General features: G+C 36.1%; 45 protein-coding genes (2 of these 45 only partly in view). 38 read left to right on the forward strand and 7 right to left on the reverse strand.

Annotation, left to right across the window (positions count from 1 at the left end; translation table 11 throughout):
- The 8 genes from ACKWCD_RS10610 to ACKWCD_RS10645 form a co-directional block, all read left to right on the forward strand.
- Window positions 1-1,171, forward strand: the 3' portion of a protein-coding gene (locus tag ACKWCD_RS10610; RefSeq protein ID WP_413983922.1) for an MFS transporter. Its footprint begins 65 nt before the window's first position; 1,171 of the gene's 1,236 nt are visible here — the last part of the coding sequence; the start codon falls outside the window, past its left edge; its stop codon occupies window positions 1,169-1,171.
- Window positions 1,168-3,030 carry a trehalase family glycosidase gene (locus tag ACKWCD_RS10615; RefSeq protein ID WP_413983923.1) on the forward strand — a complete coding sequence of 621 codons (1,863 nt, stop codon included), beginning with the start codon at window positions 1,168-1,170 and terminating at the stop codon, window positions 3,028-3,030. Before ACKWCD_RS10610 ends, ACKWCD_RS10615 begins: the two co-directional genes overlap by 4 nt.
- 39 nt (window positions 3,031-3,069) lie before the next feature.
- The gene (locus tag ACKWCD_RS10620) at window positions 3,070-5,364 is read left to right on the forward strand and encodes an NADP-dependent malic enzyme (RefSeq protein WP_413983924.1); all 2,295 of its coding nucleotides are present in this window, start codon (window positions 3,070-3,072) and stop codon (window positions 5,362-5,364) included.
- 11 nt (window positions 5,365-5,375) lie between these two features.
- Window positions 5,376-5,957 carry a Holliday junction branch migration protein RuvA gene (ruvA, locus tag ACKWCD_RS10625; protein ID WP_413983925.1) on the forward strand — a complete coding sequence of 194 codons (582 nt, stop codon included), beginning with the start codon at window positions 5,376-5,378 and terminating at the stop codon, window positions 5,955-5,957.
- A 5-nt stretch (window positions 5,958-5,962) separates the two neighbouring features.
- Window positions 5,963-13,240, forward strand: a complete 7,278-nt coding sequence (sov, locus tag ACKWCD_RS10630) for a T9SS outer membrane translocon Sov/SprA (protein WP_413983926.1) — start codon at window positions 5,963-5,965, stop codon at window positions 13,238-13,240.
- Between the two features lie 107 nt (window positions 13,241-13,347).
- Entirely contained in the window at window positions 13,348-13,728 is a 381-nt protein-coding gene (gene gcvH / locus ACKWCD_RS10635) for a glycine cleavage system protein GcvH (protein WP_413983927.1), read from the forward strand.
- On the forward strand, window positions 13,721-14,122 hold the full coding sequence (locus ACKWCD_RS10640; RefSeq protein WP_413983928.1) for a VanZ family protein: 402 nt from the start codon (window positions 13,721-13,723) through the stop codon (window positions 14,120-14,122). The genes gcvH and ACKWCD_RS10640 overlap by 8 nt, the downstream gene beginning before the upstream one ends.
- Before the next feature lie 121 nt (window positions 14,123-14,243).
- On the forward strand, window positions 14,244-14,948 hold the full coding sequence (locus ACKWCD_RS10645) for an energy transducer TonB (RefSeq protein WP_413983929.1): 705 nt from the start codon (window positions 14,244-14,246) through the stop codon (window positions 14,946-14,948).
- Between the two features lie 78 nt (window positions 14,949-15,026).
- Here ACKWCD_RS10645 and ACKWCD_RS10650 read toward each other — a convergent pair whose 3' ends face one another.
- Complete coding sequence (locus tag ACKWCD_RS10650; protein ID WP_413983930.1) at window positions 15,027-15,929, reverse strand: MBL fold metallo-hydrolase; 903 nt, start codon at window positions 15,927-15,929, stop codon at window positions 15,027-15,029.
- Window positions 15,930-16,035: 106 nt separating this feature from the next.
- On the opposite strand from ACKWCD_RS10650, the gene cyoE reads away from it, so the two are divergent.
- From cyoE to tsaB, 17 genes are all read left to right on the forward strand, one after another.
- On the forward strand, window positions 16,036-16,935 hold the full coding sequence (cyoE, locus tag ACKWCD_RS10655; RefSeq protein ID WP_413983931.1) for a heme o synthase: 900 nt from the start codon (window positions 16,036-16,038) through the stop codon (window positions 16,933-16,935).
- Between the two features lie 15 nt (window positions 16,936-16,950).
- On the forward strand, window positions 16,951-17,532 hold the full coding sequence (locus ACKWCD_RS10660) for a cytochrome c oxidase subunit 3 (protein WP_413983932.1): 582 nt from the start codon (window positions 16,951-16,953) through the stop codon (window positions 17,530-17,532).
- Window positions 17,533-17,627: 95 nt separating this feature from the next.
- On the forward strand, window positions 17,628-18,614 hold the full coding sequence (locus ACKWCD_RS10665; RefSeq protein ID WP_413983933.1) for a cytochrome c oxidase subunit 3: 987 nt from the start codon (window positions 17,628-17,630) through the stop codon (window positions 18,612-18,614).
- A 104-nt stretch (window positions 18,615-18,718) separates the two neighbouring features.
- Window positions 18,719-19,102: a cytochrome C oxidase subunit IV family protein gene (locus ACKWCD_RS10670; protein ID WP_413983934.1), complete on the forward strand. Its 384-nt coding sequence runs from the start codon at window positions 18,719-18,721 to the stop codon at window positions 19,100-19,102.
- Between the two features lie 137 nt (window positions 19,103-19,239).
- Window positions 19,240-19,878, forward strand: coding sequence for a hypothetical protein (locus ACKWCD_RS10675; protein ID WP_413983935.1), 639 nt, complete (start codon window positions 19,240-19,242; stop codon window positions 19,876-19,878).
- Entirely contained in the window at window positions 19,878-20,603 is a 726-nt protein-coding gene (locus ACKWCD_RS10680) for an SCO family protein (protein WP_413983936.1), read from the forward strand. Before ACKWCD_RS10675 ends, ACKWCD_RS10680 begins: the two co-directional genes overlap by 1 nt.
- Window positions 20,604-21,137 (forward strand): DUF420 domain-containing protein, encoded by a 534-nt coding sequence (locus tag ACKWCD_RS10685; protein WP_413983937.1) that lies wholly within the window; start codon window positions 20,604-20,606, stop codon window positions 21,135-21,137.
- Window positions 21,138-21,174: 37 nt separating this feature from the next.
- Window positions 21,175-21,387, forward strand: coding sequence for a hypothetical protein (locus tag ACKWCD_RS10690; RefSeq protein ID WP_413983938.1), 213 nt, complete (start codon window positions 21,175-21,177; stop codon window positions 21,385-21,387).
- A 120-nt stretch (window positions 21,388-21,507) separates the two neighbouring features.
- The gene (locus ACKWCD_RS10695) at window positions 21,508-22,758 is read left to right on the forward strand and encodes an ABC transporter permease (protein WP_413983939.1); all 1,251 of its coding nucleotides are present in this window, start codon (window positions 21,508-21,510) and stop codon (window positions 22,756-22,758) included.
- A gap of 41 nt (window positions 22,759-22,799) precedes the next feature.
- Complete coding sequence (locus ACKWCD_RS10700) at window positions 22,800-24,056, forward strand: ABC transporter permease (protein WP_413983940.1); 1,257 nt, start codon at window positions 22,800-22,802, stop codon at window positions 24,054-24,056.
- 34 nt (window positions 24,057-24,090) lie between these two features.
- The gene (locus ACKWCD_RS10705; protein WP_413983941.1) at window positions 24,091-25,206 is read left to right on the forward strand and encodes an efflux RND transporter periplasmic adaptor subunit; all 1,116 of its coding nucleotides are present in this window, start codon (window positions 24,091-24,093) and stop codon (window positions 25,204-25,206) included.
- Between the two features lie 104 nt (window positions 25,207-25,310).
- Window positions 25,311-26,015, forward strand: coding sequence for an ABC transporter ATP-binding protein (locus tag ACKWCD_RS10710; protein WP_413983942.1), 705 nt, complete (start codon window positions 25,311-25,313; stop codon window positions 26,013-26,015).
- On the forward strand, window positions 26,005-27,240 hold the full coding sequence (locus tag ACKWCD_RS10715; protein ID WP_413983943.1) for an ABC transporter permease: 1,236 nt from the start codon (window positions 26,005-26,007) through the stop codon (window positions 27,238-27,240). Before ACKWCD_RS10710 ends, ACKWCD_RS10715 begins: the two co-directional genes overlap by 11 nt.
- 1 nt (window position 27,241) lies before the next feature.
- The gene (locus tag ACKWCD_RS10720; RefSeq protein WP_413983944.1) at window positions 27,242-28,504 is read left to right on the forward strand and encodes an ABC transporter permease; all 1,263 of its coding nucleotides are present in this window, start codon (window positions 27,242-27,244) and stop codon (window positions 28,502-28,504) included.
- A 37-nt stretch (window positions 28,505-28,541) separates the two neighbouring features.
- A complete protein-coding gene (locus tag ACKWCD_RS10725; RefSeq protein WP_413983945.1) occupies window positions 28,542-29,705 on the forward strand; it encodes an efflux RND transporter periplasmic adaptor subunit in 1,164 nt (387 codons plus the stop codon).
- A 32-nt stretch (window positions 29,706-29,737) separates the two neighbouring features.
- The gene (locus ACKWCD_RS10730) at window positions 29,738-31,087 is read left to right on the forward strand and encodes a TolC family protein (RefSeq protein ID WP_413983946.1); all 1,350 of its coding nucleotides are present in this window, start codon (window positions 29,738-29,740) and stop codon (window positions 31,085-31,087) included.
- A 93-nt stretch (window positions 31,088-31,180) separates the two neighbouring features.
- Window positions 31,181-31,861 carry a tRNA (adenosine(37)-N6)-threonylcarbamoyltransferase complex dimerization subunit type 1 TsaB gene (gene tsaB / locus ACKWCD_RS10735; protein ID WP_413983947.1) on the forward strand — a complete coding sequence of 227 codons (681 nt, stop codon included), beginning with the start codon at window positions 31,181-31,183 and terminating at the stop codon, window positions 31,859-31,861.
- Window positions 31,862-31,920: 59 nt separating this feature from the next.
- Here the strand turns inward: tsaB and ACKWCD_RS10740 are convergent, their stop codons facing one another.
- Both ACKWCD_RS10740 and ACKWCD_RS10745 read right to left on the reverse strand, forming a co-directional pair.
- Window positions 31,921-32,121, reverse strand: a complete 201-nt coding sequence (locus ACKWCD_RS10740; protein WP_413983948.1) for a dodecin family protein — start codon at window positions 32,119-32,121, stop codon at window positions 31,921-31,923.
- Between the two features lie 70 nt (window positions 32,122-32,191).
- A complete protein-coding gene (locus ACKWCD_RS10745; protein WP_413983949.1) occupies window positions 32,192-33,097 on the reverse strand; it encodes a NifU family protein in 906 nt (301 codons plus the stop codon).
- 288 nt (window positions 33,098-33,385) lie between these two features.
- Here ACKWCD_RS10745 and ACKWCD_RS10750 point away from each other — a divergent pair, with 288 nt between their 5' ends.
- Entirely contained in the window at window positions 33,386-34,402 is a 1,017-nt protein-coding gene (locus ACKWCD_RS10750) for a PorP/SprF family type IX secretion system membrane protein (protein WP_413983950.1), read from the forward strand.
- Between the two features lie 100 nt (window positions 34,403-34,502).
- Here the strand turns inward: ACKWCD_RS10750 and ACKWCD_RS10755 are convergent, their stop codons facing one another.
- Both ACKWCD_RS10755 and ACKWCD_RS10760 read right to left on the reverse strand, forming a co-directional pair.
- The gene (locus ACKWCD_RS10755; protein ID WP_413983951.1) at window positions 34,503-35,678 is read right to left on the reverse strand and encodes a vWA domain-containing protein; all 1,176 of its coding nucleotides are present in this window, start codon (window positions 35,676-35,678) and stop codon (window positions 34,503-34,505) included.
- Between the two features lie 75 nt (window positions 35,679-35,753).
- Entirely contained in the window at window positions 35,754-36,599 is an 846-nt protein-coding gene (locus tag ACKWCD_RS10760; RefSeq protein ID WP_413983952.1) for a DUF4349 domain-containing protein, read from the reverse strand.
- Between the two features lie 208 nt (window positions 36,600-36,807).
- On the opposite strand from ACKWCD_RS10760, the gene ACKWCD_RS10765 reads away from it, so the two are divergent.
- From ACKWCD_RS10765 to ACKWCD_RS10795, 7 genes are all read left to right on the forward strand, one after another.
- Entirely contained in the window at window positions 36,808-39,039 is a 2,232-nt protein-coding gene (locus ACKWCD_RS10765) for a tetratricopeptide repeat-containing sensor histidine kinase (RefSeq protein WP_413983953.1), read from the forward strand.
- Window position 39,040: 1 nt separating this feature from the next.
- Window positions 39,041-39,769, forward strand: a complete 729-nt coding sequence (locus ACKWCD_RS10770; protein WP_413983954.1) for a LytR/AlgR family response regulator transcription factor — start codon at window positions 39,041-39,043, stop codon at window positions 39,767-39,769.
- Window positions 39,770-39,799: 30 nt separating this feature from the next.
- Entirely contained in the window at window positions 39,800-40,318 is a 519-nt protein-coding gene (locus tag ACKWCD_RS10775; protein WP_413983955.1) for a gamma carbonic anhydrase family protein, read from the forward strand.
- Between the two features lie 89 nt (window positions 40,319-40,407).
- Window positions 40,408-41,292 carry an ACP S-malonyltransferase gene (gene fabD, locus ACKWCD_RS10780; RefSeq protein ID WP_413983956.1) on the forward strand — a complete coding sequence of 295 codons (885 nt, stop codon included), beginning with the start codon at window positions 40,408-40,410 and terminating at the stop codon, window positions 41,290-41,292.
- 166 nt (window positions 41,293-41,458) lie between these two features.
- Window positions 41,459-45,757, forward strand: a complete 4,299-nt coding sequence (locus tag ACKWCD_RS10785) for a T9SS type B sorting domain-containing protein (RefSeq protein ID WP_413983957.1) — start codon at window positions 41,459-41,461, stop codon at window positions 45,755-45,757.
- Window positions 45,758-45,764: 7 nt separating this feature from the next.
- Window positions 45,765-46,760, forward strand: coding sequence for a PorP/SprF family type IX secretion system membrane protein (locus ACKWCD_RS10790; protein ID WP_413983958.1), 996 nt, complete (start codon window positions 45,765-45,767; stop codon window positions 46,758-46,760).
- A gap of 13 nt (window positions 46,761-46,773) precedes the next feature.
- On the forward strand, window positions 46,774-48,705 hold the full coding sequence (locus tag ACKWCD_RS10795; protein WP_413983959.1) for an OmpA family protein: 1,932 nt from the start codon (window positions 46,774-46,776) through the stop codon (window positions 48,703-48,705).
- A gap of 29 nt (window positions 48,706-48,734) precedes the next feature.
- Here the strand turns inward: ACKWCD_RS10795 and ACKWCD_RS10800 are convergent, their stop codons facing one another.
- Window positions 48,735-49,988 carry an NRAMP family divalent metal transporter gene (locus tag ACKWCD_RS10800; RefSeq protein ID WP_413983960.1) on the reverse strand — a complete coding sequence of 418 codons (1,254 nt, stop codon included), beginning with the start codon at window positions 49,986-49,988 and terminating at the stop codon, window positions 48,735-48,737.
- A gap of 51 nt (window positions 49,989-50,039) precedes the next feature.
- Window positions 50,040-50,615: a SanA/YdcF family protein gene (locus ACKWCD_RS10805; protein WP_413983961.1), complete on the reverse strand. Its 576-nt coding sequence runs from the start codon at window positions 50,613-50,615 to the stop codon at window positions 50,040-50,042.
- Window positions 50,616-51,193: 578 nt separating this feature from the next.
- On the opposite strand from ACKWCD_RS10805, the gene ACKWCD_RS10810 reads away from it, so the two are divergent.
- The 5 genes from ACKWCD_RS10810 to ACKWCD_RS10830 form a co-directional block, all read left to right on the forward strand.
- Window positions 51,194-52,585 (forward strand): exopolysaccharide biosynthesis polyprenyl glycosylphosphotransferase, encoded by a 1,392-nt coding sequence (locus ACKWCD_RS10810; RefSeq protein ID WP_413983962.1) that lies wholly within the window; start codon window positions 51,194-51,196, stop codon window positions 52,583-52,585.
- Between the two features lie 102 nt (window positions 52,586-52,687).
- Window positions 52,688-53,467: a polysaccharide biosynthesis/export family protein gene (locus ACKWCD_RS10815; RefSeq protein WP_413983963.1), complete on the forward strand. Its 780-nt coding sequence runs from the start codon at window positions 52,688-52,690 to the stop codon at window positions 53,465-53,467.
- Between the two features lie 125 nt (window positions 53,468-53,592).
- Window positions 53,593-55,995 carry a GumC family protein gene (locus ACKWCD_RS10820; RefSeq protein WP_413983964.1) on the forward strand — a complete coding sequence of 801 codons (2,403 nt, stop codon included), beginning with the start codon at window positions 53,593-53,595 and terminating at the stop codon, window positions 55,993-55,995.
- A 77-nt stretch (window positions 55,996-56,072) separates the two neighbouring features.
- A complete protein-coding gene (locus ACKWCD_RS10825) occupies window positions 56,073-57,422 on the forward strand; it encodes an O-antigen ligase family protein (RefSeq protein WP_413983965.1) in 1,350 nt (449 codons plus the stop codon).
- Between the two features lie 42 nt (window positions 57,423-57,464).
- Window positions 57,465-57,671 carry the beginning of an oligosaccharide flippase family protein gene (locus ACKWCD_RS10830; RefSeq protein WP_413983966.1) on the forward strand. The gene runs 1,032 nt beyond the window's last position, so 207 of the gene's 1,239 nt are visible here — the first part of the coding sequence; its start codon is at window positions 57,465-57,467; its stop codon lies off the right edge, out of view.

Here is a 57,671-nt window from a genome sequence, read left to right on the forward strand (position 1 = left end):
TAGTGTTGGAATTGTAATAGCAAAATCCATTAACGTATATGGTGTAAGTGAATCACAGGCATCTGTTCTTGAGGCTTTCAAAGATTTGCCAATTGCAATTGTTTCCTTTATTGTTGCATCATTTCTTCCAAGATTTGGCTATAAAAAAGCTATGTTAGCGGGCTTGGCAATTGTTTTTGCAGGTTGTTTGCTTATGATATTTGGTAATACCTTTTTACATACCAAAATACTTTTTATGTCAATCGGTGTAAGTTTTGCACTTATCAAATTATCGGTGTATTCTTTAATAGGAATTATTACTGATTCAAAAAAGGAGCATTCATCATTTATGAGTTCAATTGAAGGCTTTTTTATGGTGGGAATTGCTTTTGCCTACTTCCTGTTTCCAGCTTTTTATTCAGATACTAATGAAAACGCTTGGCTGAATGTCTACTATGTACTGCTTGTGATTATAGCCCTTTCTTTTGTTTTCTTATTGTTTTCTAAAGTTGAATACGAGATTGAGTCAATAGGAACAAGCCTTAAAGAGGATCTTTTACAATCTTTAAAATTGATACTAATTCCGTTGGTCTTAGTTTTTTTAGCCTCTGCATTCTTTTTTGTAATGATAGAACAAGGTATCATGACATGGTTGCCAAGGTTTAACGAGAAGATATTTAGCTTTAGTGAAGTTTTGGCCACTCAGATGGCTGTTATTTTTGCGCTCTCCTTAGCTTTAGGGAGATTTGTCGCAGGCTATCTTACTAAAAAGATGTCGTGGGTTTTTTTAGTGATTATTTGTGTTTTAATTTCTGGGGGCATTTTATTAGCGGTATTACCGCAACTCAAAGTTGATGTGGAATCCTTAACAGAGATTTCTAGTTTAAGTGACGTTCCCGTTCTAGGTTTTATTCTGCCATTGATTGGGTTATTTATAGCACCCATTTATCCTTTGTTAAATTCTACAGTTCTGAGTTCGCTTCCGAAAAGTTTGCATTCTCCTATGTCTGGACTGATTATTATTTTTTCCGCTTTAGGGGGCACCTTGGGATCAAGAATTGTTGGAGAATTGTTTGAAAGTATTGGTGGTGCAAATGCATTCTATTTTCTACTGATTCCTATGGCATTGCTAATTATTTTCGTGCTGCTAATCGACAAAATTTCTAAAAAAGAAGCCCAAGTCAATTCATGATTTTTAAGTTAATAATTCGTAAAACCCTTGAAGATCTACTTCTTCAAGAAGACACCGATGGTGATAATAAAATCACTAAAGAAGACAGAGGCCCAAAAAAGTTTGTGCTTAAAGCTTCTAACGGTATTGAGCACAGCATTCAAGGCACCTATCATTTGTCAAATCTTCTTCAAGAGTTGGCTTTGGCTAAGAATAAAGGACTCATCGAAGTTGAGATTCCCTTATCAAAAATCGAAGAGGCCCCAACCAATAGAATTTCTCGAATGATTCGTGAGGTCTTTTGGGATGACCTTACTAGAACAATCGATGAGGCTGGAATTTCAAAAATCGTTAGTGATGATAAAACAGAAAGCGGAGTAAAAAGAATTTATGTTCCTTTTTCTGATGTTTCAGCACAAGCATATTATAAAGGGATTGCTGCAAAGTACGGTTTAGAAGTAGTCGTGCTTCCTGAAGAAATAACACCTGAATTTGTAAAGTCTATCAATTCAAAACCAGGAATCTTAAGTTTAAAACTGGAAAATAAAAAGGGAGCTCCTTTTGTAGTTCCTGGTGGTAGGTTTAATGAAATGTACGGCTGGGATAGTTATTTTGAAGGGGTTGGATTGCTCTTAGATGGTCGAATAGATCTAGCCAAAGGAATGGTTGATAATTTTTGTTATCAAATCGAACACTATGGTAAAATTCTGAATGCCAACCGTTCTTATTATTTGACACGAACACAACCTCCTTTTTTAAGTTCTTTTATTCGAGAAGTTTATGAAGCTGAATCATCCTTAGGAAAAAAATGGCTTGAAAAAGTTCTCCTTACAGCTATAGAAGAATACGAAACAGTTTGGATGGTAGATGATAAACGCTTAACCGCAAACGGACTTAATCGATACCTTGCCGACGGAATCGGCATTCCTCCAGAAACTGAAGCTGGTCATTTTGATGAAGTATTAGCCGTGTTCGCCGATAAATATAAGTTACCTGTTGCCGACTTCGTTGAAAAATATCAAAAGCGAGAAATTATTGATGAAGATTTAGACACCTATTTTATTCACGATAGAAGTCTTCGTGAAAGTGGTCATGATACTTCTTGGCGTTTAGATGATGTTTGTGCCGATTTGAATACGGTTGATCTGAATTCCCTATTGTATAAATATGAGACCGATTTCGCTTATTTGATTGAAAACTATTTTTGCGATAAGTTTAAAACAGATAATAAAATATATACTTCGGAATACTGGTTGACTCTTGCTGAAAAGCGTAAGCAACTTATGAATACTTATTTATGGTCAGAAGAACATCAAAGCTATTTTGATTATAATATGAATACCCATGATTTGACTCATTTTGATTCCGCGACCAATTTCTATCCCCTTTGGTCAAACATTTGTTCTAAGGAGCAAGCAGAACAAATGGTTAAGAAATTGATGAATGAATTTAGAGTAAGAGGAGGAATTGTTGCAACATCAAAAAGATCCATAGAAGAAATATCTAAGGACAAAGTACAACGCCAATGGGATTATCCGAACGGATGGGCGCCTCACCAAATGATAATCTGGAAAGGATTGTTGAACTACGGTTACAAGAAAGAAATGTATGAGCTGGTTTATCGTTGGCTTTGGATGATTACCCGAAATGCGGTCGACTACAATGGTACAATCCCTGAAAAATACGATGTGGTTTCAAGCACTCATAAAGTATATGCCGAATATGGAAATGTAGGAACTGAGTTTGATTATATCACCACCTCAGGATTTGGATGGATGAATGCTTCATATCAATATGGACTGAGTTTGCTTCCAGAAAATATGATAGCAGATCTTAACAAATTAATAGACCCAGAGGATTTTTTTAATGTTCAATCTTAGAAGAATAGGATTATCTTTGTGTCTTAAATTTTCCAGAACATGAGTGAAGAGAAGAATAGGCGCGAAGCATTGATCTATCATGCGAAACCTCAGCCTGGCAAGATAAAAATTGTTCCAACTAAACCATATTCTACACAACGTGACTTGGCTTTGGCCTATTCCCCGGGAGTTGCAGAGCCTTGTTTAGAAATAGCTAAAGACAAAGACAACGTATATAAATATACCTCAAAAGGAAATTTAGTTGCCATTATTTCAAACGGAACAGCGGTTTTAGGCCTGGGTAATATTGGTCCTGAAGCCTCGAAACCTGTTATGGAGGGTAAGGGATTGCTCTTTAAGATTTTTGCTGATATTGACGGAATGGATATTGAGGTTGATACAGAGGATGTTGATAAATTCATCGAAACTGTAAAGATGATTGCTCCAACTTTCGGAGGTATAAATTTGGAAGATATTAAAGCTCCAGAAGCTTTCGAGATTGAGCGAAGATTGAAAGAGGAATTAGATATTCCTGTGATGCATGACGATCAGCATGGTACAGCAATTATTTCGGCGGCAGCTTTGCTGAACGCTCTTGAATTGACCGGAAAGAAGATTGAAAACGTACGTATTGTTGTTAGTGGTGCTGGTGCAGCAGCGGTTTCTTGTACGCGATTATATAAAGCATTTGGGGCAAAAGACGAAAACATCGTAATGCTTGATAGCAAAGGTGTTATTCGTAGTGACAGGGATAATCTAACTAAAGAAAAACTGGAGTTTGCTTCAGATCGAAAAATTGATGCCCTTGATGAAGCCATGAAAGATGCCGATGTTTTTATCGGACTTTCAATTGCTAATATTGTTTCGCCAGAGATGTTGCTTTCTATGGCAAAAGATCCTATCGTTTTTGCAATGGCGAATCCTGATCCTGAGATTAAGTATGATTTGGCCTGTAAAACACGAAAAGATATTATCATGGCTACGGGTCGATCTGATCACCCAAATCAAGTAAACAATGTTTTGGGCTTTCCGTTTATCTTTAGAGGAGCCTTAGATGTTCGGGCAACAGGAATCAACGAAGCTATGAAAATGGCAGCGGTGAAGGCCTTGGCAGAATTAACTCGTGAAGCGGTGCCAGAGCAGGTAAATATCGCCTATGGCGAAACTCGATTAACTTTTGGCCGTGATTATATTATTCCGAAACCTTTTGATCCACGTTTGATTTCTGAAATTCCCCCAGCTATTGCAAAAGCTGCAATGGACAGTGGAATAGCCAAAGAACCTATTGAAGATTGGGATCGTTACAAAGAAGAGCTAAGACAACGATCTGGGGGTGATAATAAAGTGGTGCGGTTACTTCACAACAGAGCAAAAATGAATTTGAAAAGAATTGTTTTTGCTGAGGCCGATCATTTAGATGTACTTAAGGCTGCTCAAATTGCCTATGATGAAGGTATCGCAATACCAGTTTTATTAGGGAATAAAGAAATTATTCTAGAACTGATGAACGAACTGGAGTTCGATGCAGATGTTGAAATCATCAATCCTCAATCGAATGAGGCAAAAGCAAAAAGAGAGCAATATGCTGAAAAGTATTGGATGAATCGCCGAAGAACAGGAAGTACTTCTTATTATGCGCAAACTCAGATGAAGAAACGAAATTCATTTGGTTCAATGATGGTTTTAGAAGGAGATGCTGATGGTATGATTTCAGGATATTCTAGGGCATATCCTATGGTGGTTAAACCGGTTTTTGAAGTAATCGGAAGAGCGGCAGGAGTATCAAAGGCTTCAACAGTTCATATCATGATCACCAAAAGTGGCCCGATATTCTTAGCGGATACTTCTATAAATATTAATCCGACTGCTGAAGAATTAGCTGAGATCGCCCAAAATACGGCTAATGTAGCCTCTACTTTTGGTTTTGAACCTGTTATGGCCTTATTGTCTTATGCGAACTATGGATCTTCAACACACCCGAATTCTAGAAAGGTGAAAGAGGCCATTCGTATTTTACACGAACGCAATCCTGATCTAGTGGTTGATGGTGAAATTCAAGCGGACTTTGCCCTAAATAAAGAACTTCTTCAGAGCCAATTTCCGTTTTCAAAATTAGCGGGAAGGAAGGTGAATACATTAATTTTTCCAAACTTAGAGTCAGCGAACATCACATACAAGCTTTTGAAGGAATTAAATAAAGCAGATTCCATCGGCCCAATAATGGTAGGGCTTCGAAGATCTGTACATATTATGCAGCTAGGGGCAAGCGTAGACGAAATGGTCAATATGGCTGCAGTTGCTGCTATAGATGCACAGGAAAGAGAGAAGCGTAGAAAAGCCAGAAACAATAAATAGATTGCGTATTTATGATCCATCACCTCAAAGGAAAACTAGTAGAAAAGAATCCAACACATGTCATTATAGAATGCGGGGGAGTAGGGTATTTTGTAAACATTTCATTGCATACCTTTTCTAAGTTAGCAGATGGTGAGTTGATTAATTTATACACGCATTTACAAGTAAAGGAAGATTCTCATACACTTTTTGGCTTTTTTGAAAAGTCAGAGCGTGAAATTTTTAGGCTACTTTTATCGGTTTCTGGTATCGGTTCGAGTACAGCCAGAACGATGTTGTCTTCTCTATCTCCTGCTCAAATTCGAGATGCTATTGCGAACGGAGATGTGCCTACTATACAGGGAATCAAAGGAATAGGGGCAAAGACCGCCCAACGCGTAATCCTCGACCTAAAAGACAAAGTTTTAAAAGTCTATGATATTGATGAAGTTTCCCTTACTTCAAACAATACTAATAAAGAAGAAGCGTTATCAGCTTTAGAGGTTCTTGGGTTCGCCCGAAGACAGTCTGAAAAAGTTGTAGATAAGGTGCTCCTTCAAGATTCCTCCCTAAGCGTCGAAAACATAATAAAACTCGCGCTGAAAAATTTGTAACTAGTTTGAAAAAAGGGGCCAAACAAATACTTAAATCTTCATTTAAGCTAACCATTCTATTCTTACTATTTTTTGCCGCAACAGGTATTTCTTATGGGCAAGAAACAGGTGAGCAAGACGATACTGAGCAGCAACAAGATTCTGTTAAAACAGGTTTTTCATTAGGAAAACTTGTTCTAGAGAATCCTGAGAGTATTGTTTCCAAATACATTTATGATCCAAATTTAGATCGTTATATCTATAACGAAACTGTTGGCGATTTTGATATTGGTTATCCAGTTATCCTTACGCCCGATCAATACTATGATTTGGTTAGAAAAGAAGGGATAAAAGATTATTTCAAGGAAAAAGGGGATGCCTTATCAGGAAAAAAAGAAGGATCCGGTGACGCTCAGAAAAATCTACTGCCAAACTTCTATGTCAACAATGACTTTTTTCAATCGGTTTTTGGAGGAAATACCATCGAAGTAATACCCCAGGGTTCTGTTGCTATGGACTTAGGTGTGATTTGGCAAAAGAATGACAACCCATCCTTATCCCCAAGAAATAGAACTAACCTAGCCTTTGATTTCGATCAGCGCATCAGTTTGAGCATGCTCGGTAAAATCGGAGAACGTTTGCAGGTTACTGCGAACTATGATACCGAAGCTACTTTTGATTTTCAGAATATCGTAAAGCTAGATTATACACCTACTGAAGATGATATTATTCAAAGCATTGAGGTTGGTAACGTGAATATGCCTTTGAATAGTTCTTTAATTACCGGAGCTCAAAGTTTATTTGGTGTTAAGACGCAGTTACAATTTGGAAAAACTAGGGTTACCGCAGTTTTCTCAGAGCAACGTTCACAGAATAATACTGTAGTTGCGCAAGGTGGTGGAACTCTTAATGATTTTTCAATTACTGCTTTAGATTATGATGAAGATAGGCACTTCTTCTTGGCTCAGTATTTTAGAGATAACTATGATCAAGCACTTGAAAAATACCCGTATATAAGAAGTCAAGTACAGATTACACGTTTGGAAGTTTGGGTAACCAATAGAAGTCAAAATACCACAAATGTTAGAAATGTGGTGGCTATTCAAGATTTGGGCGAATATGATGAATTAAGTGCTATTTTGGAAGAAAGAACCACAAGAGCGGGTAAACTAGGTGGTGTTTCTGGTAACTTTTTCAATATTGATCCGAACGGACTTAATAATCTACCTAGAAACAATGCAAATGATTATGACCCTTCATTAATAGCATTGAATGGAGGAGCTCTTAACTCTGATATACGTGACATAGCAACTGTTGAATCAGGGTTTAATAGCTCTAGTTTTAATTCTGGATATAAGGCGGAACAAGGTTTTGAATATGCTATTTTAGAAAATGCAAGAAAACTTGATCCAGGTAGAGATTATGATTTTGATACACAACTGGGTTATATTTCTTTAAATCAAAGGTTGAGTAATGACGAGGTTTTAGGTGTAGCATTTCAATACACTTTTAATGGTAAAGTTTATCAAGTTGGTGAATTCGCTAACGGAGGAATAGAGGCCACAAGTGCGACTGTAACCCCAGGTACACAACCCATTATTGATAACAACACTTTAATATTAAAATTGCTAAAGAGTAATGTTACCAACATCAAAGATCCTATTTGGGATTTAATGATGAAGAATATTTACGCTACTGGTGCATTTCGTTTGAGTCAGGAAGATTTCAAGTTTAATATTTTATACTCTGATCCTACACCTCGAAACTATATCACTCCGGTTGAACCCTTTCCAGCTTCAGCAAGTGGCGAGAACCAAAAGCCCTTAGAGGAACGAATTTTATTAGATGTATTTAATCTAGATAGATTGAATGCTTACAATGATTTGCAACCGGGCGGTGACGGTTTCTTCGATTTTGTTGAAGGGCGAACTGTAAATACTCGAAACGGATTAATCATTTTTACCAAGGTTGAACCTTTCGGTAGTTACTTGCATTCACTTTTAGGAGGAGGAAATTACGAAGAGGAAACCTCATATAACGCGAATCAGGCAAAGTACGTTTTTCGAGATATGTATGAGTCTACAAAAGCAGCCTCGCTTCAAAATCCTGAAGACAATAAATTTTCGTTAAAAGGACGATACAAATCGGAGGGAAGTAATGGTATACCTATTGGAGCATTTAATGTTCCGAGAGGATCTGTTCGCGTTACCGCTGGTGGACGACAATTGCTAGAGGGTGTTGATTATGACGTAAACTATCAAGCGGGTACAGTTCAAATTTTAGATCCAACTCTTGAAGCTTCCAATACTCCTATAAATATTTCTGTAGAGAATAATGCAGTTTTCGGTCAGCAAACACGTCGTTTTACGGGTATTAATGTGGAACACCAGGTGAATAAGAATTTTGTTTTAGGAGGGACACTTTTAAATCTAAATGAACGCCCTTTAACTCAAAAGTCTAATTTTGGAACAGAACCTGTGAACAATACGATTTTTGGTTTGAATGGAAACTTCTCAACTGAGGTGCCATGGTTAACGAGATTAGCGAATAAATTACCAAATATTGATACAGATGTGCCTTCAAATTTATCGGTGCGTGCTGAAGTAGCATGGTTAAAACCGAATTCACCTAAGAATGCAGATTTTCAAGGAGAAACTACTACGTATTTAGACGATTTTGAAGGAGCACAGGCTTTGATAGATATTCGTTCATCTTTAGGGTGGAGCTTAGCGAGTCCACCAGTTCAATTTACCAAAGTCGGTAATGCGTTCACTGGAGATAATTTGCCAAATATTGAAACGGGATATGGCAGAGCGAAAATGTCTTGGTATACAATCGACCCCATTTTTTATACAAGCCAAAGACCAGATGGTGTTTCTGATAGTGACATGTCTACGAATGAAACCAGACGTGTATTTATTCAGCAGTTATTTCAACAAGATGTTGCACAAGGGCAAACACAGGTTCAGAATACGTTGAATATTAACTATTTTCCTGAAGAAAAAGGGCCTTATAATGCTAGTGTAACTAGCGACTTCAATGGTTTGCAACCAGATCAAAAATGGGCAGGTATCATGCGTTCGTTGAGTAGTACAAACTTTGAGCAATCGAATGTTGAGTTTGTTCAGTTTTGGATATTAGATCCCTATGTTGACGGAATTACTGATTCTCCGGGTGAATTGGTTTTAAACTTTGGAAATATTTCTGAAGACATACTTAAGGATGGTAGAAAGCAATACGAAAATGGTCTTCCTGGGGTAGATAGTCAAGAACTGACAAGACCAACAGAATGGGGTAAGGTACCACAAACTCAAGCTTTGGTTTACGCTTTTGATGCGAGTGAAGAAAATAGAGTCCGCCAAGATTTAGGTTTTGACGGATTGGATAGCAATGAGGAGTCAACAAGACGAGTTGACCCCAATGATCCTAATTCACCCATAATTTATGAAAATAACCTTGCCGAATCTCCTGATGATCCCGCTTTAGATGATTATCAATATTACTTAAATCGTGAGGGTGGAATTTTAGAGCGTTACAAAGATTTTAATAACCCTGATGGTAATTCACCAGTTGCGGTATCGAATACGAATAGAGGTTCCAATACCTTACCTGATGTTGAGGATATTGATCGTGATTTGACGATGAATACCATCAATAGTTATTATGAGTATCGAATTCCTATCAAACCCAATACAACAGTAAATGATAAGTATGTAACTGATGTTTTAGAAACTGCGCCCGTGCCTACTAGTGATGTGCCAGATGGCAGACAAATCAGTAGACGATGGATTCAGTACAAAATTCCATTAAGCGATTTTAGTGATGCTGTTGGAGGAATATCTGATTTTAGATCTATCAGTTTTATGAGAATGTATATGACCGGTTTTACAGGTCCGGCTGTGCTTCGTTTTGCAACATTAGATTTAGTGCGTGGTGATTGGAGAACCTATACCAAAAACCTTCAAGATGATATGGTGGATACGGATCCATCGGATGATGGTACTGTGATAGATGTGAATGCCGTCAATATTGAAGAAAATGAGAATCGTACACCTATTCCGTATGTATTACCCCCGGGGGTTGTCAGAGAGCGACTAAATAATAACAATACGGTTATTCGTCAGAATGAGCAATCACTTTCTTTTGTGGTTGAAAATTTAGAATCAGAAGATTCTCGTGGTGTTTTCAAAAGTTTGAACATTGATTTACGTCAATACAAGAAGCTAAAAATGTTTATGCATGCTGAGAAAATTGCGGACAGCGATTACTCAGATGATGATACTCCACTAGTAGGGTTCTTGCGAATAGGTACTGATTTCTCTGAAAACTACTACCAAATTGAGCGTAGTTTGCAGTTTACACCCTTTACGGCCAGATCAGAAGAAGAAATTTGGCCTGGAGTAAATGAAATAGAAGTTCTGTTGTCTGATTTAAATTTAATAAAATCAGCATGGATTGCCGGTGGTGACTTGACACAGGCTCGCTTTTTCGAAGTCGAAAATGGTGAGGTTATTCCTGTTGATGAATTTGCGCCAAGAACACTTGGGCGAAACAGAATCGGAATTAAAGGAAATCCGTCTTTAGGTAGTATCCGAAGTATGATGATTGGGGTAAAAAATATTGATAATATCCCAGCCCGCGGCGAAGTATGGTTTAACGAATTGCGTTTGGCTGGTCTAGACAACAATGGCGGTTGGGCGGCCGTAGCTGCTATTGATGCAAATATGGCTGATTTTGCTAATATAACCGCAACAGGAGCCACAAGTACTTCTGGTTTTGGAGCAATTGATCAAATGCCGAATGAAAGAGCTCGTGAAGATGCTACTTCTTATGACGTCGTTACTAATATTAATGTTGGGCAATTACTACCTAAAAAATGGAACATTCAATTACCCTTCAATTATGGTATATCTGAAGAGATTATAACCCCTGAATTTGATCCTGTTTATGATGATTTAAAATTACAAGATAGAATTGATGCCGCGCCAGCAACTTCAACAGATCCAAATGTGGCAACAAAAGATGATGTTTTAGAACAGGCTGAAGATTATACCAAAAGAACAAGTATTAATTTAATAGGTGTTCGAAAAGATAGAGGTGAAGAAGCTGATGCTAATTTTTATGATATTGAGAATTTTACATTCAACTATTCGTATAATGAAACAGATCACCGTGATTTTGAGATTGCGAACTTGAGAGATCAAAACGTCAACACAGGGTTCGTTTACAATCATGCATTTAAACCTGCTGAGGTCGCTCCTTTTGCTAAAAAAGATTCACTGTTTAATGGTAAATACCTAAAATGGTTGAAAGATTTGAACTTTAATTTGCTGCCCGCCACAATTTCGGTGAATTCAAATATTGATCGTCAATTTAATCAGCAACGTTTTCGTGATGTTTTTCAAGATGGTGTTGATCGTTTAGAACTTCCAACACTTAGACAGCGAAACTATCAATTCAATTGGCAATATGCCGTGAATTATAGTTTAACAAAATCTTTGCGATTAAACTTGACCGCTAGTAATAATAATATCGTGCGTAACTTTTTAGATGAAAACGGAGATACGAATGTTTTTCTCGACGAGCGATTAAATCTTTGGGATGGCTTTTTTGATATTGGGGAACCCAATCGTCATGCCCAACAAATGGAGTTGAATTATGAACTCCCATTCAGTAAGATTCCAGTTTTAGATTTTATCAGTTCACAATATACCTACTCTAGTAATTTTGATTGGCAACGTGGCGGAGATGCTATTGAGCAGGTTGCTGGAGGTAATGTAAATACAGTACAGAATTCTAATACGCACAATTTGACTGCTTCCTTGTCTATGCAAAAGTTCTATGATCAAATAGGTCTCAAGAAAAGAAGTGGAAAGACACAGGCAAAAACTGCCCCAGTTCGAAAAGATAAGGCAGGTAACTCAAAAGAAAAACCGAAGAAAGGCCCTCGTAAGACCAGCAAACTTTTTAATACAGTGGTTGATGTTGTTACTATGGTAAAACGTCTAAACCTTAACTATAATGAAACAAATGGAACTGTTTTGCCAGGCTATACGCAATCGATTGGTTTTGTCGGTACAACAAGACCTACATTCGGGTTCGTTTTCGGTAGTCAATCTGATGTTCGTTTCGCAGCAGCCCGAAATGGTTGGTTGACTAATTTTAATGAATTTAATGAACAGTACATCCGAAGAACAAATAAGCAATTGAATATTACGGCTACAGCCCAACCTTTAAAAGATTTAACCATAGATTTAGTGGCAGACCGACAGTTTTCAGAGAGCTCTCAAGAGAATTTTGATATTCAAAAATGGAAAAACGGGGAGAATGCTCTTGTAAATAATTTAGGAAGTTTTAGTATTTCGACTATGATGATTGGTACCGCTTTTGGAAAAAGTGATGAGTTTGACTCAAAGAATTTTGAGCAGTTCAAACAAAATCGAATTACAGTTGCAAATCGAATAGAATCTGATCGTGGTAATCAGTCGAATGGAGTTGTTGATGAAGAAGGTTTTCCAGAACGTTATGGTAAAACTCAGCAAGATGTTTTATTACCATCTTTTTTTGCAGCCTACACGGGCCAAGATGCAAATCGGGTGAATTTAGATGCATTTAGAAAGATCCCTATTCCGAATTGGAATATCAAGTATACTGGCTTAATGAAAAATAAGTGGTTTAAAAAGAGGTTTAAGCGTTTTTCTGTGAGTCATGGATATCGTGCTGCTTATAGTATCAATTCTTTTCAATCAAACTTAGAAATCCAGAATGGAAAAATAAACCAAGAGAACCAAGATTTCTTGTCTGAACTCATCTTGAATAATGTGGTTCTTACAGATCAATTTAACCCTTTAGTTCGTTTTGATTTTGAGATGAAAAACTCAGTTAGTGTGCTCGCCGAAGTAAGAAGTGATCGTATGCTTTCTCTCAGTTTAGATAACAATTTGTTGACTGAGAATAACGGAAAAGAATATACGGTCGGATTAGGCTATCGTATTAAAGACGTAAAGTTTGTAACCAATATTGGAGGTCAAAAAACACGATTAAAAGGTGATCTGAACTTAAAGGCAGATGTTACCTTAAGAGATAATTTGACGATAATCAGAAATCTTGACATTGATAACAATCAGATTACCTCAGGTCAAAATCTATTGTCCATTAAGTTTACTGCTGATTATGCGTTGAGTAAAAATTTAAATGCTCTTTTCTTTTATGACCATTCATTCTCACAATTTGCAGTTTCTACTGCTTTTCCGCAGACTACCATAAATACTGGTTTTACGCTTCGTTATAATTTCGGGAACTAAGTAGTTGTTATTTTCCATTCTCTCCTTAATTGAGTTTGAATTTGATTTTTGTATTTGAGTTTATATAGGAATCATTTACATTTGCTTGACTAATTAATATATTTCAAATGAACATACCATCGGAATTAAAGTATACGAAAGATCACGAGTGGGTTAGCATCGAAGGAGATGTAGCTACCGTCGGAATTACTGATTTTGCTCAAAGTGAATTGGGTGACATCGTTTATGTCGAGGTAGAAACCTTAGATGAAACTTTAGATCAAGATGAGGTCTTTGGTACAGTAGAGGCTGTAAAAACAGTTTCTGATTTATTTCTTCCGTTAAGTGGAGAGGTTATAGAATTTAACGAGGCCTTAGAGGATGAACCAGAAAAGGTGAACTCTGATCCTTATGGCGATGGGTGGATGATAAAAATAAAGGTTGATGATACTTCACAGTTCGATGAATTGCTTTCTGACGCTGATTATAAAGCCTTGATTGGTGCTTAAAAAACCCTTTTTTACAATTGCATTTATAAGCTGGATGATGTTCGTAACATTTTCTAGCTTATTTTCTTTTAGTGGTATTGATACGCCAGGTTTAGAAATTCCTCATTTAGACAAGGTAGTCCATTTTACTTTTTATTTTGTAGCCTGTGTGCTTGGGGTTTTATTTTTGAGGGAGCGAACTAGCGGTAAAATAACCTTAAAAAAAGCTTTGATAATAATGCTTTTAGTAACAATTGCTTTTGGCATTCTTATGGAGGTTCTGCAATACACACTTACTACAGAAAGAACAGGTGATATTTTAGATGGATTAGCAAATACTGCAGGTAGTTTTTGCGGGGCAGTAGCAATGAAGTTCTATTTTTCTAGAGAAAGAAGCTTAAAGTGGAAATTTTAGCGTCTTTCACGAAAGATCTAATCTCTTGCAAATGATTGTAATTTTAACGTCTTAAAGGGAAATATTAATTTTGCATGATTGAAATTATTAATTAAATTAGCAGACACTTAAATGTAATTATATGGAACTTAAAAAGAATCCAAAAGCTGACTTGACTAAAAATATGGGCCTATATTTTGTAATAGGTTTAGCTTCTGTAATGTTATTGACTTACGTTGCACTAGAATGGAAAAGCTACGAAGGAGGAGACGAATACGATATTTCAATGAATGTTGATGATGATTTGGATGAAGAAGTTCCAATGACTGAGCAGCTAAAGACACCTCCACCTCCACCACCTCCGGCAGCACCTGAAATTATTGAAGTTGTAGAAGATGAAGAAGAGGTTGAAGAAACTGTAATAGAATCTACTGAGAGTAACGAAGAAGAGGAAGTTATGGAAGTAGATGATGTAGAAGTTGAAGAAGTGGACGAAGATCTTGATGTGCCTTTTGCAGTAATTGAAAATGTACCAGTTTTTCCAGGTTGTGAAAAAGAGAGTAATAAAAGAGCTTGTTTCAATAAAATGATGCAAAAGCATATTAGCAGAAACTTTCGTTATCCTGAAATCGCGCAAGAAATGGGTGTTCAAGGTAGAGTTAGTGTTATGTTTACTATCCAAAAGGATGGTAGCATTGGTAATGTTAGAATGCGTGGGCCAGATAAGAACTTAGAAAAGGAAGCAGCTCGTATTATTGCTAAGTTGCCGAAAATGACTCCTGGTAAACAAAGAGGTCGTGCAGTACGTGTACCTTTTAGTATTCCAATTACCTTTAAACTGCAATAGAAGAAATATTTCATCATAAAAAAACCCTGGCAAAACCTGCTGGGTTTTTTTATTTTCCGTAGTTGACTAGAAAGAAGTCTACTTTTCTTTTAAACTGTTATAAATCGTTTCACGAAATCTCTCAGGGCTAATAAATCCTGTACCATGAACTTCGTCATACATCTTGGTGAGCGAAGAATTAGCCTTAACATCTTCCAAGGAAGCCCCGGTATCAATCACAGCTTGAATTTTAGTTCTAATATCCTCAAGCATTACCACATACGTTTCTAACTCTTTTTTAGTAGAAGGTCTGCCGTGACCTGGAATGATTTTCGTATCATCATTAATTACCATCAAAGCCTTTCGATGCGCTGCGATATATCCGTTGATGCTGCCACCGCTTTTTAAATCCATGTAAGGATAACGACCTGAAAAATACGTGTCGCCCATATGTAAAACGTTATTATTTGTGAAATAAACCATGGCGTCACCATCTGTATGCGCATTATGTACATGAAATGCCATTATGGTCTCATCGCCATCATAAAACGTAATATCATCAGAGAAAGTGACCTCTGGAAGCATTCGAACAAGGTAATCAGCAGTAATCTCACCTTTGTCTAATTTCTTTTGCTGGTTTGCCCTTATTCGATCTCTTACATTATCATGCGCTACTAAAAGGACTGTTTCTGAATTGAATTTGGCATTTCCACCAGAATGATCACCATGCATGTGAGTATTAAATAAAGTAGCCAGAGGTTTACTGGTGAGTGAACCAATAGTAGTTTTGATTTTATCGCTCAAACGATCGAACTGATCATCGATCATGAATACATTAGTTTCTCCCACATAAATACCGATATTTCCACCTTGTCCGGTTAACATGTATACATTTTGCGAAAGCGTGTCGACGGCAATAACTACTTCTTTATCTTGAGCCTTAACAGTTAAAACCGTTAGCATACCGAGAGTAAAAGTCAGTAGGGAAGTTTTTATTTTCATAAAATTTTGTTTTAAAGTGTCCATTTTCAAAGTTAATATAAATAGTGTCAATTCATTGTGAAAAAGAAGGTTGGGGTTTATCTTTGCAGCCTATTTAGAAGTTTCTATGAAGACGGCAGTAAGTACTACAAAGAGTAGCTCCTGGTCCTTGGCTTTTTCCAATTTTAAGGAAATTACCAAAGCAAGGTTAGCGATAAGTGTCGTTTTTTCTTCCCTTGCAGGATATTTGCTGGCACCCGTATCTCCTAGCTTGATTTCCCTTTTACTTTTAGCCTTTGGCGGATACTGCATGGTTGGGGCTTCGAACGCTTATAATCAAATCATCGAGCGAGATCTTGATGCTTTGATGAATCGAACGAAGAATCGTCCGATTCCTTCAGGTCGCATGTCCGTTAATAGGGCCTTGACAATCGCCATAGTATTAACTGTTTTAGGGGTGGTCGCGTTGTATTACTTGAATCCAAAGACGGCAATGTTCGGGGCTATTTCGATCTTTTTATACACTAGTGTCTATACTCCTTTAAAGACGAAAACACCATTAGCTGTTTTTGTTGGGGCGTTTCCAGGGGCAATTCCTTTTATGTTAGGATGGGTAGCAGCAACCAATGATTTCGGAATCGAACCTGGCACTTTATTTATGATACAGTTTTTCTGGCAATTTCCACATTTTTGGGCACTAGGTTGGATGTTAGATGAAGATTACAAAAAAGGTGGATTTAAAATGCTTCCCACAGGAAAAAAAGATACGGGAACAGCATTGCAAATAATAATGTACACCATTTGGATGATCGTAATTTCTGTGATTCCTGTATTTGGAATTACCGGTGATTTGATACTATCTATACCTGCGGCAATTATAGTTTTCTTCATGGGATTGGTTATGTTGTTTTTTGCTTTACAATTGTATAAAAAACGAGATAATCCCGCAGCGCGGAAATTAATGTTGGCAAGTGTCAGCTATATTACCTTAATGCAGATCGTTTACGTAATTGATAAATTTTTATAACTCATATACATAGGAATGGATTTAACCCAAGGTTCGGAGAAGGAGAAGTACGATAGGTCAAAAAAAATGATGCTATGGTTTGGTATTGCCAGTTTGATTATGGGTTTTGCTGGGTGGACGAGCGCCTATATTGTTAGTAGTTCAAGAGAAGATTGGCTGAGTGATATTCAGTTGCCCTCGCTCTTTTATGTGAGTACGGGGCTAATCATTGTTAGTAGTCTTACTTATATTTTGGCTAAAAGAGGTGTATCGCAAAATAAATCACAATTAAGTACTATTTTTTTGATCATAACGCTATTGCTGGGTGTGACCTTTATCATTCTGCAATTCAAGGGTTTTGAACAAATGTTGGGCAATGGGTATCGCTTCACAGGGCCAACAAGTAGTATTAAAATGTCTTATGTTTTTTTAATAGCCTTTGTGCATATATTGCACGTAGTGGCAGGACTTATTTCACTGCTGGTAGTTTTATTTAATCAAGTCAAAGGGAAATATACATCAACAGAATATTTAGGGATGTCTTTAGGTGCTACCTTCTGGCATTTTTTGGGAATTTTATGGGTGTATTTGATATTGTTTATGACGTTTGTAAAATAATTCGTGTAAAAATTGGTTTTGATAGCAATTCGATTTTTGAAACGTTAAAAAAGATGTAAATTTGCACAAAATCTAATCATACTATTAAGTTATATATGGATTCAACGGTAGCGACAGGTTCGGAAGAAAACGTTTGGGGTGGTGGTAACCAACCTCTAGGAGCAAGTTATGGTAAGTTAATGATGTGGTTTTTCCTCGTTTCTGACGCCTTGACCTTCTCAGGTTTATTAGCAGCATATGGTTTTTCTCGTTTCAAGTTCATTGAGACTTGGCCAATAGCAGATGAGGTTTTTACGCACGTTCCTTTTGTGCACGGAAATTTTCCGATGATTTATGTGGCTTTTATGACCTTGATACTGATCATTTCTTCAGTAACAATGGTACTTGCGGTAGATGCGGGGCATAGAATGAAAAAGAACGCAGTTATCTGGTACATGTTTTTGACGATTATTGGGGGTGCTATTTTCGTTGGTTCACAGGCTTGGGAATGGGCGACTTTTATCAAAGGTGATTTTGGAGCTCTAGAAACTAAGGGCGGTCGTATTTTGCAATTTGTAAATGCTAAAACTGGCGAAAGAGCAGCAATTGCAGATTTCGCTTCAACTATTGAAAGTGAAAGAGTTAATCATGAAAAAAAGAATGGTGTTTGGTACTATGAAGGCACTGCGCTTCCATCCTATTCTTTGAATGAAGTTGTTGCTGGTTTCAAAACAAATTCTGATATCGTAATTAGAACTGAAGCTATCATCCAAGAAGGAGAAGGGCAAGGAGAGAAAACGGTTTTAACGAGAGAAGAGTCTCTGGCGAAATTGAGTGATGCAGTTCAAGTTGTTGAAGGAGCAAACCTCATACAAAATGAATATGGAAGCAGACTGTTTGCAGATTTCTTTTTCTTTATCACAGGTTTTCACGGTTTTCACGTAACCTCAGGAGTTGTAATTAATCTAATCATTTTTTTCAATGTAGTTCTTGGTACCTATGAAAAACGAGGTCACTATGAGATGGTTGAAAAAGTTGGATTGTACTGGCACTTTGTAGATTTAGTTTGGGTATTTGTTTTTACCTTCTTCTACTTAGTATAAGATTTAATGTCATTCTCGCGAAGGCGAGAATCTTTGAAAAATTAGAAAGCAAGTTTTAATATACAGTCTAGCATCTAATGTCTAGCGTCTAACGTCTAAAGTAAATGGCACACGAACACAAATTAGAGATTTTTAGAGGACTATGGAAATTCAAATCTAACACACAAAAAATATGGGGTGTACTTGCCTTCTTATGTGTTGTTACGGCTGTAGAGGTAGTTCTAGGTATTCTAAAGCCTGAAATTCTAACAGATACGTATTTCTTAGGGATGAAGTTGTTGAACTGGATATTCATCATTTTAACGCTTGTAAAAGCGTATTACATTGCTTGGGACTTTATGCACTTAAGAGATGAGAAGTCTTCTTTGAGAAGAGCTATAGTTTGGACACCAATTTTTCTTGTGTTGTATCTAGTTTTTATTCTTCTTTTTGAAGCTGATTATGTATACAATGTCTACAAAGATGGCTTTGTTGCTTGGAATTTCTAACGAATTATTAACAGATAAAAAAGACGGCTTGATTGCCGTCTTTTTTATTTTTGCTTGTGCCATATTTATTTTGGCATCTGCTCAATTTTATTGGAATCTACATTACTTCCATAAGGAGTGATATAAGAACTGAATCTATGAAAAAGACCTTTGTTCTCGCAATCTTATTTGTTCTTCCAATTGTAGCCTATTTATTTTTTCTTTCAGGGACGACTAATTTTGGAAAACTAGCAGTACTTACTGAAAACTTGCAGGAAGTCCCTCCTGTAAATGATACTATTTTATTAAAGAATAAGATAACGATATTAGGTTTTCTGGGAAGCGATATTAATTCAAAACGGGCGAATGTTTTAAACTTGAATCAAAAAATATACAAGCGATTTTACGAATTCGATGATTTGCAATTTGTTATGTTAGCTACCAATGGTACGGAAACCGAGGTGACCGAGCTTAAGAAAGAATTAAGTGCTTTGGCGGATACCAAGAAATGGAAATTCGTTTATACAGATGAGAAGCAAATACAAGGTTTTTTTGATGGGTTAAGAACAAATTTGAAATTAGATGATTCAAAGGCTACACCTTATGTGTTTATTATTGATAAGGATCTGAAATTGAGAGGCAGAGACGAGGACATTGCCGAGAAAACGAAAATTAAATATGGGTTTAATAGTGAATCGGTGGCAGAGTTAAATAATGAAATGGTAGATGATGTAAAGATAATACTAGCAGAGTATCGATTGGCTTTGAAAAAAAATAACGCAGATCGCAGAAAGTAATGAAGAATAAATACACCTACGTTTGGGTATCATTAGTGGTTTTGGTCTTCGGAATACTGTTTATTCCTAAAATCGTTAATCGTTTGAAAAGCGGCACTGTTACCGAGAATGACAGGATGAATGTTAAAGATAATAGTGGTGATTTGGCATTCGTTATGTTGAATGGAAAAAAGAGGAGAGTTCCCAGTTTTGAGTTTATCAATCAAGATAGTTTGGTAATTAGCAACAAAGACTATGAAGGAAAGGTTTTTGTGGCGGAATTCTTTTTTACAAGCTGTCCTTCTATTTGTCCAATTATGTCTAAGAATCTAGTAGAGATTCAAAATGAATTTTCTGAATCAGACAATTTTGGAATTGCCTCCTTCTCGATCACCCCACAATATGATACACCAAGGGTTTTAAAAGAATATGCGGAGCGCTATGGTGTAACCGATCTAGACTGGCATTTGATGACCGGAGATCAAACTCAAATTTATGACTTGGCGAATAGCGGGTTCAATATATTTGCAGCGGAAATGCCAGACGCCCCAGGAGGCTTTGAACATTCTGGTTTATTCGCACTCATTGATAAAAACGGCTTCATACGCTCTAGAGTTGATGAATTTGGTAACCCAATTGTTTATTATAGAGGTTCTATTTCTGAGAAGGCTGGAGTAAATGAGGAAGGTGAAAAACAGCAGATCACAGTATTGAAAGAAGATATTAAAAAGTTACTTGAAGAGTAAATGGAAGATTTAGCCTTGAAAGAGAGAAAGTTTAATCGATTTATAACCATTGTTTCTATTGTTGTTCCTTTGGTTGTTGCCCTATTATTTGGAGTTAAAATTGATGGTGTTGAACGAATGGGTTTTCTTCCTCCTATTTATGCTGCAATAAATGGACTTACGGCTATTTTATTGATAGCAGCGGTTATGGCTATTAAGAAGGGAGATCAAGCGTTACATCAAAAATTAATGACCACTTGTATCGGTCTTTCGTTAGTTTTTTTAGTGTTGTATATTATTTATCACATGACTTCTGAATCTACTTCATATGGTGGAGAAGGTATTTCACGTTATATATACTTTTTCATATTGATTTCACATATTGTGTTATCTATAGTAGTAATTCCGTTGGTTTTAAAAACCTATGCTAAGGGGTATTTAGGTAATTATGAGAGTCATCGAAAGTTTGCCAAAATTACTTTTCCAATTTGGTTATATGTTGCCATTTCAGGAGTAGTAGTATATCTTATGATTTCACCCTATTATGTTAATTAATATAATATCGTCCTAAGCACACTAAAGGGCCTTTTTAATGAAAAAAATTATTGTTTTACTCTTCTTATCGTTTCTAGTTCTTCCAGAAAGTATGGAGGCGCAATGCGCTATGTGCCGAGCTGTTTTAGAGAGCGAAGGAAATACAGAAACGGCAGAAGGCATCAATAATGGTATAGTTTATTTGATGGCTATACCTTACGTTTTGGTAGGAGTTCTTTTCTATTTTGTCTATAAAAAGATGAAAAACTAAGGCCTTTAAATTGTTTTAACATTTTTTTGTTAGTCCAACTGTAACAATTTTGACAACTTGTAGTCATATACATGTGCGACCATAACTAAGTTGCATTCATCAATCAACTAAATCACTACAATGTTCGACATCGAAAGATGGCAGGAAATCTTTGATACCATCCGTAAAAACAAACTACGGACTTTCCTCACGGGTCTATCCGTTGCCTCCGGAATTTTCATTCTCGTTATTTTATTGGGCTTTGGTCAAGGTATGCAAAATGGCATTGCTGAAGAGTTCAAAGAAGATGCTGCAACTAGTTTGTGGGTTTGGCCAAGACGTACAACTATTGAATACAAAGGTTTGAATCCTGGTAGGCAAATACAGTTGCGTAACGAGAATTTCGAAACTATTACTGTTTCGATGGGTTCGGATTTTGAGAAAGCATCTATGCTTTATTTTCCAAGAGATGTTCAGGTAGTTTATAAGAATGATCTTCTAGTTTACAATGTTGCCGGAACAAATGGTGATCTCCAAACAATCGAAAATGAATTTTTATCAGAGGGTAGGTTTATCAATCAAACTGATGTCGAACAAAATGCAAAGGTTGCTGTAATAAGTAATAAAATTAGAAGGGAAGTTTTTGTAGATGTAGAAACTCCCATTGGAGAGTACCTTACCATATCAGGAGCCGGTTTTAGAATCGTTGGTGTTTTTGGAGAACACGGAGAAAATGAAGGTGAAGAAGAACGTCTTTTTGTGCCCATCACTACTGCACAATTAACTTTTAATGGGGCTGATAAGATAAATAATATGAATTTTATGCTTCCTGAAAGGGAGTCTTTTGATGATATGGTTGCTGAGAATACTGTATTTACAGATCAACTGATGCGCTATTTAAAACAAAAACATAATGTAGCGCCAGATGACGACCGTGCCATCCGAATTTGGAATCCTATTCAAGAAGCAAAACGCTTCTATGATTTAGGCACTGCCATTGAAATTTTCTTTTGGGCGGTTGGTTTCTTTACAATTATTGCCGGTGTGGTAAGTGTCAGTAATATTATGCTGATTGTAGTTAAAGAACGAACTCGAGAAATAGGCATCCGAAAGGCTTTAGGAGCTAAACCATGGTCAATTATAGGAATGATAATGCATGAGGCCATTTTTGTTACTGCCATTGCGGGCTTTACAGGACTCATTTTTAGTATGGGGCTTTTGGAAATAGTTGGTCCGCATGTCGAGGTAGATTATGTGTTAAATCCATCTGTAAATTTTAATGTTGCTTTCTCCACGGTTATTTTACTAATTATAGCAGGTACTTTAGCAGGATTTTTTCCAGCATGGAAGGCTGTAAAAGTACAGGTTATTGAAGCATTAAGAGATGAATAGTTTACAGTCGAGATTGTATTTAGAAAAAACCAAAGAGCAAAATGTTTAGCAAAGACCGTTGGAAAGAAATATTGGAAGTACTCTCTAGTAATATGCTAAGAACGGTTGCCACAGCATTCGGCGTTGGTTGGGGTATATTTATTTTAATCATTTTACTCGCCGCAGGAAAGGGACTTGAAAATGGCATCCGTCAAGATTTTAATGGAGTTGCCACAAATACCATGTTCATGTGGACGGAAACCACCACCATGGCATTCGAGGGCTTGCCTGAGGGGCGAAATTTTAATTTTAAGTTAGAAGATGTTGATCTTCTAAGAAGAGAAGTGCCAGAATTGAGGATAATTTCTCCAAGAAATGGACTAAGAAATAATGAAGGAGATAATACCATAAGGGGTACTGAAAGTGGTAATTATAGAGTTTTTGGTGATTATCCGGAAATTATCCAGCAAAACCCTATGTACGTTGCGCAGGGACGATTCCTCAACTATAATGACATCGAGGAAAAAAGAAAAGTTGCTGTTATTGGCGATGGTATACGAGAAGATTTGTATGAGGAAGATGAAGAAGTCTTAGGTACCTATCTCAAAATAAGTGGGGTGAACTTTATGGTAGTTGGCACCTATAAAGAAAAGACCAGTAACGGCGGGGGTGAGAATAGCGAACGACAGATTTATCTTCCATTTACTACATTTTCCCAAGCTTTTAATAGGTCAGATAACGTTGGTTGGATGGCCCTCACTGCTGAAGACGGGAGTTCAATTAGTGCGCTTAACGAGTCAATTATTCAAACCGTTAAGCAAAGTAGAAAAGTACATCCTGAAGATAAAAGAGCTATTGGATTTTTTGATTTATATGAGCAATTTAATAGGGTCGAAAGCCTTTTCGGAGCCTTAAGTTTTATCGCATATTTTGTTGGAATTTTAGTGCTTATCTCCGGAATAATTGGGGTAAGTAATATTATGCTCATTGTGATAAAGGAACGCACCAAAGAAATTGGCATACGTCGCGCGCTAGGTGAAAATCCATGGTCGATTAAGTTACAGATATTAATGGAGTCAATCTTTTTAACCATTATTTCAGGTATGGTAGGAATCATCTTTGGAGCACTATCCATTTATGGCATAAATACCCTATTAGATAATGTTGGCCCTGTAGATATGTTTTTAAACCCAAGTGTCAGTTTAGGTGTGGTTTTAATTGCACTTCTGATATTGGTAATCTCAGGATTATTGGCAGGTTTTATACCCGCAAACAGTGCTATTAGAGTGAGACCAATTGAAGCATTACGAACAGAATAGAATCATCAGTCTATAATATTAAACCAATCAAAACATGAAGAAGTCAGTTACCAGAATCATTTTGTTGCTCATCGTCGTCTTATTTGGAGGAGCAATGTATTACCTCTATCAAAAAAATTCAGAGGACCCTGTTGTCTATGAAACCGATCAACCGTCTAAACAGACTATTATTAAAAAAACTGTTGCTACCGGAAGCATTCTTCCTTTAGAAGAAGTATTGATTAAGCCAAATATTTCAGGTGTTATTGAAGAAGTGTTTGTAGAAGGTGGAGATTATGTAAAATCAGGAGATTTGATTTGTCGAATTAAGGTAGTTCCGAATTTGAATTCCTTAAACGATGCTCGAAACTCAATAGATGAAGCTAAAATTGGTTTAGATGATCAACTCCGCAATTTGGAACGTCAAAAGAACTTATTCTCTAAAGGAGTTATTTCAAAAGTAGATTTAGAACGTGCTCAAGTAACCTATGATCAATCTAAGCAAGCTTATCGTGCAGCAAACAAACGTTATGATATTGTAAAAACAGGAACAACCAAAGGCTTTGGAAGTGCCGCTAATACTCAAATTCGGGCCACGGTTAGTGGCATGGTCCTAGAGGTTCCGGTAGAGGTAGGTAATCAAGTAATAGAAAGTAACAATTTCAATGAGGGTACTACTATAGCGGCTATTGCTGATGTAGATAAAATGATTTTCGAAGGAAAGGTCGATGAATCTGAGGTAGGTAAAATTAAAGAAGACCTTCCCTTAGAAATTACAGTGGGAGCCATAGAAGACTTAAAATTTGATGCGGTTTTAGATTATATTGCTCCAAAAGGAAAAGAAGAGAATGGTGCTATTCAATTTGAAATTAAGGGCACTTTAGAGAAACAAGATTCGGTGTTTATCCGAGCAGGATTAAGTGCAAATGCATCCATTATTTTGGCTAGGGCAGATAGTGTTTTAGCCGTCAAGGAAGCCTTGGTACAGTTTGATGACGAAACGAAGAAACCATTTGTAGAAATCGCTACAGGAGATCAAGAATTTGAACGACGAGATATTGAATTAGGCATCAGTGACGGAATTCATGTAGAGGTTAAATCTGGTTTGACTAAAGACGAAAAAATTAAGATCTGGAATGCTATTGAATCGGATGAAGAGGATTCAAATTAATCTTTAACAAAATATTTGGAGGAAATCTTGTAACAATTTAACAACTTAGGTGTCTTATTGCCAAATACCTTAGGCTAAGGCCAAACAAAACAAATACAACCAGCATGATTGAAATCAAAAACCTTCATAAATCGTATAAAATGGGAAGCAATTCCCTGCATGTTTTAAAAGGTATTAACTTTTCTGTAGAAGAAGGCGAACTAGTGGCCATTATGGGTTCTTCAGGTTCTGGAAAATCTACATTGCTAAACATTTTAGGAATGTTAGATGAGTTAGATGATGGCACTTACGATTTAGATAATGTACCAATTAAAAATTTGAATGAAACTAAAGCGGCGAACTATCGCAATAAGTTTTTAGGTTTTGTCTTTCAGTCTTTTAATTTGATTAACTACAAAAATGCCATGGAAAATGTGGCACTTCCGCTTTACTATCAGAAAGTGGGAAGAAAAGAACGTCAAGAAAAGGCTTTAAAATATTTAGATCAAGTGGGTCTAAAAGAGTGGGCTACGCATTTGCCTAGTGAACTTTCTGGCGGTCAAAAACAACGTGTGGCAATCGCAAGAGCAATGGCTGCCGAACCCAAAGTACTGCTTGCTGATGAGCCGACAGGGGCATTAGATAGTAAAACTTCTTATGAGGTTATGGATCTCATTCAAAAAATCAACGATCAAGGCAATACAATATTAATTGTAACCCACGAACCTGATATCGCAGATATGTGCAAGCGTATCGTTCATTTAAAAGATGGTGTCATAATCGAAGATAAAAAAGTAGAACAAGTAAGGGCAGCGCAGTATGTTCAATAGAGACGTTTGGAAAGAAATATTCGAAGCAATTCAGAAAAATAAGTTACGTACTTTTCTGACCGGTTTTACCGTTGCCCTTGGTATTTTTATTTTCGTCACACTTTTCGGAATGGGTAACGGCCTCAACAATACTTTTATGAAGTTTTTTGGTGATGATGCTACAAACATTTTCAGAATATATCCTTCTGAGACCACTATTCCATACGCAGGTTACAAAGCAAAGCGACGGATTGAATTTGAAAATGAAGATTTGGATGATATTATCGAAGAGTTTGGTCCGTTAGTCGATTATATAACACCTCGTATTCAAAGGTCAAGTGTAGTTACTTACAAAGATAAATCAGATAACTACGGTAATTTTGGGGTGGGACCAGGTATGCAGGCTGCAGAGAAAACCATTATGATGAAAGGCAGGTATATCAATTCAAAAGATATTCGCGAGAAAGCGAAATACGCGGTTATTGGTAGAATGGTTGAGAAAGATATTTTTGAAGGGGAAGATGCCTTAGGTAAGTTTATCGATATCTCAGGAAGCGTTTTTAAAGTTATTGGAGTTTTTCAAGATGACGGCGGTGACAATGAAGAACGAAATATTTTTATTCCTTTTACCACCCGTCAACTTTTAGAAGGAGACAATGATAAAATAGGGCAAATAATATTGGCATTTAATGAAGCTATTGGTTACAGCGGCGCCATGAAATTTCAAAGACAACTTGATACCTATATTCGTAAGAAAAAGCAGATAAGTCCGAAAGATCCAAGAGGTATTTTTATACAAAACGTTGCAGACAATTTAAAACAGAATCAACAGTTCGCAGGAGCACTTAAAATCATCATTTCGGGTATTGCTTTTGCTGTAATTATATCTGGGATTATCGGTATTAGTAATATTATGGTTTTTGTTGTTAAGGAACGCACCAAAGAGATTGGTATTCGAAAAGCTATGGGGGCAACACCGCGCATTATTACTAGCACGATATTGTTAGAATCTATTTTCATCACTGCTATTTTTGGTTTTATAGGGATGATTTTAGGCATTATCGTATTAAACATTATTGAAGGTAAGGTATTGGAAGATGATTACTTTATAACGAACCCTGCCATAAACTCTGGGACAGCCATTTTTGTGACCATACTTCTCATTATCTGCGGCACTTTAGCCGCATATATTCCAGCCAGAAAGGCAGCAAAAATTAAACCTATAGTGGCACTAAGAGACGAATAAGATGAGACAACTATTTGATGGTGATACTTGGCGTGAGATCTTTCAGTCTATTAGAAAGAACAAACTCCGTACATTTTTGACAATGTTAGGTGTATTCATTGGTATCTATATTTATATCGGACTCTCGGGTGCATCAAAAGGACTCGACAACGGTTTTGAAAAGGAATTTGAGACCATCGCTAGAAATAGCATGTTTGTCTTTTCCAATAGAACAAGTAAACCATATGCAGGATTCAAAACAGGTCGCCCCATTCAGTTAAAACTTCAAGATGTTAAAGTACTACGGCAACAAGTGCCAGAGATTATGGCAATAGCTCCTAGAAATGTTAAAGGGATTTTTGGAAGTGAACCTGGACTTGTAAAACGTGGTATCCGTTCGGGTAGTTATTCAGTTTTTGGAGATTTTCCAGAGTTTACCAAAATAGCTCCTAAAAGCATTTATGATGGCGGAAGATTTATTAATGAAGCTGATATTGAACAGGAAAGAAAAGTATGTGTAATTGGTGAGCGAACACAAAAGGAACTTTTTAAGGAAGACGAAGACCCAATAGGAGGATATGTATCTATAGAAGATGTAAACTTTCAGGTAGTTGGGGTTCATGAATTTGCTGGTGGCGGTCCTTTCGATAATGATAGCGATATTTTTATTCCGTTTACGACATTTCGGAAGTTGTATAATACAGGAGACAATGTTTCTTGGTTTACAATTGCAGCATACGATGATGCGGACGTTATTCAAGCAGAGAAAGACATAAAGGCGACCTTAAGAAGAATACACAAGGTAGACCCTACCGATGAAAAGGCCATTGGAGCATTTAATTTGGGTGAAATTTTCAAAAAGATATTTGGATTTTCAAATGGACTTACCTTTTTATCTCTAATTGTGGGTGTGGCAACTATTATTGCTGGTGTCATTGGAATTGGCAACATTTTGTTGATTTCAGTGAAAGAACGAACCAAAGAATTAGGGGTGCGAAGAGCGCTAGGAGCAACTCCGGCCGAGGTAAGAAATCAAATTATTATAGAAGCACTTGTTTTGACATTGCTAGCCGGTATTATCGGAATTATTTGTGGTGCCTTTACATTGTGGGGCTTGGGGGCCGCCTTTGGTGGTGGTGATTTCCCTTATACGAATCCGACTGTACCGATACCCTATGTACTAATGTCACTATTTCTTATGGTAGTACTTGGAATTTTAATTGGTCTCATACCAGCACAACGTGCGGTAAGTATAAAACCTATTGACGCCTTGCGCGAAGAATGATATATAAAACCAATCCTTTAACAAATTAACATACAAAATGAACAAGACAGTAAAATACATATTAATAGGCGTATTCGTTTTAGCAGCTCTATGGGCAGCGGTCTTTTTTATAAAGTCAAATAGTAAGGGCGCAATTACATACGATACCCAAAATGCGTTTATTTCCTCTATAGAAAAGAAAACTGTAGCAACAGGTAAGGTGATTCCAGAAGATGAGGTTGAAATTAAACCTCAGATTTCAGGTATTATCGAAAAAATCTATTTAGAAGAAGGAGCAAATGTGAAATCAGGAGATTTAATTGCTAAAATTAAAATCGTACCAAACGAGCAATCACTGAATCAATCACGTGGTAGGGTTCGAAGTGCTGAAATTGCTTTGAATAACACGAAAATAGAATACAATAGAAATAAGGCCTTATTTGACAAAGGTGTGATTGCAAGTCAAGATTTCAATAGTCTTCAACTGCAATATGATCAAGCTCAACAAGAACTTAGAAACGCACAAGCAGACTATCAGATAATCCGTAAAGGTTCTGCCGGCGGTTCTGCATCTGCTAACACCAATATTAGAGCAACTGTTTCAGGAACCATTTTAGAAATTCCTGTGGAAGAAGGAGATCAGGTAATTCAAAGTAACAATTTTAATGATGGTACTACAATAGCCTCAATTGCTGATTTGACTAAAATGATTTTCGAAGGAAAAGTAGATGAAGGTGAAGTTGGAAAACTCAAAGTTGGTACACCATTAAAGATTAGCTTAGGGGCTTTAGAAGGTACTGAGCTTGATGCAAAATTGAAATTTATTGCACCAAAAGGTTCAGAAGAGACAGGAGCTGTTCAATTCAGAATAGAGGGTGATGTAGAAGTAAAGGATAGTATTTTTATTCGCGCTGGATATAGTGCAAATGCTTCTATCGTGCTTGAAAAGAAAGATAGTATTCTGGTCGTTTCCGAAGCTTTATTACAATTTGATAAAGATACCAATAAGCCTTATGTAGAAATTTCCACAGGCTCAACGGAGGAGCAGAAGTTTGAAAGAAGAGATATCGAAGTTGGTATTTCTGATGGGGTAAACATTGAAATCGTTTCAGGATTAACGGAAGAGGATAATATCAAAGAATGGAATAAAACAGAGCCAATCAAGAAGGGTACTGAAAAAGAGGGAGAAGGTGAAGAAGGCAGCGAAGAAAGCGAAGACTAGAACATCAATCAATAATCAAGAAAACAAATCAAATGAAATTTAAACTAACAGCACTATTCCTAGTACTAGCAATGGGAATACTATCCGCACAAAGTAAAAAATGGACTTTACAAGAGTGCGTGGAGTATGCGGTAGAAAATAACTTAAGTATTGAGCAATTTGAATTAGACCTTCAAAATATTCAAATTGATGAATCAGATGCACTTGGTAATTTTTTGCCGAACTTAAATTCAAGAGTAAGCGCTACCGGTAATAGAGGTTTATCTGCTGACCCAATTACAGGTAGTAATTTTACAGCGGGAATTTTCACTTTAGGAGGTGGTTTTTCTTCTAACGTGAATCTCTTTAATGGTATGCAGAACAAAAATCGCATGAACAGAGCAAAGCTAAGTGCGATAGCGGGTCAATATCGTTTAGATGACTTGAAAGACGATATTCGATTGAATGTAGCATTAAACTACCTCGATGTACTTTCTAATAAGGAATCTCTTAAAGTAGCTCAGGCGCAGTACGCCGCAACTGAGCAAGACTTAAATAGAACTAAAGAGTTGGTTGAGTCCGGAGTTGTTCCAAAGGGAGATTTGCTTGATATAGAGGCAACTGCTGCAGGTCAGGAGCAAGCAATTGTTAATGGTCAGAATCAGGTGCTTATTTCGCTAATTACATTGGCTCAATTGCTACAGATTACAGATTATGAAAATTTTGACATTGCAGATGAGGCTTTCGAAATTCCGCCATCTGATATTTTAAATAATTCGGCAAAATCCATTTTCGCTAAGGCGGTTGATTTTAGAAACGATATAAAATTATCAGAATCAAATGTTTCTCTTGCTGAAAAGGATTTGGATATTTCCAAAGGAGCCAGATACCCTACTTTAAGTGCATTTTTTAATTATAATACATCATACTCAAGTAGAAAACAATTTGATCCAGCAACGGGTACTTCCTCTAGACTTGACCTCATAGACCAGTTATGGCTTTTTGATGGTATCACTTACGGAGGTCAACTTAGTATTCCTATTTTTAATGGCTTTAGTACTAGAAATTCTATTCGACGTTCTCAGATTAATGTAGAAAAGGCTAAAGTACAGTTAGAACAAGATAAGCTAGCTTTAGAGACCACGGTGAATCAAGCATATGCTAATGTGAATACTTCTTTCAGTGCGTATGAAGCTGCAGAAAAAACGTTAGAGGCAAGGCGTTTGGCCTATCAATATTCTAAAGAACGCTTTGACGTAGGCTTAATGAATTCCTTTCTTTTCAGTCAAGCACAAGCTCGAGTAGACAATGCGGAAGCGGATGTAATCAGAACGAAATACGATTATATTTTTAGACTTAAGGTGTTAGAATTCTACTTCGGAATTCCTATCTCCTTAGATTAATCTTCCATATAATCAAAAATTTACCCGTAAGTGTTCAAAGACACTTACGGGTCTTTTTTGTTTTAAAATGAAGCACATATCTTTGCCACCATTATGGCATGGATTTTAAATTTAGAAACAGCGACTACAAACTGCTCTGTTAGTTTGGCAAAAGATGGCAAGACCACGGCTATTAAAGAGCATGATACCCCTAATTATTCGCATTCAGAGCAGCTGCATGTTTTCATTGATGATGTTCTAAACAAAGCAGCGGTCTCGCTTTCTGAATTAGATGCTATTGCGGTGAGTAAAGGCCCAGGTTCTTATACAGGTCTTCGTATTGGCGTTTCAGCGGCGAAGGGATTGTGCTTTTCTCTAGATATTCCGTTAATTTCAATTGAAACTTTAAAGAGTATGGCGAGTCAGTCAAAGTCGTCTGAGTACGATTTTGTAATTCCTCTTTTAGATGCACGACGTATGGAGGTATATTCCAAGGTTTTTGACATTCAATTTAACGAAGTTCGAGAGACAAAAGCAGAAATAGTAGATGAGAGCTCATTCTTGGAATTCACAAAAAAAGGAAAGACCTTATTGATAGGAAGCGGTGCTAACAAATGTAAAGATGTTATTATTACTGATAATCTTGAATACAATTTTGATGCTGTACCTTCTGCAGAACAAATGTCTCAACTTTCATATGATAAATTTCAAAATCATGATTTCGAAGATGTAGCTTACTTTGAGCCATATTATTTAAAGGATTTTATTTTGCAGACAGCGCAAAAGAAAAAGTAAGCCAAAAAAAAGCATCCCAAGAAAGTAGGATGCTTTACATTTTTTAAAAAGTAAGATGCTTATTTCACTTCAAAAGTGATCTTTACGTTTACTCGAAAATCGTTTACTTCGCCATCTTTAACGCTGGCGCTTTGATCTTGAATATAAACTGAACGAATATTTTTCACTGATTTAGAAGCTTGCGCAACTGCCTTTTTTGTTGCGTCTTCCCAACTTTTTTCAGAATTTGCTAATACTTCTATAACTTTTAAAATTGCCATGTTTTCTTGTTTTTAGATTTAGCTCAAGATAGTAAATTAATGGAGCAAAATGCTATATAAATCTTACAAATTATCCGTTTAAGGCAACAACTTCATTGATTCGATCTCCCATCATATTCTTTAACATAGTTTCGATACCATTTTTTAAAGTGAATGTTGAAGAAGGGCATCCGCTGCAGGCACCTTGCAAAATTACATTTACTGTTTTGGTTTGTTTCTCATATGATTTAAAAAGAATATTTCCCCCATCACTTGCCACTGCAGGTTTTACATATTCTTCTAGAATATCAATAATTTCAAGTGAAGTATCGTCGAGGTCAACAGGTGCTTGTTCTTTTTGCTTGGGCACTTCTGTTGTGTTCTGAGGTTGTATATCCAAAGAAACAACATCTTTTCCGTCCGCAATAAAATTCCGAATAAGTTCTCTCAATTCCATGGTGATATCATCCCATTCAGCAACATCATATTTGGAAACTGAAACATAGTTTTCATCTAAAAAAACCTGTTTTACAAACGGAAATTGAAAAAGAGCTTTAGCTAAATCTGAATCTCTAGCTTCATCGATATTCTTAAATTCAAAAGTGGCAGGTACAATTTTGCGACTTGCCACAAACTTCATTGTAGATGGGTTAGGTGTTACTTCAGCATAAACGGTAACGGCAACCTTCTTTGTCTTTTCTTCCTCCAAAATAGTAGGCTCACCTGCATTCAAATATTCAACCAATTGTTGGGCGACTTCATCTTTTACATCTGACCACTCTACAATATCATATCGCTCAAGGCCTATAAAATTTCCAGAAATGTAAACAGTTTTAATAAACGGTAAATAGAATAACTGCTGCGCCAAAGGAGAATTTTTAGCCTCGTCAATGTTTTTAAACTCGTAGTTTGAACCCGTAGTTATAAAATGATTCGTTTCGAACTTTAATATCGTAGGATTGTTCGTTTCAACCACAGTAATTGTATACTCTTTCATTACATTTTATTTTCTGCAAAAATACGAAGTAATTACTAATATGGATGCCCAGAAACTGGGTAACCGAAACCGTGTTTTCAAGATTTCAAGATCACTTGGCAATATTGTTTGAGAAGTTAACATTGAATATGGTAGGCTGAAAAGGAGTATTGAATGATTTTTTTGAGAAACCTACAGGCTTTTTGTTAAAATACATAACAGATTCCCAGTATGTCAGAGCATAATATAGTTGTATTTCATCCGTTATACTTTATATTTAGTCGATAGAACTATAGCCCCAGTCTATAAATGAAAAATCTTTTCTTATCTCTCTTAACTCTTGTAGCCTTTTGGAATCAGTCATCTGCCCAAGAAGGTATTCCTGTTTATTTTGATTATTTAGCCGATAATTACTATTTGGTTTATCCTTCAATGGCTGGTATTAGTGAAGGAGGTAAAATTAGAGCTACCGCAAGAAAACAGTGGTTTAGTGTTGATGAAGCGCCAAACTTACAAACCTTAAATGCCAATTTTAGGCTTGGCGACAGCAATAGTGGTATTGGAGCTATAATATTTAATGATGCGAATGGTTACCATGCTCAAACGGGAGTAAAACTTACATATGCCCATCATTTGAAAATAGGGGGGGATGATAGATACTTGAACCAACTTTCTTTCGGATTGAGTCCTACTTATTTGCAAAGTAGCCTAGATGAAAGTGAATTTCGATCTATAGATGCTGACCCTTCTATTGTGGGAAGTAAAATTAGTCAAGGCTATTTCAATGTAGACTTTGGAATGTCGTATAACAAAATGGAGTTTTATTCTCATTTCGCCATTTTAAATCTGTTGGAATCTAAAAGAAGTCTCTACCGTTTTGGTAGAACAAACCCTGATGATGTTCCTGTTATTGATAATTTAAGAAGGTATTTAGTTTCAATGGGCTATATTTTTGGAAGGAATGAGGTTCAAATTGAACCATCGGTATTGTTTCAAATGACTGATTTTACCAGAGAAAAAACCTTAGATATCAATGCTAAGATTTATAAAGACGTAAATTTTGGAAGAATATGGGGAGGCGTATCCTACCGACGCAGTTTTGACGGAGCTCAATTTCAAACTGACGGAAGCTTCGGTGAGCAAAGGCTTCAATTATTTACACCAATTATTGGTGCCAATATTAAAAATTTCTTAGTCTCATACAACTACTCCTATCAATCGGGTGACATTCGATTTGATAACGGTGGGTTTCACCAAATCACCTTAGGTTACGATTTCGGACAAACCGAAAGAAAGTACGATTGTTATTGCCCAGCGGCGCAATAGTATAAAAATGGGCCTACCCTTATTTTCGGATAGACCCATCAACTAAACACCAACCAACTGCGTTCAACAATTTATCTAATATGACTCGGGTGTTAGTTGTTTAATCCCATTTGTAATTCTTCTTTTCAGCTTGTCTTTTTATAGCCTCGAGCATTGCATTTTCTAATTCTCCTTTTGAGCCTTCTTTTTGATTTTTGGCAATAAATGCTTCTCGCTTTGCATTGAGTTCTTGAATCTCTTTTTGAATTTTAGTTCTTTCTGATTTCTTTTCATCAATGTACTCAGTAATTGCACCAGCTGCTTTTCCCTGTAATTCTTTAGGAAGTTCATCTTTCTTAAGTTTGGACACATCAAAATCTTTGTCATCTGAAGCATCTACCAAATCCCAAGAAGAATTGCTATATAGTCTTGAACTTTTACTAACCGCTCTTTTTACAGCTACTGCCTCTTCCATGGCCATCGCATTGGTATCTTGAGCATATTGGTTTTTCATTTTCGATTGTCCTAAAGCACCATAAGAAATATACGTCTTGTTCAATTTTGAATTGAGCTTAATGATTACTTCATCATAAGGAGTGTCGATGTGAACAACTTGACGGTTATGGTCGATAGCAATGTATTCTCCTCCAGTAAGTTTTGCGCCATTCTTCCAATCGGTATTGATGCCTTGTTCGTAGTTTCCGCAAAAAATAGTGTTTACCACTACGTCTTTTTCTTTGGCGTTACTAACCGCATCTTTGTAGTTTAATTTTCCTTGTGTAAAGGGTTCGTTACCGGCAATGAAAATCATTTTTAGGTTGTCTTCATTTTTTCCCCAGTTTAATTGTTTCAAAGAGGTTTGAATGACTTCTCCGCAATATTCTTCTCCGCCATTTGTGGTTAATGAAAAGAGCTTTTCAGAAATCTCATCTAAATCATCACTAAAATCCAATACTTGTTGAATGTAGCCTTCTTGAGAAGATAAATTATCGTTTCCATATTGGTATAAGGCAATTTGTAGTTTTGGCCGAGCCTCGTTTCCGCATTTGGCATGCGTGAACTTATTTACAATATCCCAAAGTTGAGCCTTGGCTTGATTGATGAGTCCATCCATACTATTACTAGTATCTAATAGAAGTGCGATTTTAACGGTATTATTCGCCTCTTTTTCAGCGTCTGTGACAGCATGTGCGATCAGTGGTTCTGTGGAATTTTTTGGTTTTAGTTCGCATCCGTAAGCGTTAGATAGTGTAAGAGCTATTAACCCAATTCCTAAAACTTTTTTTACATTTTTCATAATTAAGATTTTTGTTTTCATTTTCCTGCCTCTAATGAACTCATTTCAGTAAAGAGGAAAATCTGTTTATTTCTATTAAATACTTGTTTTAATTTTTTCTGCAGATAGAAGTATTAAGTACGCTAAAAGTGACGCAAAAGAAAGTCCGATCAATAAAAGCGCATAGTACTTTAGAGTCCATTCAAGGGCAACTTTAACCCTTTGAAGGGTACTTATTTCTAGTATTCTTACTTCTGAGAGCGCAACTTTAACTGTGCAGAATTCATTTTCATCGTCAAAGTTTCCTAGACTAACACCAAGTTCTTGAAGTTGCTGTTCTATTTCTAGAATACGATTTTCAAGCTGCATGTATTCGTCAATACGACCTCCTTTCGCTTTAAGTTCAATGAGAGAAGTTCTTATTTTTTCAAGAGAAGCTTTTTTAGCATTTAACTCTTTGTATTCATTGGTCTTGTCTGTCTTTGTGATCTGTTTCGATTGAATTTTTCCAACCTCAATTAGACTATTGTAAATGGAATCAAAATTGTCAGGTGGAATACCAATGACTAAATTCAATCTGCGATTCCCTTTATTTCCACTTTTATTTTCAAATTGGATAAGGCCTTCGAAATCTTTTACTTGAGCACGAATTTGCTTTTCTTCGATATCAAATTTGGTAGTCAGTGTGTTGATATCTGCAATTTTCTCGTATTTCTGATCAACGTTTATTGGGGTCAAACCCGAATTGAGCTGATATTTTTTGGAGGCATAATTTTTTCGTACTTCGTATGACATATCAACCATTTCACTCAACACATTAGATAGAGTAGGTTCATTTACAGTTTGATATCCATAGATCAATCGAAAGATAAAAAGCGCTACAAATAACAATAGTAATATGGCCAAGGTCTTTTTGAATCTCTTTTTTATAAATGATTTCATGAATTGTTTGTTAGTGATTATGAGGTAAAACTATTTCTAAACTTTTTTTCAAAAAATAAAGAATGAGTGAAATGTACTTCTGAATGTGTAAACGTGCTCCTTGGGTGCGTAAAGTCTAGAAATAGCATTGTTTTAGCTTTGATTATGGGACTTGCTCATTTTTTAGTAACACATAAATCTGCTAAGTTTACGTTGTATAGAAAGAACTATGACAAAGTATACTTACATATGCATTCTTTTTTTCTTTGGATGTTATCCTGTGCTTTCGCAAACGGAACCGCTGCGAGAAAAAGTCTCTATTGAAGCAACTAGAACTATTGAAATAAAAGGGACGGTTCAAGGGAAAGAAAATTTTGAACCCTTATCTGGAGTGGAAGTTTCGACCAATTCAGGAGCGTATGCAATTACAGATGCTTTGGGAGAATATAAAATCAAGGTTTCAATAGGCGATGAACTAATTTTTAAAAGTCCGGAGTTTGAAACCAAACGGCATATAATTACCAGCGATGAAGATGTTGATGTTTTGGTAGAGGGTTATTCTGAAAGTAGCTCCGCCCGATCAAAAAGTAAAAGAGTACAGGATGATCAGATATCGATTCACAAATCATATCTTGATTCTGCGAATTATTATAAGAAAAATGACATTGAAAGAAGTATCGATTTTATAACCCAATCAATTGCGCAATTAGGAAAACGAGGAAATAAGAAAGAATTGGCCTTGTCTTTAACTGCTCTCGGCGAAATATACCAATATCATAAGCAATATGACCTAGCTGTTACAAGCTTCAAAGATGCTCTTACGGCCAATAAAACAAGTAAAACGACCCTTTTACTTGGTGGTGCATATTTGTCAGAAAAGAGATATAAAGAAGCCGAAAAAACACTTTCGCCCTTATTGAAGGTCAAAAATTTAATTCCTTTTCAGCAAGTAGAATTATATGAAAGTCTCGGAGATGTTTATGCAGGATTAGGTAGGTTGAAAAAAGGAGTTGATTTCTATGAGGAGGCTTTGACCGTTGCCAAAAAGAATCAAATTACTCCTAAAATGACTGATTTGAATTCAAAAATTGCTGATGTCTATGCAACCGATGACAAATCTATTGAAGCTGAAGGGTATTATGGAAATTCTCTGAAATTGGCAGAGAGTCAAGCACCGCAGAGAGCGATTCAAGAAAAGGAAAAAGTAGCCGATTTTTACAATAAAAAGAATCGTTACGATGATGAAATTCAATTGCGAAAACAAAGTTTAAATGAATTGAATAGTCTTCCTAAACCCAAGGTAGAGCTGAAATCAGGGCAAATCACTGCTGATACTATTACCGCACAACGTATTAACTACAAGATAGCGAATGCCTATATCGCCCAAGATAAGTATGAACAGGCTATTCCGTATTTAGAGAAAAGTATTATTGAGGCCGATACTGATGATGATCTTGTAGTTCAAAAAGATGCTACCAGAAAACTTTCTGAGGTTTATGAGAATCAGGGCGATTTCACAAAAGCCTTAGCAACTTATCAAGCCTATGTTTCAGTGGTAGACACACTATATATTCGTAAAGAACAGGAGATTTCGCGAGCCGCTCGATTCAATAGAGAAATTTCTACAAAGCAAAGCCGCATTTCCGGTTTAGAACAAGCGCGTGAATTATCACAAAGCAAATATGACTTAGCCGTAACTGAACAACAATTAATACAAGAGAGTAATAAGCGCCAAAAATGGGTTATTTATTCTTTGATTTTTGGACTGATCTTAATGGGTTTAGCTACCTTTTTCTTTTATCGCAGCAACCAGCAGCAGAAATTGGCTAATAATTTGTTGGCGCTGAAGTCGCTCCGCTCACAAATGAATCCGCATTTTATTTTTAATGCGCTAAATTCTGTTAATAACTACATCGCAAAAAGTGACGAACGCAGTGCGAATCGATATCTAAGTGAGTTTTCAACCTTGATGAGGTCGGTTTTGGAAAATTCTGAAGAAGATTTTATTCCCTTATCCAAGGAGCTAGAACTCTTGGAGTTGTACGTGAAATTAGAACACTCTCGTTTTCCTGATAAGTTTGATTACAACATTGAATTAGAAGAGCATTTAGATGTTGCTGCTTTTCAAATTCCTCCGATGCTTTTACAGCCATATATCGAGAATTCCATTTGGCACGGACTTCGATATAAGGAAGAAAAGGGATTGCTAAAAATTGAATTAAAGCAAAAGGATAAAGAAACTATAGAAATTACGATTACTGATGATGGCATAGGGAGGAAAAAATCCGCGGCACTAAAAACACAGAATCAAAAGAAGCAAAAATCTAAAGGAATGGGCAACATTAAAAAGAGGGTTGCTATTTTGAATGATATGTATAAGGATAAGGTAGATGTTGCTATTTCTGATTTGGAAAATGATGGTTCAGGCACACAAGTCTTATTTACTCTAAAAAAAGATTGATATGAAATTAAACGCAATCATAGTAGAAGATGAAGCGAATAGTCGTGAGATATTAAGCAATTACTTGGCCAAGTACTGTCAGAACGTAAGCTTAGTTGGTGAGGCGGAATCGATCGAGCAAGCTAAAAAATTAATTGACCAGCATGCATTAGATTTGGTTTTTCTTGACGTTGAAATGCCTTTTGGTAATGGTTTTGACCTGCTTGATCAAATGCCAGATAGAACATTTGAAACTGTTTTTGTAACCGCTTACAATCAGTATGCAATGGACGCACTAAACAATCATGCGGCTTATTATTTAATGAAGCCCATTAATATTGATGAATTGATTAAGGCAGTAGATTACGTTACGGAAATAAGAAAAAAAGAAGATGCGCTAGAAGATCGTGTTCTAACTCCGAAATTGAATAAGGTTGATGGTAAAATAACACTTCCGCAACAAGATGGTTTTCAAATACTTAATGTGGCTGATATTTTATATTGTAAAGCTGATGATAATTACACAGAGATCTATTTAGAAAATAAGAAGATTTTAGTGAGTAAAACTTTGAAGTATTTTGAAGAAGCTCTTTCTAAATTTGCTTTTGCACGTATTCACAAATCCTATTTAGTGAATGTGAATGAGGTAGTGAAGTATCGCAAGGGTAAAGGCGGAAGCGTGGTCGTCTCCAATGGAAAAGAATTATTAGTATCTGCCTCAAAGAAAAAGGATCTTTTAGCTTATTTTTAGACTATACTTTTCTAATACTCAATCCAAAACATGATTTTAAAAACGATAAGAGGGAAAACTCCTCAAATAGGGGAAGATTGTTTCATTGCCGAAAATGCAACTATTGTAGGTGAAGTAAGTATGGGGAGTCAATGTAGCATTTGGTTTAATGCTGTTTTACGCGGAGATGTACATTTCATTAAGTTAGGAAATAAAGTGAATGTGCAAGATGGAGCAGTTGTGCATTGTACCTATCAAAAATCACCAACTACAATCGGAAATAATGTTTCTATTGGTCATAACGCTCTGGTACACGGTTGTACCATAAAAGATAATGTTTTGATAGGAATGGGAAGTATTGTTATGGATGACTGCATAGTCGAAAGTAATAGTATTATTGCTGCTGGTGCTGTAGTTACAAAAGGAACACATGTGCCATCGGGAACGGTATGGGCGGGAATGCCAGCTAAAAAGATAAAAGACATTAGCCCTGAATTAAGCTCGGGTGAAATAGATCGAATTGCTAATAACTATGTGAAATACTCTAGTTGGTTCAAAGATGAGGAGTAGGGCTTATGGCTTTCCAGTTGTTAGTATTTTGAACTTTGGCTTGTGCCGCAGCTAGATATGCTTATTTTTGCCAATCAAATTAGAAAACAATGAATGCATATATATTCCCTGGTCAGGGAGCTCAGTTTGTAGGTATGGGGTTAGACCTTTACGAGAAATACCCTGTAGCTCAAGAACTATTCGAGAATGCCAATGAAATATTAGGTTTCCATATTACGGACATCATGTTCGAAGGTACTACAGAGGATTTAAAACAAACTAAGGTAACGCAACCAGCTATTTTTTTACATTCTGTGATTTTAAGCAAAGTAATGGGCGCCAGCTTCAAGCCTGATATGGTTGCTGGTCATTCTCTTGGAGAATTTTCTGCCTTGGTGGCGAATGGAGTTCTAAATTTTGAGGATGGTCTCAAATTGGTCTCCCAGCGTGCGTTGGCGATGCAAAAAGCCTGTGAATTACAACCGAGTACAATGGCTGCTGTTTTAAACTTGCCTGATGATGTGGTTGAAAGGATATGCGAAGAAACCAATGGCATCGTAGTTGCTGCAAATTATAATTGCCCAGGTCAATTGGTAATTTCAGGAGAAGTGAATGCAATAGAGGTCGCTTGTGAGAAGATGAAAGAAGCAGGAGCTCGGAGAGCTTTAGTTCTTCCTGTTGGTGGGGCTTTTCATTCTCCATTAATGGAGCCAGCAAGAGAAGAGTTGGCAAGTGCCATAGAAAGTACAGCTTTCGGTAGTGCCAATTGTCCGATTTATCAAAATGTACCGACAACGGCAGTATCAGGTTCCGATGAAATCAAAAAGAATTTAATCTCGCAGCTGACTGCTCCCGTTAAATGGACACAAAGTGTTCAAAACATGATAAAGGATGGAGCTTCCCTGTTTACTGAGGTTGGACCCGGTAAGGTGTTGCAGGGTCTAGTTCGAAAGATAAACGGAGATGTTGAAACTACTTCGGCCATTCTTGAATAAACGCAGTGGCCGATTTTATCTGTTGTTAATCTCTATAAACTCACATTTCCCCCGTTATTTAGGGTATTAGACGTTTTTTTTTAGTAATATTGACCCCATTTTTTACCTACTTAGAGTGCCTAATTTATGCTGTCCCTTGAATTAGTTGTAATTCAATGAACAGATTATGATATTGAAACAAGAACATTTATCCTTTATGAATCTTTTAAAAGTTTTTAAAGGAATTTTATTTTTTGGAGCTTTTTTGATGATGCCTTCTTTATGGGCTCAGAACATTATTATTACATCTAATGACGACGCGGCCGAAGAAGTAACGGCGCCTGGAGCTCAAAATACAGCTAGTTTTACAATATCTAGAGATTTTGATAACCCTTTGGCTTCCGCAGTTTCTTATGCAGTAACTGGTACTTCAACCTCCGGTATAGACCATGATTTGGCTTCTTCGGGAAGTGTTACAATTATTCACGAAGGACCTCAATCTATTACTACTGAGATTAACATTGTTGATGATAATTTCGTTGAAGATATAGAGACTATTACGATTACTCTTAATCAACTAAGTGTCTTAGGATCTGGTACTGTAGATCCAAATCAAAGTTCAGTAACCCTAAATATCACTGACAATGACAAAGGTAAAATTTCATTTGATACCAACAGCCCTTTGTTTGTCGACGAAGCTTTAGAAGATGGTGCCGATGGAAATTTTCGCTTAGTGTCTTTAGACGATTTAGAGAATAATTCTGTTTTTAATGGGCTAGGAGAAACTGTTGAAGTGTTTTTTACTGTTTTAGGCAGTAGCACGGCAGATGGGCCAGGTCCTGCCCCTGATGATTTTGATTTGACAAGTCGGGTAAATGCATCTTATACAGCAATTTTGTTTCCCGATTTACAGGGCTTTAGTCATGTTGCAGTAGAAGCATTTGATGACCCAGATTTTGAGGGTGCTGAAACGATTACAATTCGATTGACAGGGACTAGTTCTGCTCTTTATGAGATTGGAACAGTTGATACTGCTACGGTAACCATAATAGATAATGAATGTGCTGCAGGAGATACTGCACCCGCTTTTGGTACTAATCCAGTAAGTTTATGTGATGTAGCAAGCGTTAATTTAAATACACTTGTGTCTAATAGTGGGCCAACAGGTTCTACATTGCGATGGAGTTTAGACTCTGCTGGTGCTCCATTTATTACAGGAACGGCAGTTACTCAAGCAAATTCAAATACCTATTACGCTTTTTACACAGCAGGTTCTGGTGCATCTTTTTGCCAAACTCAAGCATCAGCCCCACTCGTTATAGATTTGAATGAATCCCCAGATGCAGGAAATAATACAACTGCTGAAAGATGTAATGAAAGTGGTTTTGGAGTAGCGACAGCAATCAATTTGAGCAATGTGCTGACAGGTGAAGATGCGGGAGGCACATGGGATTGGGTTTCTGGCCCTGTAGAAATAGCTCCCAATGCATCTTCTGTTGTGAATTTCAACAACGACCCCGCCGGCCTTTATATCTATCGATATACTGTGACAGGTTCAGGGGCTTGTGACGATGATACTGCTGATATCGAAATAGAAGTCACCGGTTGCAATCCTTGTGCTGATTTTGATACAGCACCTACTTTTAACAATGATCCAACTAGTTTATGTGATGTGTCGAGCGTCAATTTGAATAGTTTTGTGAACAATTCTGGGCCTTCTAATTCTGTTACTCGATGGAGTTTAAGCGCCAACCCTACGGAAGCACAACTTCTTAGCGCAGCTGCTGCGGCTGCGGCTGGTTCAGGTACTTATTATGCGGTTTTTTCAGCAGGTACAGGAACAACTTTTTGCTCTAGTCCTCCCTCTAATTCACTTGTTATTACTTTAAGTGAAACCCCAGATGCGGGTGCAGACGCCAATGGTGCTGCCTGTAATAATCCTGATGATACTTTTGGGGATACTTTATTGGATTTAGATACCTTGCTTTCTCCAGGAGTTGATCCAGGAACTTGGGAATTTACTATGGGTCCACAGGAGTTGAATCCAAATGCTAATAACAGGGTTCAATTTAGAAATCGATTAGAAGGAACCTATATTTATACATATACCACAAATAATGCAATGGAACCATGTGAAGAAGATTCAGCAGTTTTCACTATTTCTGTTGGAAATTGTGACCCTTGTGTTGCTGGTAATACTGCTCCTGCTTTAAATGACATCGAAACTGATTTTTGTGGGCCAATAATGGGTAGCCTAAATGATTATGTTTTGGGAGGTACCGGAAGTGCACCAAGTGGTACCGAATTAAAATGGGCTACTAGTATGTTGGAGAGACCAGTAGCAGAAGCGGATTTTATTTCAGATGCTCTTGTGGCCAATCCATTACCTGGAGGTTACTTTGGGTACTATTTCGATGCAGATAATAATTGTGTTAGTCCACCATTAGAAGTTAGTTTGCTTTCTAAAGTAATCCCTACATTGACAAATGTTCAGGGAGCAGAACGTTGTGATACAGGTACTGTCGTACTTACAGCAACTGGAATGGCAGGTGTGGATAATGCTACAATAAATTGGTACGCTTCTGAAACAAGTAGTGGTATTATAGGATCGGGCTCAAGTTTTACTACTCCAATTCTTTCGACTACCACTTCATTTTACGCAGAAGCAACCTTCAATGGTTGTACAAGTGAAAGACAACAGGCTATTGCAACCGTTGCTCAGCAGCCCTCAGCAGGTACACCCCAAAATAATGGTAACGCATCTGCGTGTAGCGTAGCAGCTAATGGACCTACCATTTTAGATTTGGATGATTTGCTTTCAGGTGAAGACGCTGGCGGATGGTCTTATACAAGCGGCCCTATTTCTGATATTAATATTCCGTCAAATAATATTATAAATTTCGAAGGTCGCCCAGATGGTGAGTACGTTTTTACCTATTCTACCACTGGTGCTCAAGCCCCTTGTACAGATGATTCTTCAGTAATAACTATCACCTTAAACGACTGTGATATTGATACTGATTTAGATGGATTATTTGATGGCCCTGAGGCTACTTTAGGTACTGATCCGACGAATCCAGATACTGACGGTGACGGTATAAACGATGGCGAAGAAGTGGGTGCTGATATTGAAAACCCACTTGACGAAGATGAGGATGGTATAATTGATGCTTTGGATTCAAATATTTTGGATAGTGATTCAGATGGTGTTGTAGATCAAATCGATCCGGCAAATGAGAACCCTTGTGTGCCAAGTCGTATGAATGGTGTTTGTGATTTTGATTTAGACGAAGTTCCTGATGTTAACGATCCAGAACCTGATAATCCTTGTGTTCCAGATATAAACCATCCAAACTGTAACCCTGATCCTATAGACTTAGAAATCTCAAAGGAAGTAGACAATTTAAATGCTTTAATTGGTGATGAAGTCACTTTTACAATAACAGTAAGAAACCTAAGTGATGCCAAGGCTAGAGAGATTAAAATAGGAGATTTATTAGAAAGTGGATTTGAATATATTTCTCATGAAGCCTCTGGTGGTGATTATAATGTGGAAATGGGAGAGTGGGAAATTATTGAAATGGATCCCTTGTCAACCCAAACTTTATCAATGACGGTTACCATTCTTGAGGGTGGTTCGTATAATAACACCGCCGAATTGTTAGATTCTTTTCCTGAAGATAATACCCCTGCGAATAATAGTGCTACAATAACTTTACCAATAGAATTGCCAGTTGGGGTTAACCTTATTTTAGAAAAGACCGTTAGCTTAGGTTTTGACAAAGAAAAACTTAAAACTGTGACTGGTTTGGTAAGTGATATAGTACCTGACGTTGAAGTAATTTATTTCCTTAAGCTAATTAATAAATCAATTCAAGATGCGGTTTCAAACATTCGAGTAAGAGATGTCTTTACAAATGATGATAATGTCGAATTTGATTTTGTTGATGCCGTAATACCTGCAGAAACTGAATTTAATGATGAAACAGGTGTTTGGTTGATTAACCGAAGTTTAGCCGTAGGAGAAGAAATTGAACTTTCTATTAGAATGGCTTTTAAGAGCGAAGGAGTTGTTTTGAATACTGCCACTATCGAAAGCTCCACACCAAGTGAAAGTGTCTTAGAAGATCTAGATAGTAATTCTTCTGCCCGGGTAGAAATTACTACACGCAACGAGGTTGAGATTGGCATTTTGTACAATCAGTTTTCGCCGAATAATGATGGTTTAAATGATATTTTAAAAATTAATAGAATAAAGAAGAATGAGGTTGGTGATGATGAATTGGTAGAGATAGTTTATAATATTCAAATTTTCAACAGATATGGAAATTTGGTGTTTGATGCCACAAATAAAAAAGAGGATGAAGTATGGGATGGCACTTGGAAAGGCAAAGATGCACCAGACGGTACATATTTTTATACCCTGAATCTTGATTTTGGAGAGGGGCCGACAACTCAAAAAGGCTGGATTCAGCTTATTAGATAATGCAAGAATGATTTACGAAAAAGGTAGATTTTTATATAGAGGAGCCCTATGCGCTATTTCTTTGGCTCTTTTTGCGGTCAACAGCTCATTTGCTCAGAAAGAACCGCAGTATACTCAATATATGTATAATATAGGGAGTTTTAATCCGGCTTATGTAGGTACTACCGAAACTCCTGAGATTATTGGTTCTTACAGAGCCCAATGGATTGATTTACCAGGAGCTCCTAGAACAATACGGTTTGGAACTAACGTGCCTTTTTCTAATGAGAAAATGGGAATTGGTTTTAACGTAGTTAGCGATCAATTAGGCCCAACTTCTCAAACGTATATTGATATTGCTTATTCGTACCAATTTAATATTTCGGAAAACGCTAAATTGTCTTTTGGAATGGACGTTGGAGGCTCGTTTTTAAATGTAGATTTTACAAAAGGTACCTTTGAAAACCCGGGAGAACCTTTCGATGGTCAAAATATTCAGAATTTTTACCCCACTATAGGCGCTGGCCTTTTTCTTTACGGAAGAGATACTTGGTACCTAGGAGCATCCATACCAAATTTTTTGACTGATGGAATTTATAATAACGAAGTAGCGACGGTAATTGAAGGTAAAATGCAATTTAACTTAATTGGAGGATATGTATTTGATTTGGGAGAAAGCTTAAAGTTTAAACCAGCTTTTTTAATAAACTATATTAATGGAGCTCCTTTAAACACGAATCTTTCTACTAATTTTTTGATTAATGATAAATTTACGCTTGGAGCTTCATATCGTTTTGGAAATGCTGTAAGTGGTTTGGCGGGTTTTCAAGTGGCTAATTCTACCTTTATAGGATATTCTTATGATTACAATACAAACGGCCTAGGAGGTTTTAATAGTGGTTCTCACGAAGTTATTTTAAAATTCTTTTTGGGTAAAGGAAGTAGTGGTAGTGGTAATGGCGGTTCAAGAAATAAGAAACTAAAAGGAAAACCAAAACAAATTGATTCACCTAGATTTTTCTAAAGTTCGTATAAAAATGAAAACGAAGACTTTCATCCTACTTTTTCTACTGACGACCTTGACATCTTATGCTCAAGAGGAAATGTCAAGAGCTGATCAGTATTTTTACGGTTATGCTTATAAAGAAGCAATTGCCGAGTATCAAAAGGCTATGAGTGATGGTAAACTGATTAGTAATCATCAGTTTTTGAATTTGGCAGATTCGTACTTTAAAATGGGGGATTTTAAAAATGCGTCAAGAATATATTTAGACATCAACAAGAAAGATACGATAATGAATAATCATCGTTTCAATATGATGTTGCAAAGCCTTTCTAAAACCTCTGAAAAGGAGCGTGTAAAAGCATTTTTGAATACCAAAAGTGATCTACTGGCCGATGAATTAAAAGAAAATGCAGCTTTTAATTTTGAACTTTTAGAAACCAGCGCGAACAACCCTCAAAAATTTGAGATTTTTAATGTTAATGGCAATAGCCCTCAAGCTGATTTCGCTCCTAGCTTTTACAAAGACAAACTTCTATTTAGTAGTAGTCGCCCAGTTAAATCAAAGAAAATTTACGGACCATCTGGAGAATCATATTTGGATATTTACATTGCTAGAATTGGCAATAATGGTGATGTATTAAATCCTAACGTATTTGACCGTATGCCTAATTCTAAATTTCATAAGTCAACTCCTCACTATGCGGAAGATCTAGATAAGATCTTTTATATTCTTTCTAATGCCGAAGATGATAATCTCTCATTTGATGATAAAGGAAAGAATTCTCTAGCGATAGGTATGTTATATGAAAATGGGTTTTTCGCATATTTACTGCGAGATCTTAGTACCTCCTTTTATTACCCTTTCTTTGATAGCTCAAGTGATCGATTATATTTCGCTGCTAATTTTGAAGATGGCTACGGAGGTACAGATATTTATTATGTTTCAACCAATAATGGTCAAATAATGTCAGAGCCGGTAAATCTTGGTCCAAGAATCAATTCTCCTGGTAATGAGATCGCCCCATTCATTCATGATGGTAGCATGTATTTTTCTTCGGATATTTTTTATGGTCTTGGAGGAATGGACATTTACAAAACTAACTTTAGACAAGATCAAAGTTTTAGCATTCCAATTAACCTAGGGGCCGGAATTAATTCAGAAAAGCATGAATTTGGTTTTATCATTCGTGGCGATGAAAATTTAGGATTTTCAGGTTATTTTTCCTCAAATCGAGATGGTGGTAAGGGTAATGATGATATCTACGGATATACTATTAGAGAGTATTTGGGGCCTAAAACTTTCTCTATTAGAGGGGAGGTATTTGAGCCAGATTATCAACGAGGTATTGTTAATGCGGCAATTCGATTACGAGATGCAGAGGGTAATATTCTTAAAGAGTTTTTAACCAAAGAAAATGGAAAGTATCAAGTAGAAATTCCATGGAGAGATAATCTAATCATTGAAATTTCAAAAAACCGACATTCATCGCTATATCAATCCTATGGTAAAGCTGAACTTGAAGAATTACAAAAAACTGGTTTGAACTATGAAATGGTAAGTATTGATGATATAGTAACAGAGAGAGAAAATCAGACAGTTTTAGAAATAAATGATTTTTTCTTTGCCAGAGGTAAAAGTGAAATTACTGCTGATATTGCCCTTGAACTTAACAAGGTTGTTGACATGTTTCAGAAGTTTCCGCAGTTACAGTTGCAAATTGAAAATCATACAGATAGTCGAGGAGGAAGTAGAACTAACAAAATTATTTCTCAAAAACGCGTAGATGCTATTAAGAATTATCTTTTGCAAAAAGGTATCCCATCAGCTAATTTGCTTTCAGCGACTGGTTTTGGTGAAGAGCGTATAATGAATAGCTGTACAAATGGGGTTTATTGTTTGGATTTCTTGCACAAGCAAAACCTAAGAACTTTGTTTATAGTAAGTAATTTTGAAGAGTTATAGAGGTTCAAGGCTCAAATTAATCTCCATATTCAGAAAATCTCGAGCCAAAAATAATAGATCGAAAAGAAGGCTAAAAATACTATCCCAGCGTATGTTAGATATTGAAGCCATTTCTTAGGATGATGCTTTATAGGAAGGTCACTACTCATTACATTTTTAAGATTCATGTAACCTATTAAAGGTGCGACGACAAATGAAACAAATGTGGCCAGAGCCACTAGCTTTCCCATATTTGCTGAAAACAGTGCTATTACAATAAAGTTAATGCAAGCTAACAGCAATACACCTAGTGCAAAATACCCTTTTTTACCTTTTAATTTGATTTTAGGAGAGAGAAGATCAATGACATCCAAACTTACCCGAGTTACTGCATCATGGGCTGTCATGCAGGTGCTAAACATAGTAGCAAAAGCCGAAATTGCAATAAAAATATATGCCCAAGATCCGATATGCGTGGTAAATATTGAAACCACTTGATCTGCAAAAACAACACCATTTCCACTAAGTTCAACTCCCGTTCCATATAAGGTCATTGAGCCTATTATCAAGAAAAAAACTGCCAAAATCGCGGTTAATAAATAGCCAATATTAAATTCTTGAAGTGATTGTTTCAAAGTTGGTTTTACTTTTTCTGTTCTCCACTTTTCGATGCTCCAAAGACTCACCCAACTTGATGCTTCCACAGTTGTAGGCATCCATCCCATTAAACTAATTAAAAATAGAATTCCCGCATCATTAAAAATAGGAGGAGGAGTAAAGTTAGGTAGCGCTTCTACCTGTCCTTTATATATAACAAGTACTATTGTGACAAGAAGTGCTATAAACAAAATGGCAACCACAAACTTCAGTGAAGTTTCAAGAAAACGGTATCGCCCAATAATAAGCAACGCGCTAATGAACACAAATAAACCTAATGCTATAGTTGCAATTTGAACGTTAGAAATTTTGAATAAGTTGATAAAGAGGCCTGCTGTAACCGTATAAAGAGCAGCTAAAATGGTAAACGTTGTAATTAAAGTTATAAAAGCATAAAACCAAAGCCACCCTTTCCCTCTATTTAGATAGCCTTCTATTAGTGTTTTGTTCGTTACATTGGTGTATCGAACACCAAATTCAAAAAATGGATATTTAAAAATATTTGCTAAAACAATCGGAATTGCCATTAGCCAACCATATTGCGCTCCTGCCTTTGTTGAGAGAACTAAATGAGAGGTTCCTATAGCCATACTGGCAAATAGAAGACCTGGCCCTAGGTTTCTTAAAAGAATTTTAAGTTTTGACATTTTAGCACGTTAGTATTCTAAATTAGTCTATTTTCTAATATGAATAATAGCCTACTCTATTGTTATGTGTTCTCCGTAAAATCTTGGTTGAGTGTTGCTGACCAAGTCAATAAAAACTTTAACACGAGCAAGATATTCACGAAGATGAACTTTCAAGCCAGAGTTGCCAGTAACATCTTTTGCGTTAAAGCCTACCGCCGTAAGTCCTTTTCTTTCAGCGATGTAAATTGCTCTTTGATTATGAAATTCCTGGGAAATAACCGTAACCTTATTCAATCCGAATACTTCTTTCGCTCGAACCATTGAATCGAGGGTGCGGAAACCTGCATAATCAAGGAATATTTTTTCCTTTGGTATTCCTGCTAAGATTAAGTCTTTTTTAATGGTCTCGGGTTCGTTATAGTAATTTGTGCCATTGTCACCACTTACCAGGATGAATTCTATTTTTTCAGATTTGAATAGAGATACTGCAGCTTCAATACGAAAGGAATAATATAAGTTTGGTTGACCAGTAACCAGTTTTTTAGAAGTGCCTAGTATTACACCAACTTTATTTTTTGGAACGGTTTCTAATTGAGAAAAGGTTTTTCCTTCGGCCGAGAAATTTATAATTATGTTACAAATCATCACTATTAAAATTGTAGCGATGGTAAACCACAATAGTATTTTAAAATATTTTCTCATTGATTCAAGCACGATACGAATGTCAAAGGTAGCTAAATCATATTTTAATAAATTTTACAAGCTCTTCAAAGTAACTCTGTGAATTAAAGTAAGGTAGAATTCATTTTTGTTAAAAGGATTTTTTTAAGACTTATAATTACTTTTTTCAACTTTGTTAAATTCGCTGATCAATTTTTTTGAGTTTATATAAGCGTAGTAAAAATAATGTTAAAATGATGTTCTGGTAAAGACAAGTCCTTATTTTTGTCACCTATTCAAAGTTGAATGTTTATGGGGGATTTGCCAAGTTCAGAGGCTTTCTGGCACAACAGATAGTTAGTTGCTGTATTGACTTGAACTCTGGTAGTATACAGGATATTTTAGCCATTCGTCTAGTATATTATATCCTTTAGTGACATAAAATTACTTTCGAATCGAAAAGTATGACCAAACCACTTGGGGAACACAAAATGGGGTAAATATTGATGAAGAATCGGTATTTTTTCAACTTTTTAGTGAACTTCCCTGACTAACTCAGATAAATGAATTCAAAGAATAGATTTGTGCTTGTCAATTTGCTAGCAATTGAATTCATTCTATTGAATTGTGTTTTGCTGGCCTTTTTATATTTTCGGTTACCTGAATTCTCATTTACTGATAGTTCTTTTCTTATCAATTTAGCTAAGATTGCAGCGGTTTATAATCTGAGTTGGTTATTTATTATTCTCTATATAAGGGATAACGAATTCTACTTTAATGCCGATTATAGGTACCTTAAAAACGTACTTACTTCTTTATTTTTCTTTGTTGGTTTTGTTACTACATTGGTAATGCTGCTAAAAATTGAATATTTTGAGAGGCCAAGTTTTATAATTCCAATCTTCATTTTTTCCTATTTAATTTTAATAAGCGCTAAGTACTTACTGAAATACTTAAAGAATAGGGGTTCACACCTTTTCTCTAACACCTTGTTAATTGGGTCTGGATATGGAGGGGCTAATATTACTCGTTTTACCAATGCAATGACGCAATATGGGTATAATGTAATGGGTTATCTTGAGGATAGAGATCAAGTTCCTGAAAATGAACTAGAGTTAGGTATTTTTGGTGCTATTGATGATTTGCCGGATGTTTTAAATAATAATTCTATTGATGAAATTTTCATCTCTATGTCAGATCTGGAGTTTGAAAAGATAACTGATATAGTAAAGGTTGCAGACGATTTTGGAGTTAGGGTGAAATTAATTCCAAAAAACCCATTACTTATGTCAAAAAACTATAAGGCATTTACTATGGGTGATTTGGCAGTTTTTAAACTTCGTCAATCTCCTTTAGACAATTTCAGTTTAACAGTTCTTAAGCGATTGTTCGATTTTTTATTCGCTCTGTTTATTCTTATTGCTTTTGCTCCTATATTTTTTCTCATTGCGGTACTAATTTATGTAGATAATAGAGGTCCTATTTTCTATACTCCTTATAGAAAGGGTGAGGCTAATAAAACATTTAAATGTTATAAGTTTAGAACCATGTCGGTTTGTGAAGACCCCCTCAATGGTACAAGATCTACTGAGGTTAATGACCCAAGAATTACAAGAATAGGAAAGTGGCTTAGAAAGACCGATTTGGATGAACTTCCTCAATTTTTTAATGTTTTGATGGGGGATATGAGTGTAATTGGACCAAGACCACATCGAATTCACTTACAGAATGATTTTAGAAGTAGTGTGAAAAACTATATGGTACGAAGCTATGTGAAACCCGGAATTACAGGTTGGGCTCAAGTAAATGGATGGCGTGGCCCCACAGTAACAGACGAGCAAAAAAATGAGAGGGTTCATCATGATTTATGGTACATTGAAAACTGGAGTCTGTGGCTCGATATGAAAATTATCTTCTTAACAGTATTTGGTCGTCATCATAAAAAGGCATTTTAATAGAGGTCGATCTGCTAATAGTTCTTTAAAAAATTACTTTGTAAATTGAAAGAAATGAGGAAATTGATAAAAATCAAAGGGAATTCCAAATTGTATAATACCATGAAAAAGTATAGATATTCAGGTATGAGCCGAGTGTTTCTGCTTTTGCTAGTGCTTTCACTATCATCTTGTTATACCTCGAAAAAATTAGATTATTTACAAAGCAATCAGAATACACTTATTTTACCTCTTCCATCTAAAGAACAATATAAGATTCAACCTAGTGATGTGCTGAGTATAAAAGTACAAAGTAGAGATCCCGAGCAGGCTGCCTTTTTTAATATCACTTCTATAGAGAATAGAAATTTTCAGGCCAATCCGGCATCTTTGTTTCTTAGTGGCTATACCGTTGACCCCTTAGGAATGATAAATCTAGCCATAGTAGGTGAACTAAAGGTTAGTGATCTTACTGTAGAACAGATTAGAGATGTTGTACAGCTAGAGATAGATAAATATTTATTGAACGCAATTGTAACAGTTCAAATGACTAGTTTCAAAATATCTGTATTGGGTGATGTTAAAAGTCCAGGTACGAAATACATATACAATACGCAGGCTACCATATTTGAAGCATTAAGTGCTGCGGGTGATTTGAATATATCTGCGAAACGTAAAAAGATAAAGGTAATTCGACAAGTTGGTAACGAATCGGTTGTAGTTAATTTAGATTTAACAAGACCTTCCATTATTAAATCTCCCTACTATTTTTTACATCCAAATGACGTGGTTTATGTAGAAACATCAAAGTCCGGTATTAACCAGAAGAATTTAGGAGTATGGTCTCTGATCTTATCAGCTATTACTACGACAGTGTTGGTGTTGAATTTTACAACAAACTAATGTTGAATGCGTTATATGTTTGATTAATATTTGTGTCCCAACAATGGTTTTGTGTACTTAAATATTAGTCTTCAAAGTATTTTACTTTAAAATGAGTCCCAACTCAAAAGATTATAATTTATAAAATGAAAAATAACAAAGACTCACAATTTAGCTCTCAACAAGAGGTTAATTTGAAATTGTTTTTTCAGAAGATACTTCGGTATAAATGGATCTTCCTGCTTAGCATTATTTCTTGCTTAGCACTTGCTTTTGCATATACCAAATTCGCAACACCTAAATACGAGGCTTCTACCTCTATCTTGATTGATGCATCAGGAAGTAATCGCGTATTGGGTGAAAGTAAATACGTAGAAGGTGGAGTCAGTTTGATCGAAATGGAACAAAACCTATACAATGAAATCGGTATTCTAAAATCGTTTAGTTTAATTCGTCAAACCATTGAAGATTTAGGCTTTGACATTTCTTATTACAGAAAAGGTATACTCAAAAAAAGGGAATCATATGGTTATTTTCCATTTGAAGTAGTTCTCCAAAAAAAGAAACCTCAGTTATATGGACTTCCTTTTAATGTAGAAATTCTTACCAAAGACAAGTTTAGACTTACTGCTGAGGGTAAAGGATTCTCTGTAACTAATCCAGATACTGGTTCAACTAGGTATATTGAACGAGATTTCAGATTTTCTAAAGAGTTTACATTTGGTGAGGAGATTAGTCATAACTATTTCACGTTTACAATCAAGCGTCCAAAATATCGTGTGAGCGATGAAGATTTTGAAGAAAAAGAACTCAGTTTTTTGGTTCAAAATTTAGATGTCGTCGCCAATAGCTATGTTGATGAGATATCTGTTGATAATATTGACCTACAAGCCAGTATTTTTAAGATATCTACATCGGGTGCAGTTGTTGGTAAAGAAATTGATTTCTTACAAAAACTCACAGATAATTATATTCAAAACAAGTTAGACTCCAGAAATGAAATTGCCACCACTAAGGAAGCATTTATTCGGAATCAATTACTTGCAGTATCAGATTCTTTATCTAGAGTAGAATTGGAGTTAGAAGACTTCAAAAAAGATAAGCGTGCACTCAATTTAAGCGCCACAGCTAACAACGCATTAGGAAGAAGTTCTAGCCTACAAATGGAAAGAGCAAAAATAAACTTGAGTATTAAGTACTATAATTCTTTAATTCAAAGTGTTCAAGACAACCGCAATAGTGAAGAGTTTATAATACCTACTTCTGCTGGAATAGATGATCCACTGATTAATGAAAATATTAAAGAACTCAAGAATTTATATGCCGAGAAATCAAAGAAGAGATTTTTTGTGACTGAAAATAATGAAGAGATGAGCATTCTTAATAAGCAAATTGCTCAATCAACTGATATATTATTGAACAACCTTCGCAATGGCATTAAATCTTCTCAGTACGCTCTGCGGAGAGTCAATTCTCAATTATCTAGCTATAGTGGAGTTATAAATTCACTGCCAACACAAGAGAATGAGTTACTTACTATAGAAAGAAGAAGTACACTTTACGAAAACCTGTTTAACTACTTAAGTCAAGAATTGGCGAAAACGGGTATTGCGGGTGCCGAGAGTACCTCTAATACAAGAGTATTAGACGAAGCTAGAATGGTTGGTACCGGACCAATTGCTCCGCAGAAGAAGTTAATTTTATTGTTAGGATTTATGGTAGGTACAATAATTCCACTTGCATGGATTATTCTATTTTCCTCAAAAGGTATTATTGAAAATGTATCTCAAATTATGGCAAATACTGATATTCCTGTTATTGCCAGTGTTGTAAATCATGACCCTAAAGTCAAAAAATCTAAATCTGATGTTTCGCTTTGGAAGTTGAAAGAATCATTTAGAGACCTTAGCACTAATTTGAGATTTGTTAGCTCTGAGAAGAATTGCGTAATTGGAATGACTTCCATTATGCCAGAGGAGGGTAAAACCTATAATGCAATTAATCTGGGTATTACTTTTGCTGAGGCCGGAAAGAAAACATTAATTATTGATACAGATTTACGAAACCCGAGCCTTGTAAACAGAGTTCATTCCGTTGAAGGCAAAGGACTTTCTAATTACCTGAAAGGTGATATTTTAACAATAAAAGACATTATTTATCCGCATGAAGAACTAGAAAATCTTAAGTTCATTCCAACTTCAACAGTAGACGGTAATGTCCATGAACTACTTTCTGGTCCTAAAATGCAGGTTTTGGTTAAAGAGCTTAAAGAAAAGTTCGATTATATTATACTAGATACACCGGCTGCTGGTTTGGTTTCAGATTTTCTAATACTTTCAGATTTAATAGATATTAATTTATTTGTTGTGCGAAAAGGCATTGCCAAAATTAAATTTCTTGATGACTTAGAAGGTTTAGCTTCCGTAGGAGATAAAAAGAGCTTCATTATCTTTAATGATGTGCCAATGAAAGACCATAAATATGGCTATGAGGATAAATATGGTCGAAATAAGGAAACACAGTTGGTGAATAAATCACTTTCCGTTTAGGTTTCTTTAAAACTCCGTCAGTAAAATTTGAATCATGATGTATTCGTTGGCTTTGAACATTTTAGATTCCCTTAAGAATGAGTAAGTACCAACAATTTTTTAAATGGGAAGATTTTAGTGTAGAGCAGTTTTTTATATACTTCGCCTTTGCAACAGTTCTTGCTTTATATTTGACCATCAAAAGCAACTCAAAATATAAAATCGAGTTGTTTTTCCTTTGTTTTTATCTACTTACCGGGAATTACAATGATTTGTTACTCATTAAGATTCCGGGTTTCAATCTTTTCAAAATACCTCCGATACGATTTATTTATTTAATGCTATTGTTCTTAATAATACGTAAAACATGGTTTAGAAAAATAAAACGTGAATTGGTAATGCCTAAAACCATTCCTTGGTTTGAAGTGGCATTGTATGCGTATGTGATTCTTCTGTCAATTTCTATATTCGTTAATACTTTTCCGCAAGGTTTTAAGGTAATTCTTGACGCTGCTGCCTTCATTATAATAATAAAAGCCTTACGACTAATGGCTGATAAACCGTCCTATGATCTTATTGGGAAAACAATTATTATTGGGGCCGTAATTTCAACAATTATTAGCCTTGCTCAGCTTACTATTGATCCTTACTTTCTGCGTATTGGTGATAATAGGGGAGCATTTGGCGGTGTGCTTAGATCTAACGGTATTTTCGGAGCGGAGTATTACAATGGGTATTATTTAATAATTGCTATTGCATGGACTTTAGTCACGGTTAAGAAGGACACACTTAAAATAGCATTGGTAACTCTATTTTCTATAGGGGTAATTACAACTTTTATGAGAATGAGCTGGCTTATTTTAGGGCTGGTCTTAGTAACATATTTATTGTTTATTCGAAAAACTGCCATTACCAAATTGGTGCTTTTAGCCATGGCTGGGTTTACTATAGTTTTATCTGTTTCAATTTTTTACTATCGTGATATTATGAACAGTTCTTTGGTAAAGGAACGATTGACACAGCAAGTAGATGGCCGAAAAGGGTATTATGCAATGGTGTTTGATAATATTGGTGATCGTCCGTTTTTCGGGTACGGAGACCTTAAAAATAAAGTATATTACGAAAACCTATTGCGTATTACTAAAGACAGAGATAGAGCAGCGGCAAATACCGGGGGTATTCATAGTGGGTATTTTACATCGCTTTTTTTATATGGAGTTCCGGCATTCATTTGTTTTACTCTGTTTGTGCTTTTATCGACTATTTATTATTCCAAATCCTTTAAACACAACTTGTATTTTGTAATTCCTTTTTTGGTCAGTATTATTTATTTAATTGGTAATCTCACAAATACCTTTTTATTCATTACCTACCTTTCGGTACTCTATGCAATGCATATGGGTATAGGAATGGGTATCAACAAAATAGAGGAGGAAGCAAATGCATAAAGACTTCCAAATGTTTAAAATAGATCAGAAGACACCTAAAGAATGGCCGCCAAAAACACTATAACTAAAATAGCCACAATGTACGGTGCTAGCATTCTAGCAGTGGTGCTTGGTTTTTTGGTCAGTATATTTAATTCAAGAATTCTTGGGCCGGAGCAATTTGGTGATTATAAGTTTATTCAAACGGTAGGTACACTTATAGCTAGTTTGATATCGGTCGGTTTCTTTATTTCCTTAACCCGATTACTT

This window comes from Maribacter taeanensis (genome assembly GCF_047345145.1).
Taxonomy (GTDB): domain Bacteria; phylum Bacteroidota; class Bacteroidia; order Flavobacteriales; family Flavobacteriaceae; genus Maribacter_C.

Excerpts from the sequence above, each read along its gene's own strand:
- ACKWCD_RS10765 (WP_413983953.1), top strand. The coding sequence starts at position 36,808 with ATGACAAAGTATACTTACATATGCATTCTTTTTTTCTTTGGATGTTAT.
- ACKWCD_RS10820 (WP_413983964.1), top strand. The coding sequence starts at position 53,593 with ATGAAAAATAACAAAGACTCACAATTTAGCTCTCAACAAGAGGTTAAT.
- ACKWCD_RS10825 (WP_413983965.1), top strand. The coding sequence starts at position 56,073 with ATGAGTAAGTACCAACAATTTTTTAAATGGGAAGATTTTAGTGTAGAG.
- ACKWCD_RS10665 (WP_413983933.1), top strand. The coding sequence starts at position 17,628 with ATGGATTCAACGGTAGCGACAGGTTCGGAAGAAAACGTTTGGGGTGGT.
- ACKWCD_RS10700 (WP_413983940.1), top strand. The coding sequence starts at position 22,800 with ATGTTTAGCAAAGACCGTTGGAAAGAAATATTGGAAGTACTCTCTAGT.
- ACKWCD_RS10775 (WP_413983955.1), top strand. The coding sequence starts at position 39,800 with ATGATTTTAAAAACGATAAGAGGGAAAACTCCTCAAATAGGGGAAGAT.
- ACKWCD_RS10750 (WP_413983950.1), top strand. The coding sequence starts at position 33,386 with ATGAAAAATCTTTTCTTATCTCTCTTAACTCTTGTAGCCTTTTGGAAT.
- ACKWCD_RS10725 (WP_413983945.1), top strand. The coding sequence starts at position 28,542 with ATGAACAAGACAGTAAAATACATATTAATAGGCGTATTCGTTTTAGCA.
- ACKWCD_RS10710 (WP_413983942.1), top strand. The coding sequence starts at position 25,311 with ATGATTGAAATCAAAAACCTTCATAAATCGTATAAAATGGGAAGCAAT.
- ACKWCD_RS10660 (WP_413983932.1), top strand. The coding sequence starts at position 16,951 with ATGGATTTAACCCAAGGTTCGGAGAAGGAGAAGTACGATAGGTCAAAA.
- ACKWCD_RS10745 (WP_413983949.1), bottom strand. The coding sequence starts at position 33,097 with ATGAAAGAGTATACAATTACTGTGGTTGAAACGAACAATCCTACGATA.
- ACKWCD_RS10805 (WP_413983961.1), bottom strand. The coding sequence starts at position 50,615 with ATGATTTGTAACATAATTATAAATTTCTCGGCCGAAGGAAAAACCTTT.
- ACKWCD_RS10760 (WP_413983952.1), bottom strand. The coding sequence starts at position 36,599 with ATGAAATCATTTATAAAAAAGAGATTCAAAAAGACCTTGGCCATATTA.
- gcvH (WP_413983927.1), top strand. The coding sequence starts at position 13,348 with ATGAACATACCATCGGAATTAAAGTATACGAAAGATCACGAGTGGGTT.
- ACKWCD_RS10695 (WP_413983939.1), top strand. The coding sequence starts at position 21,508 with ATGTTCGACATCGAAAGATGGCAGGAAATCTTTGATACCATCCGTAAA.
- ruvA (WP_413983925.1), top strand. The coding sequence starts at position 5,376 with ATGATCCATCACCTCAAAGGAAAACTAGTAGAAAAGAATCCAACACAT.
- ACKWCD_RS10770 (WP_413983954.1), top strand. The coding sequence starts at position 39,041 with ATGAAATTAAACGCAATCATAGTAGAAGATGAAGCGAATAGTCGTGAG.
- ACKWCD_RS10690 (WP_413983938.1), top strand. The coding sequence starts at position 21,175 with ATGAAAAAAATTATTGTTTTACTCTTCTTATCGTTTCTAGTTCTTCCA.
- ACKWCD_RS10615 (WP_413983923.1), top strand. The coding sequence starts at position 1,168 with ATGATTTTTAAGTTAATAATTCGTAAAACCCTTGAAGATCTACTTCTT.
- ACKWCD_RS10705 (WP_413983941.1), top strand. The coding sequence starts at position 24,091 with ATGAAGAAGTCAGTTACCAGAATCATTTTGTTGCTCATCGTCGTCTTA.
- ACKWCD_RS10810 (WP_413983962.1), top strand. The coding sequence starts at position 51,194 with ATGAATTCAAAGAATAGATTTGTGCTTGTCAATTTGCTAGCAATTGAA.
- fabD (WP_413983956.1), top strand. The coding sequence starts at position 40,408 with ATGAATGCATATATATTCCCTGGTCAGGGAGCTCAGTTTGTAGGTATG.
- cyoE (WP_413983931.1), top strand. The coding sequence starts at position 16,036 with ATGAAGACGGCAGTAAGTACTACAAAGAGTAGCTCCTGGTCCTTGGCT.
- tsaB (WP_413983947.1), top strand. The coding sequence starts at position 31,181 with ATGGCATGGATTTTAAATTTAGAAACAGCGACTACAAACTGCTCTGTT.
- ACKWCD_RS10620 (WP_413983924.1), top strand. The coding sequence starts at position 3,070 with ATGAGTGAAGAGAAGAATAGGCGCGAAGCATTGATCTATCATGCGAAA.
- ACKWCD_RS10670 (WP_413983934.1), top strand. The coding sequence starts at position 18,719 with ATGGCACACGAACACAAATTAGAGATTTTTAGAGGACTATGGAAATTC.
- ACKWCD_RS10785 (WP_413983957.1), top strand. The coding sequence starts at position 41,459 with ATGATATTGAAACAAGAACATTTATCCTTTATGAATCTTTTAAAAGTT.
- ACKWCD_RS10755 (WP_413983951.1), bottom strand. The coding sequence starts at position 35,678 with ATGAAAAATGTAAAAAAAGTTTTAGGAATTGGGTTAATAGCTCTTACA.
- ACKWCD_RS10795 (WP_413983959.1), top strand. The coding sequence starts at position 46,774 with ATGAAAACGAAGACTTTCATCCTACTTTTTCTACTGACGACCTTGACA.
- ACKWCD_RS10680 (WP_413983936.1), top strand. The coding sequence starts at position 19,878 with ATGAAGAATAAATACACCTACGTTTGGGTATCATTAGTGGTTTTGGTC.
- ACKWCD_RS10790 (WP_413983958.1), top strand. The coding sequence starts at position 45,765 with ATGATTTACGAAAAAGGTAGATTTTTATATAGAGGAGCCCTATGCGCT.
- ACKWCD_RS10740 (WP_413983948.1), bottom strand. The coding sequence starts at position 32,121 with ATGGCAATTTTAAAAGTTATAGAAGTATTAGCAAATTCTGAAAAAAGT.
- ACKWCD_RS10800 (WP_413983960.1), bottom strand. The coding sequence starts at position 49,988 with ATGTCAAAACTTAAAATTCTTTTAAGAAACCTAGGGCCAGGTCTTCTA.
- ACKWCD_RS10675 (WP_413983935.1), top strand. The coding sequence starts at position 19,240 with ATGAAAAAGACCTTTGTTCTCGCAATCTTATTTGTTCTTCCAATTGTA.
- ACKWCD_RS10730 (WP_413983946.1), top strand. The coding sequence starts at position 29,738 with ATGAAATTTAAACTAACAGCACTATTCCTAGTACTAGCAATGGGAATA.
- ACKWCD_RS10720 (WP_413983944.1), top strand. The coding sequence starts at position 27,242 with ATGAGACAACTATTTGATGGTGATACTTGGCGTGAGATCTTTCAGTCT.
- ACKWCD_RS10685 (WP_413983937.1), top strand. The coding sequence starts at position 20,604 with ATGGAAGATTTAGCCTTGAAAGAGAGAAAGTTTAATCGATTTATAACC.
- ACKWCD_RS10815 (WP_413983963.1), top strand. The coding sequence starts at position 52,688 with ATGAAAAAGTATAGATATTCAGGTATGAGCCGAGTGTTTCTGCTTTTG.
- ACKWCD_RS10715 (WP_413983943.1), top strand. The coding sequence starts at position 26,005 with ATGTTCAATAGAGACGTTTGGAAAGAAATATTCGAAGCAATTCAGAAA.
- ACKWCD_RS10650 (WP_413983930.1), bottom strand. The coding sequence starts at position 15,929 with ATGAAAATAAAAACTTCCCTACTGACTTTTACTCTCGGTATGCTAACG.
- ACKWCD_RS10645 (WP_413983929.1), top strand. The coding sequence starts at position 14,244 with ATGGAACTTAAAAAGAATCCAAAAGCTGACTTGACTAAAAATATGGGC.